The organism is Pseudarthrobacter sp. NCCP-2145, assembly GCF_023708005.1.
GTDB lineage: Bacteria > Actinomycetota > Actinomycetes > Actinomycetales > Micrococcaceae > Arthrobacter > Arthrobacter oxydans.
In genome coordinates this window covers 1-57215 of sequence record NZ_BRCG01000015.1, presented here as the reverse complement: position 1 = coordinate 57215, position 57215 = coordinate 1, and the positions used below count along the sequence as shown (strand labels likewise).

At 66.2% G+C, this 57215-nt stretch carries 49 protein-coding genes, 5 tRNA genes and 1 riboswitch (1 of these 55 running past the window's edge); of the genes, 13 read left to right on the top strand and 41 right to left on the bottom strand.

Annotation, left to right across the window (positions count from 1 at the left end):
• Together NFU08_RS13875 and NFU08_RS13870 are read right to left on the bottom strand one after the other, a co-directional pair.
• Positions 1-462, bottom strand: the 5' portion of a protein-coding gene (locus tag NFU08_RS13875; protein WP_251424121.1) for a DUF58 domain-containing protein. The gene continues 438 nt to the left of window position 1, outside the view; only the first 462 of its 900 coding nucleotides appear in the window; its start codon is at positions 460-462; its stop codon lies off the left edge, out of view.
• Positions 463-470: 8 nt separating this feature from the next.
• Complete coding sequence (locus NFU08_RS13870) at positions 471-1478, bottom strand: MoxR family ATPase (protein ID WP_251424120.1); 1008 nt, start codon at positions 1476-1478, stop codon at positions 471-473.
• Positions 1479-1618: 140 nt separating this feature from the next.
• Between NFU08_RS13870 and NFU08_RS13865 the strand changes: the two genes are divergently transcribed.
• Positions 1619-1822 (top strand): hypothetical protein, encoded by a 204-nt coding sequence (locus NFU08_RS13865; RefSeq protein WP_174179838.1) that lies wholly within the window; start codon positions 1619-1621, stop codon positions 1820-1822.
• Positions 1823-1864: 42 nt separating this feature from the next.
• Here the strand turns inward: NFU08_RS13865 and NFU08_RS13860 are convergent, their stop codons facing one another.
• From NFU08_RS13860 to NFU08_RS13835, 6 genes are all read right to left on the bottom strand, one after another.
• A complete protein-coding gene (locus NFU08_RS13860; protein WP_251424119.1) occupies positions 1865-2740 on the bottom strand; it encodes a carbohydrate ABC transporter permease in 876 nt (291 codons plus the stop codon).
• Positions 2737-3618 carry a carbohydrate ABC transporter permease gene (locus tag NFU08_RS13855; protein ID WP_251424118.1) on the bottom strand — a complete coding sequence of 294 codons (882 nt, stop codon included), beginning with the start codon at positions 3616-3618 and terminating at the stop codon, positions 2737-2739. The genes NFU08_RS13860 and NFU08_RS13855 overlap by 4 nt, the downstream gene beginning before the upstream one ends.
• Positions 3619-3621: 3 nt before the next feature.
• Entirely contained in the window at positions 3622-4974 is a 1353-nt protein-coding gene (locus NFU08_RS13850; RefSeq protein ID WP_251424117.1) for an extracellular solute-binding protein, read from the bottom strand.
• A 117-nt stretch (positions 4975-5091) separates the two neighbouring features.
• Positions 5092-6294 (bottom strand): ROK family transcriptional regulator, encoded by a 1203-nt coding sequence (locus tag NFU08_RS13845; RefSeq protein ID WP_174179959.1) that lies wholly within the window; start codon positions 6292-6294, stop codon positions 5092-5094.
• Between the two features lie 212 nt (positions 6295-6506).
• Positions 6507-7712 carry a methyltransferase gene (locus NFU08_RS13840; RefSeq protein WP_251424115.1) on the bottom strand — a complete coding sequence of 402 codons (1206 nt, stop codon included), beginning with the start codon at positions 7710-7712 and terminating at the stop codon, positions 6507-6509.
• Positions 7713-7792: 80 nt separating this feature from the next.
• Positions 7793-8875 carry an FAD-dependent oxidoreductase gene (locus NFU08_RS13835; RefSeq protein WP_174179848.1) on the bottom strand — a complete coding sequence of 361 codons (1083 nt, stop codon included), beginning with the start codon at positions 8873-8875 and terminating at the stop codon, positions 7793-7795.
• A gap of 66 nt (positions 8876-8941) precedes the next feature.
• On the opposite strand from NFU08_RS13835, the gene NFU08_RS13830 reads away from it, so the two are divergent.
• Positions 8942-10264, top strand: coding sequence for a class I SAM-dependent methyltransferase (locus tag NFU08_RS13830; RefSeq protein ID WP_174179850.1), 1323 nt, complete (start codon positions 8942-8944; stop codon positions 10262-10264).
• Positions 10265-10358: 94 nt separating this feature from the next.
• Here NFU08_RS13830 and NFU08_RS13825 read toward each other — a convergent pair.
• The 13 genes from NFU08_RS13825 to NFU08_RS13765 all read right to left on the bottom strand — a co-directional run bounded on the left by NFU08_RS13825 (position 10359) and on the right by NFU08_RS13765 (position 24138).
• Positions 10359-10431: transfer RNA gene (locus NFU08_RS13825), tRNA-Ala, on the bottom strand.
• Between the two features lie 184 nt (positions 10432-10615).
• Positions 10616-10688, bottom strand: a tRNA-Ala gene (locus NFU08_RS13820).
• A 113-nt stretch (positions 10689-10801) separates the two neighbouring features.
• Positions 10802-11203 (bottom strand): ribosome silencing factor, encoded by a 402-nt coding sequence (gene rsfS, locus NFU08_RS13815; RefSeq protein ID WP_066276611.1) that lies wholly within the window; start codon positions 11201-11203, stop codon positions 10802-10804.
• Between the two features lie 59 nt (positions 11204-11262).
• Complete coding sequence (locus tag NFU08_RS13810; protein WP_174179852.1) at positions 11263-12642, bottom strand: hypothetical protein; 1380 nt, start codon at positions 12640-12642, stop codon at positions 11263-11265.
• A gap of 7 nt (positions 12643-12649) precedes the next feature.
• On the bottom strand, positions 12650-13303 hold the full coding sequence (gene nadD, locus NFU08_RS13805; protein ID WP_192044147.1) for a nicotinate-nucleotide adenylyltransferase: 654 nt from the start codon (positions 13301-13303) through the stop codon (positions 12650-12652).
• Between the two features lie 13 nt (positions 13304-13316).
• Positions 13317-13547 (bottom strand): hypothetical protein, encoded by a 231-nt coding sequence (locus tag NFU08_RS13800; protein ID WP_104186060.1) that lies wholly within the window; start codon positions 13545-13547, stop codon positions 13317-13319.
• A 77-nt stretch (positions 13548-13624) separates the two neighbouring features.
• Positions 13625-14998 (bottom strand): glutamate-5-semialdehyde dehydrogenase, encoded by a 1374-nt coding sequence (locus tag NFU08_RS13795; protein WP_174179854.1) that lies wholly within the window; start codon positions 14996-14998, stop codon positions 13625-13627.
• A gap of 26 nt (positions 14999-15024) precedes the next feature.
• Positions 15025-16176 carry a glutamate 5-kinase gene (gene proB / locus NFU08_RS13790; protein ID WP_104186062.1) on the bottom strand — a complete coding sequence of 384 codons (1152 nt, stop codon included), beginning with the start codon at positions 16174-16176 and terminating at the stop codon, positions 15025-15027.
• Positions 16166-17755, bottom strand: a complete 1590-nt coding sequence (gene obgE, locus NFU08_RS13785) for a GTPase ObgE (RefSeq protein WP_174179856.1) — start codon at positions 17753-17755, stop codon at positions 16166-16168. Before obgE ends, proB begins: the two co-directional genes overlap by 11 nt.
• 115 nt (positions 17756-17870) lie before the next feature.
• The gene (gene rpmA, locus NFU08_RS13780; RefSeq protein WP_009372867.1) at positions 17871-18134 is read right to left on the bottom strand and encodes a 50S ribosomal protein L27; all 264 of its coding nucleotides are present in this window, start codon (positions 18132-18134) and stop codon (positions 17871-17873) included.
• Positions 18135-18195: 61 nt separating this feature from the next.
• Positions 18196-18504, bottom strand: a complete 309-nt coding sequence (gene rplU / locus NFU08_RS13775) for a 50S ribosomal protein L21 (protein ID WP_066276623.1) — start codon at positions 18502-18504, stop codon at positions 18196-18198.
• A gap of 264 nt (positions 18505-18768) precedes the next feature.
• Positions 18769-20328 carry a bifunctional hydroxymethylpyrimidine kinase/phosphomethylpyrimidine kinase gene (gene thiD / locus NFU08_RS13770; RefSeq protein ID WP_251424212.1) on the bottom strand — a complete coding sequence of 520 codons (1560 nt, stop codon included), beginning with the start codon at positions 20326-20328 and terminating at the stop codon, positions 18769-18771.
• A gap of 7 nt (positions 20329-20335) precedes the next feature.
• A riboswitch (TPP riboswitch) is annotated at positions 20336-20433 on the bottom strand.
• Between the two features lie 219 nt (positions 20434-20652).
• Positions 20653-24138 (bottom strand): ribonuclease E/G, encoded by a 3486-nt coding sequence (locus NFU08_RS13765; RefSeq protein WP_251424113.1) that lies wholly within the window; start codon positions 24136-24138, stop codon positions 20653-20655.
• 439 nt (positions 24139-24577) lie between these two features.
• Between NFU08_RS13765 and NFU08_RS13760 the strand changes: the two genes are divergently transcribed.
• Positions 24578-25249, top strand: coding sequence for a vitamin K epoxide reductase family protein (locus NFU08_RS13760; protein WP_174179860.1), 672 nt, complete (start codon positions 24578-24580; stop codon positions 25247-25249).
• A 63-nt stretch (positions 25250-25312) separates the two neighbouring features.
• Here NFU08_RS13760 and ndk read toward each other — a convergent pair whose 3' ends face one another.
• Genes ndk through ileS form a run of 4 tightly spaced genes read right to left on the bottom strand, consistent with a single transcriptional unit; the run spans position 25313 to position 30936 of the window.
• Positions 25313-25732: a nucleoside-diphosphate kinase gene (gene ndk, locus NFU08_RS13755; RefSeq protein ID WP_066276631.1), complete on the bottom strand. Its 420-nt coding sequence runs from the start codon at positions 25730-25732 to the stop codon at positions 25313-25315.
• Between the two features lie 40 nt (positions 25733-25772).
• Entirely contained in the window at positions 25773-26237 is a 465-nt protein-coding gene (locus NFU08_RS13750) for a DUF4233 domain-containing protein (protein ID WP_251424111.1), read from the bottom strand.
• 4 nt (positions 26238-26241) lie between these two features.
• The gene (locus NFU08_RS13745; RefSeq protein ID WP_174179865.1) at positions 26242-27600 is read right to left on the bottom strand and encodes a folylpolyglutamate synthase/dihydrofolate synthase family protein; all 1359 of its coding nucleotides are present in this window, start codon (positions 27598-27600) and stop codon (positions 26242-26244) included.
• 3 nt (positions 27601-27603) lie between these two features.
• Complete coding sequence (gene ileS, locus NFU08_RS13740; protein WP_174179867.1) at positions 27604-30936, bottom strand: isoleucine--tRNA ligase; 3333 nt, start codon at positions 30934-30936, stop codon at positions 27604-27606.
• A 334-nt stretch (positions 30937-31270) separates the two neighbouring features.
• Here ileS and NFU08_RS13735 point away from each other — a divergent pair, with 334 nt between their 5' ends.
• Positions 31271-32350 (top strand): endonuclease/exonuclease/phosphatase family protein, encoded by a 1080-nt coding sequence (locus NFU08_RS13735; protein ID WP_251424109.1) that lies wholly within the window; start codon positions 31271-31273, stop codon positions 32348-32350.
• Between the two features lie 3 nt (positions 32351-32353).
• Here NFU08_RS13735 and NFU08_RS13730 read toward each other — a convergent pair whose 3' ends face one another.
• Positions 32354-33112, bottom strand: a complete 759-nt coding sequence (locus NFU08_RS13730) for an SDR family oxidoreductase (protein ID WP_174179871.1) — start codon at positions 33110-33112, stop codon at positions 32354-32356.
• 115 nt (positions 33113-33227) lie between these two features.
• Between NFU08_RS13730 and valS the strand changes: the two genes are divergently transcribed.
• Positions 33228-35849 (top strand): valine--tRNA ligase, encoded by a 2622-nt coding sequence (valS, locus tag NFU08_RS13725; RefSeq protein WP_251424107.1) that lies wholly within the window; start codon positions 33228-33230, stop codon positions 35847-35849.
• 363 nt (positions 35850-36212) lie between these two features.
• Here valS and NFU08_RS13720 read toward each other — a convergent pair whose 3' ends face one another.
• The 6 genes from NFU08_RS13720 to NFU08_RS13695 all read right to left on the bottom strand — a co-directional run bounded on the left by NFU08_RS13720 (position 36213) and on the right by NFU08_RS13695 (position 41510).
• A complete protein-coding gene (locus NFU08_RS13720) occupies positions 36213-36827 on the bottom strand; it encodes a DsbA family protein (protein ID WP_251424105.1) in 615 nt (204 codons plus the stop codon).
• A gap of 135 nt (positions 36828-36962) precedes the next feature.
• Positions 36963-38243 (bottom strand): ATP-dependent Clp protease ATP-binding subunit ClpX, encoded by a 1281-nt coding sequence (gene clpX, locus NFU08_RS13715; RefSeq protein ID WP_066276648.1) that lies wholly within the window; start codon positions 38241-38243, stop codon positions 36963-36965.
• Positions 38244-38418: 175 nt separating this feature from the next.
• Complete coding sequence (locus tag NFU08_RS13710; RefSeq protein WP_066276651.1) at positions 38419-39078, bottom strand: ATP-dependent Clp protease proteolytic subunit; 660 nt, start codon at positions 39076-39078, stop codon at positions 38419-38421.
• Between the two features lie 38 nt (positions 39079-39116).
• Complete coding sequence (locus tag NFU08_RS13705; RefSeq protein ID WP_174179965.1) at positions 39117-39740, bottom strand: ATP-dependent Clp protease proteolytic subunit; 624 nt, start codon at positions 39738-39740, stop codon at positions 39117-39119.
• A gap of 233 nt (positions 39741-39973) precedes the next feature.
• Positions 39974-41353: a trigger factor gene (tig, locus tag NFU08_RS13700; protein WP_251424103.1), complete on the bottom strand. Its 1380-nt coding sequence runs from the start codon at positions 41351-41353 to the stop codon at positions 39974-39976.
• 82 nt (positions 41354-41435) lie between these two features.
• Positions 41436-41510: transfer RNA gene (locus NFU08_RS13695), tRNA-Pro, on the bottom strand.
• A gap of 142 nt (positions 41511-41652) precedes the next feature.
• On the opposite strand from NFU08_RS13695, the gene NFU08_RS13690 reads away from it, so the two are divergent.
• Positions 41653-41726, top strand: a tRNA-Gly gene (locus NFU08_RS13690).
• Positions 41727-41790: 64 nt separating this feature from the next.
• Here NFU08_RS13690 and NFU08_RS13685 read toward each other — a convergent pair.
• The 3 genes from NFU08_RS13685 to NFU08_RS13675 all read right to left on the bottom strand — a co-directional run bounded on the left by NFU08_RS13685 (position 41791) and on the right by NFU08_RS13675 (position 44320).
• Positions 41791-42726: an Fpg/Nei family DNA glycosylase gene (locus NFU08_RS13685; protein ID WP_174179881.1), complete on the bottom strand. Its 936-nt coding sequence runs from the start codon at positions 42724-42726 to the stop codon at positions 41791-41793.
• Positions 42726-43220, bottom strand: coding sequence for a ribose-5-phosphate isomerase (locus NFU08_RS13680; RefSeq protein WP_251424101.1), 495 nt, complete (start codon positions 43218-43220; stop codon positions 42726-42728). Before NFU08_RS13680 ends, NFU08_RS13685 begins: the two co-directional genes overlap by 1 nt.
• 80 nt (positions 43221-43300) lie before the next feature.
• Positions 43301-44320, bottom strand: coding sequence for a hypothetical protein (locus tag NFU08_RS13675; RefSeq protein ID WP_251424099.1), 1020 nt, complete (start codon positions 44318-44320; stop codon positions 43301-43303).
• 167 nt (positions 44321-44487) lie between these two features.
• On the opposite strand from NFU08_RS13675, the gene pepN reads away from it, so the two are divergent.
• Entirely contained in the window at positions 44488-47055 is a 2568-nt protein-coding gene (pepN, locus tag NFU08_RS13670) for an aminopeptidase N (RefSeq protein ID WP_251424097.1), read from the top strand.
• A 9-nt stretch (positions 47056-47064) separates the two neighbouring features.
• Entirely contained in the window at positions 47065-47538 is a 474-nt protein-coding gene (locus NFU08_RS13665; RefSeq protein ID WP_251424095.1) for an OsmC family protein, read from the top strand.
• A gap of 8 nt (positions 47539-47546) precedes the next feature.
• Here the strand turns inward: NFU08_RS13665 and NFU08_RS13660 are convergent, their stop codons facing one another.
• Positions 47547-48539, bottom strand: a complete 993-nt coding sequence (locus NFU08_RS13660; RefSeq protein WP_251424093.1) for an epimerase — start codon at positions 48537-48539, stop codon at positions 47547-47549.
• A gap of 117 nt (positions 48540-48656) precedes the next feature.
• Between NFU08_RS13660 and NFU08_RS13655 the strand changes: the two genes are divergently transcribed.
• A complete protein-coding gene (locus NFU08_RS13655; RefSeq protein WP_066276677.1) occupies positions 48657-49343 on the top strand; it encodes a mechanosensitive ion channel family protein in 687 nt (228 codons plus the stop codon).
• A 2-nt stretch (positions 49344-49345) separates the two neighbouring features.
• On the top strand, positions 49346-49795 hold the full coding sequence (locus tag NFU08_RS13650) for a globin (RefSeq protein ID WP_285835598.1): 450 nt from the start codon (positions 49346-49348) through the stop codon (positions 49793-49795).
• A 22-nt stretch (positions 49796-49817) separates the two neighbouring features.
• On the opposite strand, the gene NFU08_RS13645 is transcribed toward NFU08_RS13650, so the two are convergent.
• Positions 49818-50477, bottom strand: a complete 660-nt coding sequence (locus NFU08_RS13645; RefSeq protein WP_251424091.1) for a hypothetical protein — start codon at positions 50475-50477, stop codon at positions 49818-49820.
• A 63-nt stretch (positions 50478-50540) separates the two neighbouring features.
• Here NFU08_RS13645 and NFU08_RS13640 point away from each other — a divergent pair, with 63 nt between their 5' ends.
• Entirely contained in the window at positions 50541-51521 is a 981-nt protein-coding gene (locus NFU08_RS13640) for an acyl-CoA thioesterase II (protein ID WP_174179897.1), read from the top strand.
• Positions 51522-51629: 108 nt separating this feature from the next.
• On the opposite strand, the gene ettA is transcribed toward NFU08_RS13640, so the two are convergent.
• The 3 genes from ettA to NFU08_RS13625 all read right to left on the bottom strand — a co-directional run bounded on the left by ettA (position 51630) and on the right by NFU08_RS13625 (position 54719).
• Positions 51630-53312 carry an energy-dependent translational throttle protein EttA gene (ettA, locus tag NFU08_RS13635; RefSeq protein WP_174179899.1) on the bottom strand — a complete coding sequence of 561 codons (1683 nt, stop codon included), beginning with the start codon at positions 53310-53312 and terminating at the stop codon, positions 51630-51632.
• Between the two features lie 52 nt (positions 53313-53364).
• The gene (locus tag NFU08_RS13630) at positions 53365-54021 is read right to left on the bottom strand and encodes a DUF6993 domain-containing protein (RefSeq protein WP_251424089.1); all 657 of its coding nucleotides are present in this window, start codon (positions 54019-54021) and stop codon (positions 53365-53367) included.
• 134 nt (positions 54022-54155) lie between these two features.
• The gene (locus tag NFU08_RS13625) at positions 54156-54719 is read right to left on the bottom strand and encodes a single-stranded DNA-binding protein (protein ID WP_174179903.1); all 564 of its coding nucleotides are present in this window, start codon (positions 54717-54719) and stop codon (positions 54156-54158) included.
• Positions 54720-54934: 215 nt separating this feature from the next.
• Here NFU08_RS13625 and NFU08_RS13620 point away from each other — a divergent pair.
• A tRNA-Arg gene (locus NFU08_RS13620) sits at positions 54935-55010 on the top strand.
• A gap of 216 nt (positions 55011-55226) precedes the next feature.
• Positions 55227-55670, top strand: a complete 444-nt coding sequence (locus NFU08_RS13615) for a hypothetical protein (RefSeq protein ID WP_174179955.1) — start codon at positions 55227-55229, stop codon at positions 55668-55670.
• A gap of 54 nt (positions 55671-55724) precedes the next feature.
• Here the strand turns inward: NFU08_RS13615 and NFU08_RS13610 are convergent, their stop codons facing one another.
• A complete protein-coding gene (locus NFU08_RS13610) occupies positions 55725-56723 on the bottom strand; it encodes an IS110 family transposase (RefSeq protein WP_251424208.1) in 999 nt (332 codons plus the stop codon).
• Positions 56724-57215: the final 492 nt, after the last annotated feature.

Here is a 57215-nt window from a genome sequence, read left to right as displayed (position 1 = left end):
TGTTGCCGCTGAATCCACGCGCCGGAGGAGGCGTTCAAGGTGGGCCTCGCCGCCCTTGGCGGGCAACGCCGTCGTGCCCGCGGAATCGCCGGACACCAGCCCCACCACGTCGCCGTGCCGGTGGGCGAGGTACCCCATGACGCCCAGGGCCATCACTGCAATGTCCTTTTTCGTTTCCCCGCTGCGGGCCGCCGCGGCCATGTTGCGGCCGGTGTCGGTGACCAGCAGCACTGTCTGCCGGCGGACCGCCACGTAGCGCCTGATCAGCGGCGAACCGTGCCGTGCAGTTGCCTTCCAATCAATGTCGCGGACCTCGTCCCCCGGGATATAGGCGCGGAGGTCATCGAAGTCCAGGCTGCGGCCCCGGAACACCGAGCCGTACTCGCCGTCAAGCATGCCGCGGGCTTTGCGGTGGGCGAAGATCGCCATGTCCGACTTCACCCGCTGGAGGAGGCTGGTCACCCAGGGCCTCAGGGCGTCTGGACGGCAGCGACGACGGCGTCAATCACCGTTTCCACCCGCACTTGTTCCGCCACTGCGTCGAAGTTCAGGATCAGCCGGTGCCGCAGTACCCGGTGGGCCAGCGTTTTGACGTCCTCGGGAATGACGTGGTCCCTGCCGTTCAGCAGTGCCACCGCACGGGCGGCCTGGCTGAAGGCGATGCTGGCCCGGGGGCTGGCGCCGAACTCGATGAAGGCGGCCAGCCGTGAATCGATGTACTGGTGGGCATTCCTGGTGACGAAAACCAGGCCCACGATGTAGTTGATGACGGCGGGATCGATGTAGACACGCCGGACCAGTTCCTGGGCGGCAGTGACGGCCTCCAGCGAGGCGGCCGCGGCCGGCGCCTGCTCCGGCGTGTACACCCCGGCATCGATGCGCCGGATGATCTCGGCTTCCTCCGCGGGTGACGGATAGTCCAGCACGTCCTTGAGCATGAAACGGTCCATCTGGGCTTCGGGCAGCTGGTAGGTGCCCTCCTGCTCGATGGGGTTCTGGGTGGCCAGGACCAGGAAGGGAGAGGGCAGCGGGTACTCCCGGCCGCCGATGGAAGTCTGGCGTTCCTGCATTGCCTCAAGCATGGCGCTCTGCGTTTTGGCGCTGGAACGGTTGATCTCGTCCAGGAGCACAATGTTGGCGTGGACCGGTCCCAGCTGCGTGACAAACGTGCCGTTGGCGGCATCGTAGATCTGGGTTCCCACAATGTCGCTGGGCAGCAGGTCCGGGGTGCACTGGATCCGCCGGAAGTCGGCGCTCACTGCCTCTGCAACGGCCTGCGCAGCCGTGGTCTTGGCAAGGCCCGGGACGCTTTCCAGGAGGATATGCCCGCCGGTCAGCAGCCCCACCAACAGCGATTCACGCAGCCGGGCCTGCCCCACAACCTTCGCGTCAAAGCTGCGGGCAATATTCGCCGCCACCTGCTGTGCCCGGGCCAGTTCCGAAGGTTCGATTCTCGCGGACGCACTGGTCGAAAGCACTGGATTTTCCCCCTGATGGCTAAACTGGGCGTGGCTGCCGGCCGGCTGCACTCCGCCCGCCATCCTATCCAAGACCGCTCCGGCATTTTGGACAATGGGGACCCCTCCCCATCGGCCGTTGCCAGGTCTATCCTTTTGGCATGAGCGAGCTTCCAGCCAGTTACAAGGAGTTTCTCGCCGACAAAAGCGAGATGTTCATCAGCACCGTCAAGCCCGTCCTGCAGCAGTCCGCTGCGGACAAGCTTCATGGAGTACGGGTCACGTACAACCCGGGTGCCACCGGCCACCAGGCCCACCTCGACGAGGCCCTTCCATTCGGTGTGGTCCTCGAGGATATCGACTGAAACCGTCCCTCCTGCCCGTCCGGTTGCGGCCGCGGGGCCTGTTCAGCCCCGGACCGCTCCGGACAGGGCAAAGGAACCGCTGCCGCCCCTCGCCACGATGACGTAGAGGACCAGCACCGGCAGCGAATACAGGATGGAGAACGCGGCCAGCTGGCCGTAGGCCACTGCACCGTGCTGTCCGAAGAAGCTGAAGATGGACACCGCCGCGGGCTGCCGTGCCTCCGAGAGGAGCAGGACGAACGGGACGAAGAAGTTTCCCCAGGCCTGGATGAACACGAAAATGAACACCACTCCCAGCCCCTGCTTCATCAGCGGCAGGACAATGGTCCGCAGGGCGGTCATCCGCGATGCGCCATCCACCCAGGCTGCTTCTTCCAGCGACACCGGCACGCCCTCCATGAAGTTCCGGGTCATCCAGATGGCCATGGGCAGGGTGGTGGTGGCCATAAAGAAGATGGTGGCAGTCATCGAATCGAGCAGCTCAAGCTGGACGAAGAGCCCATACACGGGGACCATGATCGCCGTGATGGGCAGGCAGGTCCCAAAAAGGACGGTGTACATGAAGGGCCGGTTGAACCTGGACCGGTAGCGGGACAGCGGGTAGGCCGCCAGTACAGCCGCCACAACGGTGACCGTGGCCGTCCCCCCGGAGAGCAGCACACTGTTCCACAGCGGCCGGAGCAGCAACTCCGGCGTCAGCACTGCGGCGAAGTTGTCCAGGCCGGCCCGGTCCGGAAGCCTCAGCTCATGCCCGGCTTCGGCGTCCAGCGAAGCCAGGATGAGCCAGAGCAGGGGCAGCAGGAAGCAGGCGCCGATCAGCAGCAGCACCAGGTCAGCTGGAGTGCTGCCGGCCTGGCGCCGCCTGGGTGCGTAAGGCCGGACCGGAGGGCTGCCCGGCGTCCTGGCGGGGGCGGTCATGGCCGGGGCTCCCGGAGCAGCCGCACGTACGCCAGTCCAAAGGCGGCGCCGATCAGGATGAGCACCGAAGCCACCGCTGTCCCGTAGCCGATATCACCGAACTTGAAGGCCTCCTGGTATGCGAGGACCGGCAGTGTGGTGCTGGCGTTGGCCGGCCCGCCCGCTGTCATCACCCAGACGAGCGTGAAGACGGCGAGGGTCTGCAGCGTGATCAGCATCAGGTTGGTGGTGATGCTCCCCCGGATCATCGGCAGCGTAATGAACGCGAACCGCTGCCAGCCGTGGGCGCCATCCATCTGGGCCGCCTCGGTCACCTCGGCCGGAACCTCATTCAATGCGGCCCGGTACACCAGCATGGAAAAGGCTGTCCCCCGCCACACGTTGGCGAGCATCACGGCCACCATGGGAAAGGCGTACAGCCAGTCCTGCCGGACAAATCCCAGGCCGCCCAGCAGCTGGTTCAGGGTCCCGTCCCCGCTGAAGTAGGCATAGGCGGCGAAGGCGGCCACGATTTCCGGCAGCACCCAGGCGGCCACCACGGTGGTGCCGACGACGGCGGACACCAGCGGCCGTGCCCGCCGCATCAGTACGGCCAGCGCGAGGCCCAGCAGGTTCTGTCCCAGTACCGCCGACCCCGCCACGAACACCACCGTGAGGAGGACGGAGAGCGGAAACACGGGATCCGTAAGCAACCTCTGGTAGTTCTCCAGCCCCACCCATGAGGGATTGCGGGCACTGCGCCCGGTGAGGCCGGCGTCAGTGAGGGATGCGTGGAATGCCCAGAGCACGGGGCCCGCCAGGAAGACAAGGAGGAGCAGGACAGCAGGAAGGACCGGGAGGTAACGGAGCAGTTGCCGTGCCGTGGCTGGAGACCGCACCCGCTACTTCCGGACGGTCTTGGCGGCACCCACGATGTCCGCCACTGCGGCATCGTAGTCCGCAGCCGCTTCCTGGGGCGACCTGGTGCCGGTGATGACGGCCTCGGTGGCTTCCTGGACAGCCGCGGAAATCCGGGGGTAGTCGGCAGTTGCAGGGCGGTACTTGGTGACCGAAACAAGCGCGGAGACATCCCTGACGAACGGATTGGCGTCAAGGTAACCGGGGTCGGCGGCCACGTCCTTGCGGACGGCAATCTGCGAGCTTTCCACGGTGAAGCTGAGGGAGTTCTCTTCCTTGAGCGCAGTGGTCAGGAAGCTGAATGCCAGCTCAGGCTCCTTGGTCTCCGCCCCGAGCGCCAGTGTCCAGCCGCCGGACATGCTCACAGCTCCCGGGGCCTGGCCGTTCTGGGTGGGGAAGGGGGCAACGCCCATGTCCTGTTCGTAGCCGGGCCACTCATAGCTTCCGCCATCCTGCCAGAACGACGGCGCGTAGGAGCCTTCGACGGTGGCGCCCATCCTGGCGTTGGGCAGCCACTCGCCGAACACCTTCTTCCACACGTTGGCGTCGAGGGCCTCGGCTGGGGAAACGGCCAGCTGTTCGTCATAAAGGGTTTTGAGGAAGGCCAGCGAGTCCTGGAAGCCGGCCGAACCCACCACCCACTTTCCGGCCTCTTCGTCGTAGAGCGATGATCCCGTGCCATACAGCAGCTCGTAGAAGCTCTGCATCACGGTCCCCTCGCCGGTTCCCTTGCCGGCGTACATGTTGAACGGGATAACGGTGGGGTCGTTGGCCTTGATCTTCCGTGCCGTGTCCAGGATGTCCTGCCAGCTGCGCGGCTCCCAGGGAAGGGTGACCCCGGCAGCTTCCAGGACTTTCCGGTTGTACCAGATGGCGCGGGTGTCGGTGCCCAGGGGCACTGCGTACGTCCCGCCGTCGTCCGCCCGCCCTGCCGCCTTGGCGCCGTCGTCGAACGTGTCCCAGTCCTCCCAGCCCTCCAGGTAGCTGTCCAGCTTCAGGAGGTAGCCGGCGTCCACGTCGGAGCGGACCTTGAACGTGTCCTCGTAGAAAACGTCGGGCGCCGTGGATGGCGAGCGCAGCGCGAGGGCCAGTTTCGTCCCGTAGTCGTCGTCGTTGGCCTGGATGGGCTGCAGCTCAACGGTCACTCCCTGGTTCGCCGCCTCAAACTCCTGTTTGGCGGCCTGGAGCATGGTGTCCAGGGCGGTGAAGGAGTCCGTTTTCTGGTACGCAACTTTCAGGGTTTTGGACGAAGCGCCGGGATCGTCCGGGCTGCAGGCCGCCAGGGCTACCGTTGCCGCGGCAATCAGGGACATGGTCTTCAAGGCCCGGCGACGCATGGCGCTCCATTCGGTCGATGGCGGCGGCCCTGTTGTTGGCGGGCCCCAAACCGCACAGTATGCACATGCTAGATGGACGTCCTGCGGCAGGCAAGGCGCTGCGCACAGCCCGTCGGGTCAGCTCTCCAGGAGGAGCCGCTGGGCCCGCGGGGCCAGCGTATGCTCCAGGACCAGGGAAGCCGCCCCGATGGCGCCGACGTCGTCCCCCACCCCGGTGCCCACAACATCGATGGGATGGATGAGCCGGGTGTCGCTGTGGGCATCCAGCAGCGCCGGGACCTTCTCCAGGTAGCGGTCTGCCAGGCGGCTCCAGAACGGCCCGCCGAACACCACCCGTTCAACGTCCAGCGTGTTGGTCACCACGGCCACGGCCCGGGCCACGCGCACCGCGGACCGGTCAATGATGGCAAGTGCCTGTTCGTTGCCCTGGTCCGCGAGGTCGCACAAACGGGAAAAGCTCTGCTGGATTTCCGCTCCGCTGTTGCCTGACCGGGAGCCGTCCAGGATGCCGGCGTCTTCCGCTTCGGCTACCAGCACCTGCGGGATGCAGGTGGATTTCACGCAGCCGCGCAGGCCGCAGTCACAGGGGGCGCCGTCGGGATCCACAATGATGTGGCCGATCTCGCCGGCGTTTCCGGAGGTTCCCCGGATGACCTCATCATTGAGGACAATGCCGCAGCCTATGCCGGTGCCCATGTACATGAAGATGAAGCTGCCGGAGCCGCTGGGGCCGCCGGCCCAGGTTTCCGCCACGGCCGCGCTGGTGACGTCCTTGTCCACCAGGACCGAGTATCCGGTGGCTTCGGAAAGGGCGCTGCGCAGTTCCACCCTGTCCCAGCCGGGCAGCAGCGGCGGATCCACCACTGTGCCGTTGTCCAGGTCGATGGGGCCCGGTGCGGCCACTCCCAGGCCGGCGATCCGCTCCCTGTCCACGCCGGAATCCTCCACCAGCTGGTCGATTTCGGCCGCGATGGTGGTGATGACGGCCGAGGGGTCGTTGCCGCCGGGTGTTTTTATCCGGGAATGCCGCACCACCGAGCCCACGAGGTCCAGGACCACGAACGTGGTCACCGCGGGATCGAGGTGGACGCCGAGGGCGAACACACCGCCGGGGTTGAGCCTGAGGATGGTGCGCGGCTTGCCCGGGCCGCTGCCTTCCTTGCCGGCCTCCACGATCAGGTTCTGGTCCAGGAGGCGCCGGGAGATGTTGGAGATGGTCTGCGGGGACAGGCCCACAATCTGGGCAAGTTCCACGCGGCTGAGGCCGCCGGAGGACCTGCGGATGGCGTCCAGGATCACCGTGAGGTTGAAGTCCCCCATTTTGGGCAGGTTGGTTCCGCGCCTCGGTGAGGATTGGCGGATCTCAGTCACAGCGTCCCCTAAACGTCTTCGGCCACGTACATATGGTGATGCTTGAATCGTACGTTACGCGTGGTCAGACACCCATAGGACGGCACGACGGCGCGGCGCGGCCCCCGTGCGCAGCCCGGCAGCGAAGGTGGTGCTGCCCGGCAGGCTGCGGGCCCACGGGCTCACGCCCCTGCCGGGTCCGTGCCGCGGCGGGTGCTCAAGGTCACCGTGAACTTGGGGTTCCGGCCCTTCACCACGGTGGGCCCGACGTGCCGCTCAAGGGCCGGCGGGTAGGGCAGGTGGCGGTTGAAGACCGTCCACAGTTCGCCGCCCGGAGCGAGCACCCTGCCCGCGGCTTCGATCATCTTCAAACCTGCACCGGCGTGGACGCCCGCACCCACATGGAACGGCGGGTTGAGCAGGACCAGGTCCACGCTGCCGTCCGCCATGGTGCTGAGCGCGTCGTCCTGCAGGACCGTGATGCGATCCGCCAGGGCGTTGGCCTCCGCCGTGGCCAGCGCGGAGGCCACAGCCGCGGCGGACTGGTCCGTGGCGGTCACCTGGGAACCGGGGTGCTGCCGGGCGTACATGGCGGCAAGGATTCCGGTGCCGCAGCCGAGGTCGACGGCGTGCCGGGCCGCCTTCATGGAGGGAAGGAACGTCAGCAGGAACCTGGTGCCGATGTCCAGTTTGGTTCCTGCGAAGACGGCACCGTGGGCGGCGACCTTGAGGTCCAGTTCGGCGAGGTGTTCGACGACGGGATAGCGTTCCTTCTCCCCGCTCCCCTGCGGCCCGCCCGCCAGGATCACGCGCGATTTCTGCCGGGCGAGCTGGGGCCGGACCGAGCGGAAGTGCCGTTCCAGCACGGAGTTCATGCCGAGCGTCATGTGCTTGACCCGCCCGCCCGCGAGCAGCGCGACGTCAGGTGCGGCGTACCGGGCTACGGCGGCAGCAACTTCATCCAGTTCCGCCAGGGTCTTGGGCAACTGCAAAAGCACCGCCCGGGCGCCGGCAAGGAGCTCAGGCCCGAGCGGCACCTGCGTGAAGCCAGGCGGGTTCCCGGCTCCGCCGTCGGACGTTCCTGCTGTTGGCTCCGGCACGTGGGCGGCGTTGCGACATGCGGCCGCGTTGAGCTGCAGAGCGCGCTCTCCGGTGAACAGGTCCTGGTGCACGCGGACCGAAACCGGGCTGAGCGTGGCCAGGGCGCCAAGGGTCAAGGCCCCGTACCGGTCCCCGATAACGGCAATCGCGCTTCCGCCGAGGACCAGTTCCGCGGCTGTCTCCAGCAGGAGCCGGTCCGTGGCGTCCCACGCCTGCAGGTTGGGCGCTTCCACATCCGGCCTCCGCCGAAGTGCGCTGAAGACGTCCTGAAGAGTGTCTGATGCCACGTGTTCTGCCGCTTCCGTTGTGCGTGTGCTGTGTGCGTTTGCTTGGGTGCGTGGACCGGGCACGGGCCGTGCCCCGTCCGTCAGCCCCAACTTACCGGTGTTGCCGCCTGACTGATCCCGGGGAGTTTGAGGATGGCCGCCACGGCGGCGCGTCCGGCCCTGTTGGCCCCGATCGTGGACGACGACGGCCCGTAACCGACCAGGTGGACGCGGGGTTCCGAGGCTACCTGGGTTCCTTCCATCGCTATGCCGCCGCCGGGTCCCCGCAGGTGCAGCGGCGCGAGATGCTCCAGCTCCGCACGGAACCCGGTGGCCCACAGGATCGCATCTGCCGGCTGGAAACCTCCTTCAGCGAGCCTGACGCCGCCGGGCTCTATGGAGGTGAACATCGGCTGCCGGTCCAGGGCGCCCCTGGCCGCCGCCGCCTTGAGGGCCGGCGTCCAGATCAGGCCGGTCACCGACACCACGCTCTGCGGCGGCAGGCCCCTGCGGACCCGTTCCTCCACCAGGGCCACCGCGTCGTGTCCCGCCCTGGCGTCGAACTCCTCATCCCGCCACACCGGTTCCCGGCGGGTGAACCAGCTGGTGGTGGTGACGCGCGAGATTTCGTCAAGGAGGCCGACAGCCGAGATGCCGCCGCCCACCACAATCACGTGCTGTCCTTTGAACTCCTCCGCGGAGACGTAGTCCGCCACGTGGAGCTGGCGTCCGCGGAAGGTGGACTGCCCGGGGTAGATGGGCCAGAACGGGCGGGTCCAGGTGCCGGTGGCGTTGATGACGGCCCTGGCTGTCCAGTCTCCGTCCGATGTGGCGATCCCCAGCAGGCCGGCGGGGTCTGTGTCCTCCCGGCTCACCGAGTGGACCTTCACGGGCCGCCGGACGGACAGCCCGAGTTCCTCCTCGTAGTCGCGGAAGTAGCGTGCCAGGAATTCCGAACTGGGCTCGCGCGGATCCACGGCGGGCTTGGCTATACCGGGAAGATCACTGATGCCGTTGACCGTTTCCATCCGAAGGCTTTTCCACCGGTGCCGCCACGCGCCGCCGGGACCATCCTCGGCGTCGAGGATTACATGGTCAACACCGCGGCGCTGAAGGTGGTAGGCAGCCGAAAGCCCGGCCTGGCCCGCGCCGATGACAACGACGTCGGCACGGGCAGAATTCACTCCCCCATGATAGTCGCGGGGCGTCTCCCGGCCTTAGTCTTGGCCCATGGAGACGGGAGGACCACCATGACCACACACAAAGGACACGCAGCGCGCCTGGCCCAGGCCCTGTCAGTTGTGCTGGACACCGAAGAGCTGCCGTTGCGCCTGCGGGCCTGGGACGGGTCAGAGGCAGGGCCTGAGGGTGCACCTGTCCTGGAGTTCCGTTCCCGCCGGGCCCTCCGCCGGATCCTGTGGTCCCCGGGCCAGCTCGGCCTGAGCCGTGCCTACGTGGCGGGCGACATCGATTCGCCCGGGGACATCTTCGCGGCGTTCACCGCGTTGAGTTCAGCCGGGAAGTTCGCGGAGCCCGGTCCGTTCCGGCGGCTCACGGCCCGGGAAATGTGGACGCTGCTCCGCACGGCCGTCCGGCTGGGGGCGCTGGGCCCCAATCCGGCGCCGCCGCCCGAGGAGGCAAAAGTGGTGAAGAAGGGCCGGCTGCATTCGCGCCGGCGCGACTCGGCAGCCATCTCCCATCACTACGATGTGGGCAACGATTTCTACGCACTGGTGCTGGGGCAGTCCATGGTCTATTCGTGCGCGGTCTGGCCGGACGGCAGCTACGGCACGGAATCCCCGGAGTCGGGCAACCGGCTCGCCGCCGGCCTGGAAGAAGCCCAGGAGGCAAAACTGGACCTGGTGTGCCGGAAGCTGGGCCTGCGGCCGGGAATGCGGGTGCTGGACGTAGGCTGCGGATGGGGAAGCTTCGCCCTCCATGCTGCCGGAAAGTACGGCGCAACGGTGGTGGGCATCACCCTTTCCACGGAGCAGGCAAACCTTGCACGCAAGCGGGCCGCCGAGGCCGGCCTGACCGAGCGGGTGGACATAAGGGTCCAGGACTACCGGGACATCGGGGACGGACCTTTCGATGCCATCAGCTCCATCGGGATGTCCGAACATGTGGGCAGGGAACAGACGCCAGCCTACGCCGCCGCTTTGTTCAGCCTGCTCCGGCCTGGCGGGCGGCTGCTGAACCATGCAATTTCCTGGAACGCGGGCCCCACCAGGCCGGATCCTGATTCGTTCATTCCGCGCTACGTGTTTCCGGACGGGGAGATGATCAGCCTTGGCGAGATGGTGGCTGCCCTGGAGGGCACCGGATTCGAGGTCCTGGATGTGGAGGCGCTGCGGCGGCACTATGCGTTGACCCTGCGTGCCTGGGTCAGCAGGCTGGAGGCCAACTGGGACCACGCCGTAAAGCTGGCCAGCCTGGGCAGGGCGCGGGTCTGGCGGTTGTATATGGCGTCCAGCGCGCTTGGCTTTGAGGGCGGGCTGACGGGCGTCAACCAGGTCCTGGTCCAGCGGCCGGGCGGTGATGAACCCCCGCTGCGGCGGACAGCCTGGCTCTGAAGGGGCAGCTGGGTTAACGCGGAAGGGACGGTCCCGATGGGACCGTCCCTTCCGATGCTCCTTCGCCTTCCGGCTCGGTGCAGATGTTAATCGGTGGAGCTGAGGGGACTCGAACCCCTGACCCCCTGCATGCCATGCAGGTGCGCTACCAGCTGCGCCACAGCCCCGGATGTGCCGCTTCCGGAATAACTCCCCGAAGCAACCTGATCAGCTTAATGCACTTTCGCCCCGCACGCCAATCGTGGTGCCGTGTCCCGGCCTGGGGCTTGTCCGGGCGCGCGGCTGGGTTCCCGGGAGACGGCAAACAAAAAAAATCCGCCGGAATCACAGTGATTCCGGCGGATTATTCGGTGGAGCTGAGGGGACTCGAACCCCTGACCCCCTGCATGCCATGCAGGTGCGCTACCAGCTGCGCCACAGCCCCGAACAATTGCTGCCCTTTCGAGCTTTTTCGGCTTTCCCCGAAGCAACTCAAATATCTTAGAACAGCAATTCCGAAAATTCCAAATCGGGCATATTCCGCGCGATTCCGCGGATTTATTCGGTCTCGGACCCTGCGGTGGCCTTGGCTGACGCGTCATCCCCGAGCTGCAGGTCCACCACAGGGCAGTCCTTCCAGAGGCGTTCCAGGGCGTAGAACACGCGGTCCTCCTCGTGCTGGACGTGGATAACAATGTCCGAGTAGTCCAGCAGCACCCAACGGCCACCGGAACGGCCTTCACGCCGGACGGGCCGCAGGTCCTGCTTGGCGAGTTCTTCCTCAATACCGTCAACGATGGCGTTGACCTGGCGTTCGCTGGGTGCCGAGGCGATGAGGAAAACGTCGGCCAGGGCGAGCCGCTCGCTGACGTCCAGGGCAACAATATCCTGGGCAATCTTGTCCGCGGCTGCCCTGGCGGCGGCGCGGGCTATGGTGATGGACGATTCTGATGCAGTCACGTGACTCCTTGTTGGGTTAAATATGCAGGGGCCGTCCGTTGCCGGCCGGCTGTTGGTGGTCAGCGGGACATGCCGCTAATGATCAGGATGATGCCTGAGACGAGTGCCACGATGCCGAATGCCAGGATCAGGAACTGCAGGACCCTGGTCCGGTTCGCCCGGGCCAGTCCCGCCGTAGCTGCGTCCAGGGGATCCAGGCCGTGGGCGGACGAGGCCGGGATCCGCGGGAGGTCCTCGAAGAGGTCCTCCCCCTGGTGCTCTTCAGTAACCACCTGCTGCGGGCGGGCAGCGGCCCGGGCGGCAGCTTCAGCCCTTGCGATCACCTGCGAGCGGCCGGGACCGTCCTCAGCGGTGGCAGTGCGCTGTGAGCCTGGTGAACGCCGCTTCTTGGTACCGGAAGGGGTGACCTTGGTTCCCGGGCGGGTGGTGACCGGTACGTGCGAAGTTGCGGGCGGCTTCATGACGGGCCGGTCGATGCCGGGGACCTGCACGAATTCCAGCGGCGTGACCATGGCCAGGTTATTGGCGGTAGAGGGCGCGGGGCGCTGTCCGGCCGCGGGCTTCCCGGCCTGGTCCTTTGTGGCGGCATCCACGGGCAGCTTTCCGGCATCCCGGGAACGTCCCTGGCCGGGATCTTTCGGAGGGGTTGCCGGAGCCGGGGGAACCGAAGGGGCTCCGGCCTGCTCAGCCAGTTTTTGCCTGGCCATGGCCCGGCGGTTCATGACCGCCGCTCGTTCCGCCAGGGCGATTTGCTCAGCCAGAATCTCCGGATCAACCGCTTCGGGATCCAGGGAGGCAATGTGCTCCATTTTGGCGATCTGGTTTTTTGCCTGCTCTGCGAGCAGGGAGCGGGCGGCCAGAGCCTGTTCCACGGTCATGCCCTCGGGGCCCGGTGAACCGGCCTTTACGCCGGGGGCGGGTGTACCGCCCACACGGGCCTGCTCCCCCGCGCCGGTGTTTTCCGGGCCGGCGTGACTGTCTCTGTGGCCGCTGTCCTTATGGCCGTTGTCCTTTTGCCTGCCGTCAACCCGGGGCCCCTCCGCGGAACGCAGAGGAGCGGAAGCGGGCGGAGTGGAAGCCGGCGGAACAATGGGGTTGGCCGCCGTCAGCGCCTGTTCCTTCAGCTGCTGGAGGCGGAGCTGCCGACGGGTGGGAGGACCACCGGCGGAGAGCTGGCCTTCTTTTTCCTCCAGCTCCTTGATGGCGCGAAGGGTTGCACGGTCCCGCGCCCGGATCTGGGATGACCGCGGGGTATTTGCCTGCCCGGCGGCCGTTCCGGCGTCACCGATCCTTGGGGGCGCAGCAGCAACCGGGGCAGCAGCAACTGTCGTGGGGGCAGGCGGGAGCTGCTCCGCGCCCTTTGAAGCAGACTCCTGCTGGGCGTCCCGGGCCTTCCGGAGTTCCCGGCGGCTGCGGATGGGGGGCTGTTCCTGACTCATTGAGAACTCATTCAGTACTGGCTGGTTCACGTGCTAGGGACGGTGGCGCGTCGGCTTCCGCGGCGGCTTCATACAGGCCGTATTTGGCGATGTACTGGACGACGCCGTCCGGCACCAGGTACCAGACCGGATGGTTCGCGGCCACGCGCGCGCGGCAGTCCGTCGAGGAGATGGCCATGGCCGGGACCTCCAGGAGGCTGACATCATCGCGTCCCATGCCGTCCAGGACATGCCCGGGCCGAGTGACCCCGACGAAATGGGCCAGCGACCACAGTTCGTCGATGTCCTTCCAGGAGAGGATCTGCGCCAGGGCGTCCGCCCCGGTGATGAAGAAGAGGTCGGCGTCGGGGCGCTGGGCCCGGAGGTCGCGGAGGGTATCGATGGTGTACGTGGGACCCGGCCGGTCAACGTCCACCCTGCTGACCGTAAAGCGCGGGTTTGACGCCGTGGCGATGACGGTCATCAGGTAGCGGTGCTCGGGTTCGCTGACGTGCTTGTGGGACTTCTGCCACGGCTGGCCGGTGGGGACGAAAACCACCTCGTCCAGGTCGAATTCCGCCGCTACCTCGCTGGCCGCCACCAGGTGGCCGTGGTGGATGGGATCGAATGTCCCGCCCATCACGCCCAGCCGCAGCCTGCCGTTGGCACCCGAGCGGTGCAAAACGCGGGAAATGTTAGTGGCCCTGCCCGTGATCGTGCTTGTTCGGGTGCTGGCGGTGCGGATCCGCGTGCTCCTCGGTGGCCGTGTGGCGGTTGCCCAGGTTGGAGTAGGACAGGGTGATGAACATCATGACCAGCAGGATGGCGAAGATGACCACACCGAAGACCCACGGCTCAGCCCACAGCGGCGCGAGTTCGTGTTCTTCGCCTTCGGCGACGGACGTGGCAATCTGCTGGAACAGCATGTTCTCCCCTTGGGCTCAAACGATTGTGGCAGCGGAAAGCTCCGCCGTTTCTGGCTTCTGGTCTATGTTACCGTGCGCTACCCGCGCACCTGGCCCTCGCCCTGCACGATCCACTTCGTGGTGGTGAGTTCGGTCAGCCCCATGGGACCGCGGGCGTGCAGTTTCTGGGTGGAAATCCCCACCTCGGCACCCAGCCCCAGCTCTCCGCCGTCGGTAAACCGGGTGGACGCGTTGACAATGACGGCCGCGGAATCCACCTCGGCAATGAAACGCTCGGCGTTGGACAGGTCATTGGTGAGGATGGCCTCGGTATGGCCGGTAGACCAGGTGCGGATGTGGCTGACTGCCTCATCGAGGCTGTCCACCATGGCGACCGCAAGGTCAAGGTCCATGTATTCGGTGGCCCAGTCCTCGTCGGTGGCCGGTTCCGACTCGATGGAGGCAGGAAGGGCGGCGCGGGTGCGCTCATCGGTGTGCAGCCGGACGCCGGCCTTGCGCAGGGCGGCCGCAACGGCAGGAAGCACGCGTGAACCGGAGTGGACCAGGAGCGTCTCCACCGTGTTGCAGACGCTGGGCCGTTGCGTCTTGGCGTTCAGGAGGATCTCCACCGCCATGTCCTCGCTGGCCGACTCGTCGATGAAGATGTGCACGTTCCCCTCACCGGTTTCGATGACGGGGACAGCGGAGTTGGTGACGACGGTCTGGATCAGCTCGCGGCCGCCACGGGGAATGAGTACGTCCACCCGGCCGCGGGCCTTCATCAGGACATTGGCGCCGGCGCGGCCGTACTGGTCCACCGTTTGGACAGCGTCGGCGGGCAGGCCCACGGATTCGAGCGCTTCGCGCAGTACCCGCACCAGCACCTCGTTGGTTGCCTGGGCGGCGCTGCCGCCGCGCAGGATCACGGCGTTGCCGCTCTTGAGTGCCAGCCCGGCAATGTCCACCGTGACATTCGGCCGTGCTTCGTAGATGGCGGCCACCACGCCCATGGGGACGTTGACCTGTCGGAGCCGCAGGCCGTTGGGGAGCGTCTGCCCGCGCACAACGTTGCCTACGGGGTCGGGCAGGTTGGCCAGGTTTTCCAGGGCCGACACCAGGCCCGCGATGCGGGTTTCCGTCAGGGTCAGGCGGTCCAGCATGGCCGCGGAGGTGCCGTTGGCCTTTCCTGCCGCCACGTCCATGGCGTTGGCGGTGAGGATGGATTCAGTGCTCTCCTGCAGGGCTGTGCCTACTGCGCGGAGGGCGCGGTCCTTCCATGCCCGGTTGGCCATGGCCATCCGCCGCGCCGCGTGGCGGGAACGGTCGGCGATGGCGTGCACTGCGGCCTCGACGTCGCCGGAAGACAACGGAATGTCAGCCGGGACCGGTGCTGCCGATGACTCAACGGGCTGCGTGGCGGCAGCGGTGTGTCCGGAATTTTCGGCAGTCTTGTGGATCAGGGCCTCAGTCATGTTCCAAGTTTAGGCGAGCCGGAAGCTCAGACCAGCACCAGGTCGTCAACATGAACAACTTCACGGTCATAGCCGCTGCCCAGCGCCTCACCGAGGTCCCTGGTGGACCGGCCCAGCATTTGGGGCAGCTCCGCGGAGGAGTAGTTCACCAGTCCGCGCGCCACCACCGTACCGTCGGCTCCTGCTATCTCCACGGCGTCGCCGGCTTCAAAATCACCGTGGACGGCGGAAATGCCGGCAGGCAGCAGTGACGTGCGGTGATGGCGGATGGCCTTCACAGCGCCGTCGTCCAGCACGAGCCGTCCCTGGACGGAGGCCACGTGCGCCAGCCAGAGAAGCCTGACGGGCTTCCGGGCGCCGTTGACCGTGAACCAGGTGCCCACGTCCTCGCCGTTAAGGGCCGCGGCGGCGTTGGGCGTGGAAGTGACCAGGGCGTGGATGCCGGATCCCGCTGCCATGGACGCTGCCTCCACTTTGGTGAGCATGCCGCCGGTGCCGACGCCGGCCTTGCCGGTCTTGCCAATGGAGACACCGTCGAGGTCGTGCGCCCCCTCCACCAGCGGGATCCGCTTCGCGCCAAGGGACGGCGGGCCGTCGTAGAGGGAGTCGACGTCGGACAGCAGGACCAGCGCGTCGGCGCGGACCAGGTGGGCCACGAGGGCGGCGAGCCGGTCGTTGTCACCGAAGCGGATTTCATGGGTGGCTACGGTGTCGTTTTCGTTGACCACGGGGACCACGCCGAGGCTGAGCAGCCGGTTGAGGGCGCGGAACGCGTTGGTGTGCTGGCTGCGGCGCATCAGGTCTTCGGCGGTGAGGAGCACCTGGCTGACGGTCACGCCGTGGGCCCCGAAAGCCTGGGTGTAGCGGGCCATGAGCAGGCCCTGGCCAACGCTGGCGGCCGCCTGCTGGGTGGCGAGGTCGCGGGGGCGCTTGGCGAGGCCAAGCGGTGCAAGACCCGCCGCGATGGCACCGGAGGAAACCAGGATGATCTCTGTTCCGGTGTTGCGCTTGGCGGCGAGTGCGTCCGCGAGGGCGGTCAGCGACTCTTCCGAGATGCCGCCCTTGATGCTGGTCAGCGACGACGAGCCCACCTTCACCACGATCCGGTGCGCGTTGGCCAGCACGCTCCTGTCCACGGACCGCGCCAGCGGTTCCGCGGACGCAGCCCTAGATGTCATCGTCTGCGCCCAGTCCACTCTCCTTGAGCGGCTTGGCAACCCTGCGGCTGCTCACGGATTCGGTCCAGATGCCGGCCTTGCGCTCCGCTTCGAGTTCGGCCCGGGCAGCGGCCTTGGCGTCCTTGCGTTCCTGCTGCTCTTCACGTTTCTGTCCACGGGTGGGGCGGTCGCCGATGTCCGCAAAACGGACGTCCGTACCGCGCGGCGAGGCCAGCAGTTCGGCGCCTGCCATCATGGTGGGCTCCCAGTCGAAGACGACGCCGTCATCCTCGCCGATAACAACCGTATCGCCGGGCTTAGCGCCCTGCTTGAACAGTTCCGTTTCCACACCGAGCTTAGCCAGGCGGTCGGCCAGGTAGCCGATGGCTTCCTCGTTGGTGAAGTCGGTCTGCTTGACCCAGCGCACCGGCTTTTCGCCCAGTACGCGGAACAGCGGCTCGAGGCCCTTCTCCTCCCGGCGGATCCGGAACCCGGTTTCGTTGACGGCGCGGGGCTTGATGACCACAGGCTGGACCTTGGGCGGGGCTGCTGCCACCGCGTCCCGCGCTGCCTGCACGATTTCGGCCATCGCGAAGCCCAGCTGCCGCAGGCCCTCGTGGCTGGTTGCCGAGATTTCGAAGACGCGGTAGCCGCGGGACTCAAGTTCCGGGCGGACGAATTCGGCCATGTCCTTGCCGTCGGGCAGGTCCACCTTGTTCAGGGCCACGAGGCGGGGTCGGTGGTTCAGTGGAACCACCTCGCCGTCCTGGCCTGCGTAGCTCATGTCCACGGCGTACTTTTCCAGCTCGGCCTCAATGACTGCCAGGTCAGAAAGCGGATCGCGGTCTGCCTCGAGGGTGCCGCAGTCCAGGACGTGGACCAGGGCAGCGCAGCGCTCCACGTGGCGCAGGAAGTGGTGGCCCAGGCCCTTGCCTTCGCTGGCGCCTTCAATCAGCCCGGGCACGTCGGCAATGGTGAAGCGGACGTCGCCGGCCTGCACGACGCCAAGGTTGGGGACCAGTGTGGTGAACGGATAGTCGGCGATCTTGGGGCGGGCCGCGGACATGGCCGCGATCAGGCTCGATTTTCCTGCGGACGGGAAACCGACCAGGGCGATGTCCGCAATGGACTTCAGTTCCAGGACGATGTCGCTGGATTCGCCTTCGATGCCGAGCAGGGCGAAGCCGGGCGCACGGCGCTTCTGGGAGGAGAGCGCGGCGTTGCCCAGGCCGCCGATGCCGCCGGCCGCCGCGACGTATTCGGTGCCTTCACCCACGAGGTCCGCGAGGACGGTGCCGTCCTTGGACTTGACCACGGTGCCGTCCGGGACAGGAAGGATGAGGGTCTCGCCGTTCTTGCCGCCGCGCCAGTCGCCCATGCCGGGGCCGCCGTTGGTGGCGTGGCGGTGGGGTGCGTGGTGGTAGTCGAGGAGGGTGGTGGTCTGGTGGTCCACGCGAAGGATCACGTCGCCGCCATTGCCGCCGTTGCCGCCGTCGGGCCCTCCCAGGGGCTTGAACTTCTCGCGGTGGACGGAGACGCACCCGTGGCCGCCGGTACCGCCGGATACGTGCAGTACTACCCGGTCTACAAAGCTGGCCACGTGGATCTCCTCAGTGCTGTTTCCTGGACGCCCGGGGCGCCAAGATGATTGTAATGCGGTTAAAAGAACAGTGGAGCGGACCATATGGCCCGCTCCACCGCTTCAGATCTGGTTGTTACTCTGCAGCTGCAGCAGCAACGATGTTGACGACGCGACGACCGCGGCGGGTACCGAATTCAACGGCGCCCGGGGTCAGTGCGAACAGGGTGTCGTCGCCGCCACGGCCAACGCCGGCGCCCGGGTGGAAGTGGGTGCCGCGCTGGCGGACGATGATCTCGCCGGCGGAAACCACCTGGCCGCCGAAGCGCTTGACGCCGAGGTACTGTGCGTTGGAGTCACGACCGTTGCGAGTGGAGCTCGCGCCCTTTTTATGTGCCATCTGAAATGCCTGCCTCTAAATTCTGGGGAATCTGCTGAAAAACCTGAACAGTAACGGAAGGTTACTTGATACCAGTGATCTTGACCTTGGTCAGTTCCTGGCGGTGACCCTGGCGCTTCTTGTAACCGGTCTTGTTCTTGAACTTCTGGATCACAATCTTAGGACCACGGAGGTCCTGGAGGATCTCAGCCGTAACAGTTACCTTGGCCAGGTCAGCAGCGGCGGAGGTGACCTTGTCACCGTCAACCAGGAGCAGTGCGGGCAGCTGAATGGTGCTGCCAGCTCCACCGGCGACGCGGTTCAGGGTAACGAAGTCTCCAACGGAAACCTTCTCTTGGCGGCCGCCTGCGCGGACAATCGCGTACACCACTTGGGAACTCACTTCTCTCGACGTTTATTACAAATTTGCGTGCGGAACCCGGTTCCATGATTGGGTGGGCTCTCGCTGTGCCTCAACGCCGTGGGGTCATAACCCAAGTGTTGGCGTAAGCACCGAAGATCTAGAATACGCTAGTTTTGGCTTCGGCCGCAAATGAGGCTGGTTCCGGCGGGTTGTCTGTGATAGGCACCACAGCCCAGGTCCGCGCCCTTACCTGTGCCCCACCATAGTACCGGCGGGACGCGCAACAGGGTGTCAGGAATGAAGTCGCGGCGCGTCGAAAAAGTCCACCTCGAGGCGGCAGGACTGCCTGAACGCCGCCACCATGGCGTCCCGGTCCCCTGCGGACGCGCTGCGGCCGGCCCCGTCCACAATCGCAACCGCTGTGCGGGTGGCGGCAGCGAAGTCCTCGTCCGCGTACGTGCGCAGCCACTCGGCGTAGGGGTGGCCGGCCGGTTCCCCTGCAGCCACGAACCGGGCGTGGAGTGTTGCGCCCACCTCGGCGTACAGCCAGAAGCAGGGCAGGACCGCTGCGGCCAGCACCGCGTAACTGCCCGACGCCGATGCCGCCGTCAGGTGGTCCACGTAGGACTTGGTGACGGGTCCCAGCTGCGGCTCAACGGTCCGTGTACTGAGCCAGGAGCGGTGCAGCTCGGACTCCACCTCCAGGCACTGCGCGGCGGAACGTGCCCAGAAGAGCTGCTCCCCTTCGGTGGGGGCCAGTGCACTGGTCCGCGCCAGCACCCGTGAGTAGCCGTTGAGGTAGATGGCGTCCTGGGCGAGGTAGTAGGCAAACTCCTTCTCCGGCAGGCTCCCGGAAGCCAGGCCCTGGATGAAGTCCAGCGCGTAGATGTCCTCGAGGTCCTTTGCGGCGTCCGCCCAGAGCTGCGCCGCGAAGCTCCCCTCGCCGCGCACGGCCGGCAGGTGGTGGAAGTGGTGCACGGGCCCGTTGCCCGCCCCCACCTCCAGGGCCTCCGAGGCCTCCAGCGCGCCGGCAAGCCAGGGCTTGACCTCGCGCAGGGCTGCCTCCCAGTCCCCCACCCGGGCCTGGACCGTGGCCATGGCCGCGGACAGGGAGCATCCGGTGCCGTGGCTGTTCACTGTTGCCACCCGCTGACCGGGAACCACGACCACCTCGCGGGACAACATCCCGGCGGTGCTTACGAGGGCATCGGGGCATTCGGCCCCTACGAGGTGCCCACCCTTGACCAGCACCGTGGCTCCCGTGGCGGCGGAGAGGTTCCGGCCCTGTTCCAGGGCGCCTTCCCAGGTCTGCTGCACGTCGCCGCCCACGAGCATGGCGAGTTCAGCCAGGTTGGGCGTGATGAGCTGCGCCAGCGGCAGCAGGTCGCGAAGCGCGGCTTCGGCTGATTCCGGGAGGAGCCGGTCGCCGCTGGTGGCCACCATGACAGGGTCCAGGACCACGACGGCGGGACGCACCTTTTCGAGCCATGCATGGACGGCTTCGATCACCCCGGCATCGCCCAGCATGCCGATCTTCACGGCGTCGATACTGATGTCGTCGCTCAGGGCATCGAGCTGCTGGGTAAGGAAGTTGGCGGGGGGAACGTGGACGCCGCGCACGCCGCGGGTGTTCTGTGCGGTGAGGGCGGTAATGGCAGCCATTCCGAAGCCGCCGTGGGCGGCGATGCTTTTCAGGTCCGCCTGGATGCCGGCCCCGCCGGAAGGATCGGATCCGGCAATGGAGAGGACCCGTGGCACGCCGCGGTACTCGCGGCCGGGGGCTGCAGGCGCAGAAGCAGCTGCAGGCCCGGAAGCACACGCGGATGTGCCCTGGATGGTGGCAGTGGGCATTGCAAGGGTGGAAGACAAGAGACATCCCTTCGCCGGTGCTAGCCGGACAGGTTCAACGGGTCTGGATCTCAGCCGGCTCTCTGCGCGGCACCCCGTGTCGGTTCCCCAGCCTAGCTTTTTTGAGGTCCACAGCGTGAAGGTGACACAGTGCGGCCGGAGCGGGGTGGAATGCCGGTGTTCAATGAGGGTGGTCAAAAGCGCTGCGGAGCGCCGCCTTAAAGGACGGATGCCCGGCCGGCCACTGACTGTGGCTGGCCGGGCATTCGGTCAATACCCGCCCTGGGTCCCGGATTCCGGTAACTCCATGCGTGGCAGCTCCAGTTCCTAGAGCTCTGAGGCAGGCACCCCGACGCCGAGGATGATCGGCGCGTCCGAGGGCTTGCCGCTGGCCGGCTGCGAAGCACCCGCCTTGTCCGTTTCCGGTGCCTTGGCGGCGTGGGAATGCCCGGCCGCGGGGGCTGGAACATTCTCGCGATGCTGGACCGAGGTCTCGTTGGCTGCTCCCTGCGCGCGGCTGGCACTCCGGTTCCGGCGTGCCCTGCGCGGGCGTGACTGCTCCAGGGTGTGGTCCGAGTAGTCCTGCTCCGCTGCGGCGGCCACCGGCCGCTGCTCCGGCTGGACGGCTGCGGGCTCCCGCTGTTCCGGTGCCTGCTCCGGCTCACGTGTCCGCTCCGGAGCAGGAGCCTGCTGGGGAGCCTCTTCCGCCCCGCGCTGGACCGGCTGCACGTCCGGCGTTCCAGCCGGCGTGCCGGCTGCCGGTGCGGGCTCGCCCAGGTGGGCGAAGGCCGCGGCAAGGCGGTCCAGGGTGAGGGCAGGCTTTGGCTGCTGCTCCTCGGCGTGCTCCACGAAGGGCAGGACGACTTTCTCCCCGCCAAAGGTCAGGACGGCAGCGGGCCTAGACGCATCGCTGTCGTGCTTCTCCGTTTCAGCCGGAACTGCGGGCTGGGCCTGCGTTGCCTGCCTGGCGGCGGCCAACTCGTCGTCATGCAGGTGGGCCGCGTGGGCGGCAGCCGCGATGTTGGCAAGGGCCAGCCTGGTGGCTTCCGCTTTCGCATGCCGCTCGGCGTCCGTCGGATCAGGGTGGACCGTGTGGACGTGGACGGCAGCTGCCGGCGCGGCGTCCGGCTGCTGGCCGCCGCGGCCGCGGCGGCGCTTCCGGTCCGGCCGGGCACCGGGCTGGCTGCTGTCCGTGCGCTGCGCCTCGATGCGGTTGCCCTCGGCGCGTGCTTCCGGGCGGTGCTCGGCACGCTGCACGTGATGCTCGGCAGCCACAATGTTCGCCCGGCGGTGTTCCACCGGGTCATCGTGGGTGACCACGCCGCGGCCGGCGCAGGCCTCGCACTGCTCGCCGAACACTTCAAGGAGCCCCGTGCCCATCCGCTTGCGGGTCATCTGCACCAGGCCCAGCGAGGTGACTTCGGCAACCTGGTGCTTGGTGCGGTCACGGCCCAGGCACTCCACCATGCGCCGCAGGACCAGGTCGCGGTTGGACTCCAGGACCATGTCGATGAAGTCGATGACAATGATGCCGCCGATGTCGCGGAGGCGGAGCTGCCGGACTACTTCCTCCGCAGCTTCCAGGTTGTTCTTGGTGACTGTTTCTTCGAGGTTGCCGCCGCTGCCGGTGAACTTGCCGGTGTTGACGTCCACCACGGTCATGGCCTCGGTCCGGTCGATCACCAGCGAGCCGCCGGAGGGCAGGAAGACCTTCCGTTCCAGGGCCTTGTGGATCTGCTCATCGATGCGCCAGGCACTGAAGATGTCCTGGTCCTTGGTCCACTTCTCGAGCCGTCCCACCAGGTCCGGGGCGACGTATGTGACGTATGCCTCGATGGTGTCCCAGGCTTCCTCGCCGGAGACGATCAGCTTGGAGAAGTCCTCGTTGAAGACGTCGCGGACCACCTTGATGGTGAGGTCCGGTTCGCCGTAGAGCAGCTCGGGGGCAAGGATCTTGGTGGACTTCGACTGGCTTTCGATGCCCTCCCACTGGGCACGCAGCCGGTTGATGTCGTGCGTCAGCTCTTCCTCGGAGGCACCCTCCGCGGCCGTACGGACAATCACGCCGGCGTGCTCGGGAAGGCGGTCCTTGAGGATCCGCTTCAGGCGGTTGCGTTCGACGTCGGGAAGCTTCCGGGAAATGCCGGTCATGGAGCCGCCGGGAACGTACACCAGGTAGCGGCCGGGCAGGGAGATCTGGCTGGTCAGGCGCGCGCCCTTGTGGCCCACCGGGTCCTTGGTCACCTGGACCAGGACGGTGTCGCCGGACTTCAGCGCGTTCTCGATGCGGCGCTGCTTGCCCTCAAGGTTGACGGCCTCCCAGTTCACCTCGCCGGCGTACAGCACGGCGTTGCGGCCGCGGCCGATGTCCACGAAGGCAGCTTCCATGGACGGCAGGACGTTCTGGACCTTGCCCAGGTAGACGTTGCCGATCAGGGAGTCCTGCTGGGTCTTGGACACGAAGTGCTCGGCCAGGACCCCGTCTTCGAGGACAGCGATCTGGATTCTGTCGTCGCGCTGGCGGACGATCATCTGGCGGTCCACGGATTCCCGGCGTGCCAGGAACTCGGCTTCGGTAATGACGGTGCGGCGGCGGCCGGTATCGCGTGATTCGCGGCGGCGCTGCTTCTTGGCTTCCAGGCGGGTGGAGCCCTTGACGCTGGTGACGCGGTTGTTCACGGCGGGTTCGCTGACGGCGCGCGGAGCGCGGACCCGGGTGACCGTGTTGGGCGGATCGTCGTCTTCCCCGCCCGTCAGTTCGAGGTCCTGGTCGCCACGGCGGCGGCGGCGGCGGCGACGGGAGGTCACGCCTTCATCGGCCTGCCCGGCGGAGTCCTCATCAGCATCCTCGGCGGCGTCGCTGTCTGCGGCAGCGGCGCTGTCGGCTTCTTCACCGTCACGCTCGCCCGCCCTGCTGCGGCCGCGGCGGCCGCGGCCGCGGCGCCTCCGGCGGTTGCCGGCGTCGTCCGAATCGTCCTCGGCGTCGTCAGCCTCGGCATCCTCGACGGGCACCGGGGCGGGCCGGACGACAGTGCTGAGGTCCGGGGCCTGGAACAGCACCGACGTGGGGGAACCCGGTTCCATGAACAGGGACCCGAACGGGCTGGCGGGGGCTGACGACCCTGCGGCGCCGGCCGCGGGCTCGGCAGAAGAATTGGCGTCGCCTTCAACGGAAGGCTCGACGGCGGACGTTGGCTGCGCGGAAGCGCCGGCGGCTTTGGCGGCAGGCGCCTGGGCTGCAGCCTCAGTTACCGGTTCAGAGCCGGCGGGCGCATCGGCGGCGGCCGGAACAGCGGTGCCAGACGCCGCGGGTGCGGGCTCAGCCGACCCGGTGTCTGCCGGCTCGGTGTCAACCGGCCCAGGTGCGGCCGTCCCTGCCGGCGGCTCCTCCGCCTCGACGACGGCCGGGGCAGACGTCTTGCGCGTGGCAACCCGGCGGCGCCGGACGGGCTTCGATTCTTCCGCGGCAACCTCTGCAGGCCCGGCGGCAGGCGCCTGCTGCGCGCCGTCGTCGTTGGCGTTGTTGGTGTTCCCGGTTTCGGTGCCGGCCTCCGCAGCAAAGACGGGAAGCGGCTCGGCGGTCTCGACTTTCTTGCGCGAACGGCTGCGGCGGGCGGGCGCCTTGGCCTCGGCGGCCTCAGCTTCCGCGGCCCCGGCCTCGGCGGTGACACCTTCGGCGGCAGCCTCAGTGGCCACGGCCTCGCCGGTTTTCGGAGCGGCCTTCCGCCGGGTCCTCGTGGCCTTCTTCGGCACGGAGTCGGCATCCACGGACGCTGCTTCATCGTTAACGGCTAAAACTTGTTCATTATCCATATGTGGCAACACTCCTGCCCCTGACGTACCGCCACATCCGGCACCCATTGGGGCACATATTGTCAAAACCCGCAGGCGTTGACAGAAGTCAAGTGGATACCCCCAGGTTCGCACCGGCAGTGGGGTGCGGCAGCCCGTGGGGGCCGGCAGGATGTTCAAGAACCCGTTGTTCCACATGCCACAACCAGGTGCCGCCCCATGGAGTTGCGGAGTTCGGATCAAAGAATCCAAAGCCTGCGCTGCTCATCACTGGCGGTCTTGCGAACAAGCTGCCGGACCGGAGTCCGAATGTGGATCGGGTTCCAGCCACGTTCATTCTCTCATACCCCGGCTATTCCACGGCGGAAGCAGCAGCACTTGTTCGCTTTCCTTGAAGGTCTTTCCAGCGTCCGGCGTTACAATCGGGCAAGGACCACCCGATGAAAAGGACGCCTTGCCAATGCCCAGCATCTCCCCCTTGAGCGGCACCCACACGCCGGAACGGACTGTGGATCCGGACAGCAGTGCAGCCGCAGCCCGCCCGCGGATGACCCGTGACCGGCCGCTTGGCTGGCTGATGGTCATTACCGGGGTGGTCGGATGGCTGGCTTCCGGAACGCTGGTGCTGGAGAAACTGGAGGTCCTCAAGGACCCCAACCACACCACGGTGTGCGACGTGAACCCGTGGATCTCCTGCGGCCAGGTGATGCAGACGTGGCAGAGCTCGCTGTTTGGCTTCCCCAATATGTTTATCGGCATCGTGGCGTTCGCCATCGCCATCACCGTGGGCATGTCACTGCTGGCCGGCGCCCAGTTTGCGCGGTGGTACTGGGTGGGCCTCCAGGCGGGGGTCACGCTCGGTTTCGCGTTCGTGGTGTGGCTGTGGTCCCAGGCCCTCTACGTCATCCACATACTGTGCCCGTTCTGCATGGTTGTCTGGGCAGCCATGATCCCGCTGTTTGTCTGGGTGACCATCCGGAACATCAGCGCCGGGGTCATTCCCGCCCCCGCCAACGCCGCCCGCATCCTGGGTGACTCTGGCTGGATCATCACCGCCCTGCTGTATGTGGCCGTCATCGCCACCATCTTCTTCGCCTTCATCCAGGTGTTCGCCGGCACCTCCGGCTTCTAGGCCTGCTGACGGAAAAAGCCCCTGGTTCCGAGGAACCAGGGGCTTTTTGCTGTCCCTGGGCTGTCAGCCCTGGAACCAGATCTTGATCTCGCGTCCGGCGGATTCGGCGGAGTCGGAGCCGTGGACCAGGTTCTGCTGGACTTTCAGGCCCCAGTCGCGGCCGAAGTCGCCGCGGATGGTGCCGGGGGCGGCCGTGGTGGGGTCGGTGGTGCCGGCCAGCGAACGGAAGCCCTCGATGACGCGGTGGCCCTCGAAGATGGCCGCCACCACGGGTCCGGAGAGCATGAAGTCCACCAGGGGCTCGTAGAAGGGCTTGCCCACGTGCTCCTCGTAGTGCTGCTCCAGGAGTTCGCGTGAGGCGTCAACCTTCTTCAGCTCAGCCAGGGTGTAGCCCTTGGCTTCGATCCGGGCCAGGATGGCGCCCGTAAGGTTGCGGGCGACGCCGTCGGGCTTGATCAGTACGAGGGTGCGCTCAGTAGTCACAACTGCTCCAATGCGTTGGTAAGGGGTTTCGGGGTCAAGTCTACGGGGACTGCGGCTGCTGGCCGGGCCCGGCCTCCTCCGGATGGGCGGCTTCCCAGGCAGCCTGTTCGCGGGCCCGTTCCCCGGCTTCCCGGTCCAGCCGGATTCCGGTGCGGATCCCGTACCACCACGCCGCGGCGAACAGGGTGCCCACCAGGAACATGGCCGGCTCGAAGATCCCGGTGAGGATCAGGACCAGCTGCAGGATCCAGCCCAGGCCGATGCCCCAGGGCTTGGTGAGGAAGGCGCACGCAACGATCATCACCACGCAGAGCGCAATCCCCACCCCCAGGATGACCGCCGGCGGGAACTCCCCCCGCCGCAGGCCGAACACCGCCAGGGTGGCAAAGAACATTACGAAGGCTTCCAGCAGCAGGACCGTGGATGCGAACATCACCTTGGTGGAGCGGCGCTTCCTGGGCATGCCCGGCCGCCACTCGCGCTGCGCTTTGGTCAACTTGGCCATGGACTCAGGCCTCCGTCTTGCCGAGCAGGATCCGTGCTTCGGCCACGAGCGTGATGGAGCCTGTGACCAGCACTCCCCCGGAGAGGTCGTCATTGGCTTCGGCGCGTTCCACCGCCCATTCCAGGGCGTCATCGAGCTTCTCGGCGATGTGCACGTTGTCCTCGCCGAAGCCAAGCTCAATTGCCAGTTCGGCCAGCTCAGCGGCCGGCACGGCCCGTGGGGAGTTCGACTGCGTGAAGCAGTACTCCTCCGCCATCCCGCCCAGGGATTCCTTGAGCTGGCGGAGGATCTCCTCGGCGTCCTTCTCCTTGAGTACTCCGACCACCGGGACAAGCCTGGTGAAGGTGAAGGCTTCCTGCAGGGCGGCTGCGGAGGCCTTGATGCCGTCCGGGTTGTGGGCAGCGTCCACCACGATCGTGGGGGCTGTCCGCACCACTTCAAGGCGGCCCGGAGACGTGACGTTCGAGAAGCCTTCCTGGAGCACCTCAAAGTCGAGTTCCTTTTCTCCCCCGAAGAAAGCTTCCAGGGCCGCCACGGCCACCGCGGCGTTCTGTGCCTGGTGGGCGCCGTGCAGCGGGACCAGCAGTTCAGGGTAGCGGCCGGCGATGCCCTGGATGCTCACCACCTGCCCGCCCACTGCCACGGTGCGGGATTCGACGCCGAATTCCACGCCTTCGAAGCGGAACGGCACCCCCACGTCCTTGGCCTTGTCCAGCAGGACCTGCGCAGCGTCCAGCGGCTGGGCGGCACTGATGAGGTAGCCGCCGGGCTTGATGATGCCGGCCTTTTCGTACGCGATGTCCTCCGTGGTCTCACCCAGCAGGTCCGTGTGGTCCAGCGAGATGGGGGTGATCACGGAAACCTGCCCGTCACCCACGTTCGTGGCATCCGTGATTCCGCCGAGGCCAACCTCGATCACCGCCACGTTGACCGGCTGGTCCGCGAAGATGGCGAAGCCCAGGATGGTGAGGCATTCGAAGTAGGTGAGCCGAGGTTCGCCTGCAGCCTCGAGCTCGGAGTCGACGATCTGCAGGTAGGGGCGGATCTCGTCCCAGATGCGCACGAAGGTCTCGTCGGGGACCGGGTGCCCGTCGATGCTGATCCGCTCCGTCACCTTGGACAGGTGCGGGCTGGTGTACCGTCCGGTGCTCAGGCCGTGGGCCCGCAGGACGGATTCGATCATCCGGGCCGTGGAGGTCTTGCCGTTGGTCCCGGTGACGTGGATGATCGGGAACGCCTTGTTCGGCTCGCCCAGCACATCCATCGCCCGGAACAGCGGGGCCAGCCGCGGCTCCATCTTGTTTTCCGGCGCCCGGCCCAGCAGCTCGGCGTAGACGCTCTCTACGGAAAATTCGTCAGTCATGGATCAGGCCTCTACTTTTTCGACGGCGACGGCCGGCTCTGCGGCGTCCCCGGGTTCCGCCGTGAGTTCCACGGACAGGGTCTCGCCCTTCACCAGGCCGGCGTTGGCCAGCAGGGCGTCGACGACGTTCTGCTGCGCGGTGACGGTGGTCCGGATCCGGTCGCTGACATTGAGTCCGGCGTCCTTGCGCGCCTGCTGGATGGCTCGGACCATGTCGCGGGCCAGGCCTTCCGCCTCGAGTTCAGGAGTGACCTCGGTGTTGAGGACCACGAACCCGCCGCCGGGCAGGACCGCCACTGCCTTCGTGGCGGCGGCAGCACCGCCGTCGGACTCTGCCACGACGGTTTCCAGCGTGTACTCCTGGGGCTCCAGCTCCAGGCCGCCCGCGGTGACCACGCCTGCCTCGGATACCGACCAGTCGCCGGACTTGGAGCCCTTGATGGCCTGCTGGACGTTCTTTCCCAGGCGCGGGCCCGCGGCGCGGGCGTTGACCACGAGTTTCTGCTGGATCCCGAACTCTTCCGGCGAGGCCGTGGCAGCATCCAGCAGCCTGACGGAGCGGAGGTTCAGCTCATCTGCGACGACGGCGGCAAAACCTTGCAGCGCATCGGCGCCGGGTGCCACAACCGTCAGTTCCTGCAGCGGCAGGCGGACGCGAAGGTTCGCAGCCTTGCGGAGGGAAGATCCCGTGGAGCAGATCTGCTGGACCTTGTCCATGGCCTGGACCAGGTCCGGGTTGGCGGGGAACAGCGCAGCGTCCGGCCAGTCTGCCAGGTGGACGGACCGTCCGCCGGTGAGCCCGCGCCAGATCTCTTCGGACACCAGCGGCAGCAGGGATGCCGCTGTGCGGGACACCGTCTCCAGTGCGGTGTAGAGCGCATCAAAGGCATCCTGGTCCTCGTCGAAGAACCGCTGGCGGCTCCTGCGGACGTACCAGTTGGTGAGCATGTCCAGGTAGCTGCGCAGGGCGTCGCAGGCACCTGAGATGTCGTAGTCGTCCAGGCGTTCGGTCATCGTGCCGACCAGTTCGCCGGTGTTGGCCAGCAGGTACTGGTCCAGGGTGTCGGAATAGCCGTCGTAGCGGAGCTTTGCGTCGTAGCCTGAGCCGCCGGCCGCGGCGTTGGTGTACAGCGTGAAGAAGCTGTACACGTTCCACAGGGGCAGGATGACCTGGCGGACGCCGTCGCGGATTCCCTGCTCGGTGACCACAAGGTTGCCGCCGCGCAGGATGGGGCTGGACATCAGGAACCAGCGCATGGCATCCGAGCCGTCGCGGTCCAGTACCTCGGAGACGTCCGGGTAGTTGCGCAGGCTCTTGGACATCTTCTGCCCGTCCGAGCCCAGCACGATGCCGTGGCTGATGACGTTGCGGAAGGCCGGCCGGTCAAACAGGGCCGTGGAGAGGATGTGCAGCATGTAGAACCAGCCGCGGGTCTGGCCGATGTACTCCACGATGAAGTCAGCCGGGTTGTGCGTGTCGAACCACGCCTCGTTCTGGAACGGGTAGTGCACCTGGCCGTACGGCATGGAGCCGGAGTCGAACCAGACGTCCAGGACATCCTCCACGCGGCGCATGACGGACTGGCCCTCTTCGGGGGTGCGGGGGTCGTCCGGGTTGGGCCGGGTCAGTTCATCGATGAACGGGCGGTGCAGGTCCACCTGGCCGTCCTTGTTCAGCGGCAGCCGGCCGAAGTCCGCCTCGATCTCGGCGAGCGAGCCGTAGACGTCGGTGCGGGGGTAGTCGGGGTCGCTGGACTGCCACACCGGGATGGGGCTGCCCCAGTACCGGTTGCGGCTGATGGACCAGTCACGGGCGTTCTCCAGCCACTTGCCGAACTGGCCGTCCTTGACGTTGCCGGGGATCCAGTTGATCTCCTGGTTCAGTTCGGACATCCGGTCCTTGAACTTGGTGACTTCCACGTACCAGGAGGAGACGGCGCGGTAGATCAGCGGGTTGCGGCAGCGCCAGCAGTGCGGGTAGCTGTGCTCGTAGCTGGCCTGCTTGACCAGCCGGCCCTGGGCGCGCAGCACCTGCGTGATGGGCTTGTTGGCCTCGAAGACCTGCAGGCCCGCGATGTCGTGCAGGTCGCCGTGCTTGAAGAGCGGGAGGAATTTGGCGCCCTCGTCCACGGAGAGGACCACCGGGATGCCGGCTTCCTCACAGACTTTCTGGTCGTCCTCGCCGTAGGCCGGAGCCTGGTGCACGATGCCGGTACCGTCGGTGGTGGTGACGTAATCGGCAACCAGGAAGCGCCAGGCGTTCTCCATGCCGTACTTTTCGTTGTCCGCGAAATCGCTCCACAGCGGCTGGTACGCCAGGCCTTCCAGCTCGGTGCCGGTGTGGGTGGAGACAACAGCGGCCCGGGCGGCCTCGAAGTCGTCATAGCCCAGGTCCTTGGCGTAGTTGCCCACGAGGTCCGCGGCCAGCAGGAAGCTGCCCGTGACGGGCGCGTCCGCAGCGGCGGCCTTGACACCGTTGGGGCCGGCCGGGAGCACGGCGTAGGTGATGGAAGGGCCGACGGCGAGCGCCGCGTTGGTGGGCAGCGTCCAGGGCGTCGTGGTCCAGGCGAGGGCCTGGACGCCGGCGAGCTGCCGGGACAGGTCCGACTCCCCTGCCGTGATGGGGAAGGTTACCGTTACCGTCTGGTCCTGGCGGTTCTTGTAGACGTCGTCGTCCATCCGCAGCTCATGGTTGGACAGCGGCGTCTCGTCCTTCCAGCAGTACGGCAGGACGCGGTAGCCGTTGTAGGTCAGGCCCTTCTCGTGAAGCTGCTTGAACGCCCAGAGGACGGACTCCATGTATTCCACGTTGAGGGTCTTGTAGTCGTTGTCGAAGTCCACCCACCGCGCCTGGCGGGTCACGTAGCTCTTCCACTCGTCGGCGTACTTCATGACGGAGGCGCGGCAGGCGTCGTTGAACTTGTCGATGCCCATGGCTTCGATCTGGGTCTTATCCGTCATCCCGAGCTGCTTCATGGCCTCAAGCTCGGCGGGCAGGCCGTGGGTGTCCCAGCCGAACCGGCGCTCAACGCGCTTCCCGCGCTGGGTCTGGTAGCGGCCCACCAGGTCCTTGGCGTAGCCGGTAAGGAGGTGCCCGTAGTGGGGCAGGCCGTTGGCGAAAGGCGGGCCGTCGTAGAAGACGAACTCGTTGCTGCCGGGCTCCCCGCCCGGGGCGTCCGCGCTCCGCTGGTCGATACTGGCCTGGAAGGTGCCGTCCTGGTCCCAGTACTTCAGGATGCGCTCTTCGATCTCCGGAAACTTCACGGAGGCGGAAACGGCGGCACCGCCGCTGGACGAAGGGCCGGTGGAGGCTGAGGCCTTGGGGTAATACGACATGTCGACATCCTGGGTTGAGCTTGGCGAACTGCCGGCTTGCGCCTTCTGTTCCGTTCAGGATGCGAGGACGGATCCAGTGGTGTCCGTCCGGACTCCACGCTCACCGCGGTACCACCTCACTTACCGCCGCTGCCAGCTTCCCGGGGGAACGTGTGCCGCGACGGCCACTCATTACTGCTGTGACGGGCTTACCCGTCCGGTTCTACTGGCGCGTGCCCCTTATTTGTCCTGCCAGGGCGGTCCGCGTGTTCTTCCGGAAGCTCACCGGTGATTGCCGGGTCGTAGCCTTTTTGAGTCTACTATTTCCGGGGCCGGGCCACCAATAATGGAACCTATGCGAGAGTATGGGCCCGGGGTGCGCGGCGGCAGGCCCCGCCGGGCCTGGTCCCGGTGGTCGGCTGCCGCCGCCGTCCTGGCCATGCCGGGTGCTGCACTGGTGTTCCTGCGCATGGTTCCGTGGGATGTCGGCACCCCCTGGATCCAGCTCCTGGCCCTCTTCCCCGCGGGGCTGATCACAACAACGGCGGCCCTCGCTGCCGCCGTCGTAGCCCTTTTCCGCCACACCGGACCCCGCAGGGCCGTGGCCGCTGCCCTCATGGCGGGGCTGCTCGCCGTGCAGCTCGGCTGGGTGCTGGACCGCGTCGTGCCGCCCGGCACGCTGGCCACGCCGCCGTCCGGAAACGTGCAGCCGGCCAACGTCCAGTCCCCTGCCCCGCCCGCGGACCTGGCACCGGGGCCGGTGCTGACAGTCATGGCGGTGAACGTGGGGTACTCCGGCGTGGATCCCGGTGCCCTGCTGGCAGAAATCAGGACCCGCAACGTGGACGTCCTGGCCCTGCCGGAGCTTGCCCCCGCCGGCTTGAAGGCACTGGATAAGGCGGGGCTGTCGACCCTGCTGCCGTCGCGCGCCACGGATGTGGACTGGGACAAGATTGGAAGCGCCCTCTTCTCGCGATTCCCCCTCGAGCAGGTGGAACGCGTTCCCGGCTCGGCCTTCCATCAAAGCCGCGCCGTCGCCGTCATTCCCAGCGCTTCCGGGCCGGTGCACCTGACTGCGGTCCACGTGGACTCGCCGCGCAGGGGGCACATCACGTCGTGGCGGCAGGAGCTGCGGCAGCTGGGCGAACTGTGGCAGGCACTGCCTGACAGCCGGCTTGCCATCCTGCTGGGCGACTTCAACGCCAGCGCGGACCACAGCGAGTTCAGGGATCTCGTGGCCACGGGGCTGTCCGACGCCGCGCAGGTGACCGGCAAGGGGCTGGCCCCCACGTGGCCCGTAAATTCACCGGCACCGGCTTTCGTGGCCATCGACCATGTCCTGGCCAGCCCCGGCATCGAGGTGGTGGACTTCGACGTGGTCACGCTCCCGGGGACGGACCATGCCGCGGTGGTGGCGCGCCTGGTCCTGCCGTAGGCGCTACGCCTTGCGGATGAGCTTGTAGTTGGAAGCCTGCGCCACCGGCCGGATGACGATCTGGTCCAGGTTGACGTGGTGCGGAGCGGTGACCGCGTAGCGGACCACGTCGGCGACGTCGCCGGCCGTCAGCGGCTTCTCCACGCCCTGGTAGACCCTGTCCGCTGCCTGCCGGTCCCCAAGCCGGTTCAGGGCAAACTCCTCGGTCTGGACCAGCCCGGGTGCCACTTCGATCACGCGGACGTTGTGCTCGGCTTCCTCCAGCCGCAGTGCCTCCGTCAGGGCGCGCTGGGCGAACTTCGCCGCGTTGTAGCCGCCACCGCCCTCGTACGCCGCCAGCCCGGCGGTGGAGGTCAGGTTCAGTATTGTCCCTTCGCCGTTGGCCCGCAGCATCGGCAGGAACGCCTTGATGAGCTTCATGGTGCCCAGCACGTTCACCCGGTACATCCATTCCCAGTCACCGGTGCTGGCTGATCCGATGGTGTCCGCGCCCCTGGCACCGCCGGCGATGTTGACCAGCGTGTCGATTCCCCCCGCTTCGGCCACCTGCGACACAAGCCGGGACACGTCGTCGTCCTCGGAAATGTCGGCGGGCAGCGCGACGGCGCCGGTCTCCTTCTCCAGTTCGGCCAGGCGGTCCGCGCGGCGGGCCACGGCGAACACCTTCCAGCCATCCGCCGCCAGGGCGCGGACAGTGGCCTCCCCAATTCCGCTGCTTGCGCCGGTCACCAAAGCTGCCTTTTTCTGCGAAACATCAGTCATGGCACCACCATAGCGGGACGGCGGGAGGGCGACGCCGACCGGCCCGCCCATGGGAACAGGGCGCCCGGCACCGCAGCGGGCGGGCGGACAGGCCCGGACATGAAACAATTGGCAGATGGCTGAAGACACGCAGGGTACAGACACGCCCACAACCGCCCCCATCAACGTTCCGGACAAGCCGGCCCTCGAAGGCCTCGAAGCTGCCCTCACGCAGCGGTGGCTGGCCGAGGGGACCTACAAGTTCGACCGGGAAACCACCCGGGACCAGGTCTACTCGATCGACACTCCCCCGCCCACGGCGTCCGGGTCGCTCCACGTGGGGCACATGTTCTCCTACACGCAGACCGACGTGCTGGCACGCTACCAGCGGATGACAGGCAAGAACGTCTTCTACCCCATGGGCTGGGACGACAACGGCCTGCCCACCGAACGCCGGGTGCAGAACTTCTACGGGGTCCGCTGCGATCCCTCCATCCCGTACAACCCCGATTACCGGCCGCCGACGCAGCCTGCCAAGAACCAGCGGGACTTCGACGTCGTCTCCCGCCGGAACTTCATCGAACTGTGTGAAGAGCTGGCCGTTGAGGACGAGAAGGTCTTCGAAAACCTTTTCCAGACCCTTGGCCTGTCCGTTGACTGGGAGCTCACCTACCGCACCATCGACGACAACTCGCGGGCAGTCTCGCAGCGCGCCTTCCTGGCCAACCTGGCCGCGGGCGACGCCTATATGGCAGAGGCACCCACCCTCTGGGACGTCACGTTCCGTACCGCCGTGGCGCAGGCGGAACTCGAGGACCGCGAGATGCCCGGCGCCTACTACCGCTACCCGTTCTTCACCGAGGACGGGGAGAAGATCTACATCGAGACCACCCGTCCGGAACTGCTGGCGGCCTGCGCCGCCCTGGTGGCAAACCCCGACGACGAACGGTACCAGCCGCTGTTCGGCAAGAAGGTCACGTCCCCGCTGTTCGGCGTGGAGGTTGAGGTCAGGGCGCATCCGCTCGCGAAGGCGGACAAGGGCTCCGGCATCGCCATGGTGTGCACGTTCGGTGACCTGACCGACGTTACCTGGTGGCGCGAACTGCAGCTGCCCACCCGGGCCATCGTGGGCCGCGACGGACGGATTGTCAGCGAGGCTCCCGAGTGGATCACCACCGACATCGGCCGCGAAGCCTTCGCCGCCATTGCGGGCAAGACCGTCTTCAGCGCCAAGGAAGAGGTGGTGAAGCTCCTGACCGCCGCCGAACTGCTTGACGGCGAGCCCAAGAAGATCATGCACCCCGTGAACTTCTACGAAAAAGGCGACAAGCCCCTTGAAGTGGTCACCTCCCGCCAGTGGTACATCCGCAACGGCGGCCGGGACGAGGACCGCCGCGAACGCCTGATCGCCCGCGGGCACGAAATCGACTTCCACCCCGCCTTCATGCGCTCGCGCTACGAGAACTGGATTGCCGGCCTGAACGGCGACTGGCTGGTGTCCCGCCAGCGCTTCTTCGGCGTGCCCATCCCGGTCTGGTACCCGCTGGATGCTGACGGCAACCCGGACTACGACTCCCCCATCGTCCCGTCCGACGGGCAGCTGCCCGTTGACCCGGCTGCGGACGCCGCACCCGGGTTCGACGAATCCCAGCGCGACGTTCCCGGCGGCTTCACGGGCGACGCTGACATCCTGGACACCTGGGCCACGTCCTCCCTCACGCCCAAGATCGTTGGCGGCTGGAAGCGCGACGAGGACCTCTTCGCCAAGGTCTTCCCCTTTGACGTCCGCCCGCAGGGCCACGACATCATCCGGACCTGGCTCTTCTCCTCCGTGGTCCGCGCGGACGCCCTGGAGAACAGCGCGCCGTGGAAGCACGCGGCCATCTCCGGCTGGATCCTGGACCCCGACCGCAAGAAGATGTCCAAGTCCAAGGGCAACGTGGTGGTACCCACCGACGTGCTGGAGGAGTACGGCTCCGACGCCGTCCGCTACTGGGCGGCCTCCGCAAAGCTCGGAGCCGACACAGCGTACGAGATTGCGCAGATGAAGATCGGCCGGCGCCTGGCCATCAAACTGCTGAATGCGTCCAAGTTCGTGCTGAACCTGGGCGCCACGGAAGACTCCGTGCTGACCGTCGACCTTTCCGTCCTGGCCAATCCGCTGGACCGGGCGGTCCTGGCGCAGCTGTCGGAGGTGGTGGCCCAGGCCACCAAGGCCTTTGAGAACTATGATTACGCACGGGCGCTGCAGATCACCGAAAGCTTCTTCTGGCAGTTCACGGATGACTACGTGGAGCTGATCAAGGACCGGGCCTACGGCGCCGCCGGTGAGGCCGAACAGGCTTCCGTACTGGCAGCACTGGCCACCACCCTGGACACCCTGCTGCGGCTCTTCGCTCCCTTCCTCCCCTTCGCCACCGAAGAGGTATGGAGCTGGTGGCGCACGGGCTCCGTCCACCGCGCCCAGTGGCCAGCACCGCTGGATGTCCCGGGGGGCGACACCACCATGCTCGCAACCGTTGGGGTGGCCCTCAGCGGCGTCCGCAAAGCCAAGTCCGAAGCGAAGGTCAAGCAGCGCACGGAGGTCCTTACCGCGACCATCACGGCTCCGGAAGCACTGGCCGCGCAGCTGCAGGCCGGCCTGGCTGACCTGAAGGCGGCCTCCAACGCCCGCGAGATCATCCTTGCCGTCGGCGAGGGCGAACTGACCGTCAGCGACGTGGCGCTTGCGGCGACGGAAGAGCCGGCGAAAGCCTAGTCCCAGTCCGGCCCTGTTCCAGGGCCGGACCTGTTTCAGGACAAAGGGGAAGCCCCATCAGCGTTTTGCCGTTGGTGGGGCTTCGACTTTTCGGCCATCCGGTGACGTCTTGATGGTCTGGCAGGATCCTCTGATCTTCAGGTCTTCCTACCACGTCACTGGTAGCTTGCATCTGGCTTTGCCGATGGCTGCGTCAGATGACATATCACTGAATCTTTGGTTCCTGCGTCCCCCTTCTTTCGAAGTGGGTAAGAACCATTGTTGTCCTGCCCACCCGCAAGCGCAAGAGCCCCGGTGGAACTACTTGGTTGTAGTTCCACCGGGGCTCCTTTGGCCCTGCCGTGCGGGCCGGCCGGACCAGTCCTAGGTGAACTCAGGCTGCTCGGTGCGGCTGCGCTTGAGCTCGAAGAAGTGCGGGTAGGCCGCAATGGCAGTGGTGGCGTCCCAGAGCTTTCCGGCCTCCTCACCGCGGGGAATCCTGGTGAGCACGGGGCCGAAGAACGCTGTTCCGTTAAAGGCCACTACGGGAGTTCCGACGTCCTGGCCCACCAGCGAGATGCCCTCCTGGTGGCTTGCCCGGAGCTGGTCATCGAAGGCGTCCGTAGACGCGGCAGCGGCAAGGGTGGCGGGAAGCCCGCAGTCCGCAAGCGCTTTGGTGATGACCACGTCGCGGTCCTTCTCGCCGGCTTCGTGGATCAAGGAGCCCATGGCATCGTAAAGCGCCTTGACTGTTGCATCTCCGTGCTGTTGCTGCGCTGCAATGATCACACGGACCAGTCCCCAGGCGTTGTCCATGGATTCGCGGTAAGACGGCTCAAGGTCACGGCCCTCATTGAGGACCGCCAGGCTCATGACGTGCCAGTCCGTTTCGATGTCGCGGACACTTTCCACTTCGCCGATCCAGCGGGAAGTGATCCAGGCGAAGGGGCACAGCGGATCGAACCAGAAATCGGCTTTGTTCTTCACGGAATCAGTCATGGGGCATTCCTTCGCAGGTCGCCGTGGCGCAGGGTTGCCACGGTGTGGACGGGGGTGGGTGCGGGGTGACGGCGCTGTTCCAGGACAAGCCGTATCGGGACAACAAGCTGTCGCGGGACAAGCCGTGCGGACGAATCAGGCCGACTTACGGCGCTTGGTGACGTGCGGAACGATGGTTGGTTCGGCACCCTTCAGGACAACGTCCTCCGTGATGATCACGCTGGCAACGTCTTCGCGGCTTGGGAGATCGAACATCACGGGCAGCAGGACTTCTTCCATGATGGCGCGCAGCCCGCGGGCGCCCGTCCCGCGCTCAAGCGCCTGCTCGGCGATGGCGTCCAGGGCGGTGTCGTCAAAAACCAGTTCCACGCCGTCTATCTGGAACATCTTCTGGTACTGCTTCACCAGGGCGTTCTTGGGTGTGGACAGGATCTGGATCAAGGCGTCGCGGTCCAGGTTGGACACGGTGGTGATCACGGGCAGCCGGCCGATGAACTCGGGAATGAGGCCGAATTTCAGCAGGTCCTCCGGCATCACCTCGCCGTAGGAGTCCACTTTCTTGCTCGCCTCGTTGAGGGGGGCACCGAAGCCAATGCCCTTCCGGCCGGACCTGGACCCGATGATCTCCTCAAGGCCGGCAAAGGCGCCGGCAACGATGAACAGCACGTTGGTGGTGTCGATCTGGATGAATTCCTGGTGCGGGTGCTTCCTGCCGCCTTGGGGAGGAACGGAAGCAACAGTTCCCTCAAGGATCTTCAGCAACGCCTGCTGGACGCCCTCGCCCGAGACGTCCCGGGTAATGGAGGGGTTTTCGCTCTTGCGTGAAATCTTGTCGATCTCATCGATGTAGATGATGCCCTGCTCGGCCTTCTTGACGTCGTAGTCAGCGGCCTGGATGAGCTTGAGGAGGATGTTCTCCACATCCTCGCCCACGTAGCCGGCCTCAGTCAGGGCCGTGGCATCGGCGACTGCGAACGGGACGTTCAGCCGCCGCGCTAGAGTCTGCGCCAGATACGTCTTACCGCATCCTGTAGGCCCGATCAGGAGGATGTTCGACTTGGCGATTTCGACGTCGTCATGATGCCCGCCATCGGCAAGGCTTCCGGACTTGGGGGCGTGGCCGGCCTGGATGCGCTTGTAGTGGTTGTAGACGGCGACGGCGAGGGACCGTTTTGCGGGTTCCTGGCCGATGACGTATTCCTGCAGGAAATCAAAGATCTCACGGGGCTTGGGGAGCTCGAAGCTGCCCAGATCGGCAACCTCCGCGAGTTCCTCTTCGATGATCTCGTTGCAGAGCTCAATGCATTCATCGCAGATGTAAACACCGGGCCCGGCAATGAGCTTGCGCACCTGCTTCTGGCTCTTTCCGCAGAAAGAGCACTTCAGCAGATCCGTGCTCTCGCCAATCCGAGCCATATGTGAACCCCTTAGTATTTTGCTGCCAGGCAGCCTTGCACCGTTGCTGGAATCTTCACCAGCCTGCATGGACCGGTTGTGACAACATCCACTCTAGGTCACATTAGCTTCCCAGGGTGGAAGGAAAAGGCCGGTGGGGCCAAATGATTGGCCCCACCGGCCCATTACTTTACCGCTACCTGGTGATTGCTTGCGGTTTGATCTTGCGGGAATCCAGGACCTGGTCGATCAGGCCGTACGACTGGGCTTCCGCGGCCGTAAGGATCTTGTCGCGCTCGATGTCGTTGTTAACCTGCTCCGACGTCCGTCCGGAGTGGTGCGCCAGCGTGTCCTCAAGCCAGGAGCGCATGCGCATGACTTCGGCAGCCTGGATTTCGAGGTCCGAGGCTTGGCCGCCCTGGCCGCCGGACAGGGCCGGCTGGTGGATCAGGACCCGGGCGTTGGGCAGGGCAAGGCGCTTGCCGGGAGTACCCGCCGCCAGCAGGACCGCCGCGGCGCTTGCGGCCTGGCCCAGGCACACCGTCTGGATCTCCGGGCGGATGTACTGCATGGTGTCGTAGATCGCCGTCATGGCGGTGAAGGAACCGCCCGGGGAGTTGATGTACAGGGTGATGTCGCGGTCCGGGTCTGTGGACTCAAGGACCAGCAGCTGGGCCATGACGTCATCGGCGGAGGCGTCATCCACCTGGACACCGAGGAAGATGATGCGGTCCTCAAAGAGCTTGGTGTACGGATCCTGGCGCTTGAAGCCGTACGGTGTGCGCTCTTCGAACTGTGGCAGGACGTAGCGGCTGGTCGGTAGGTTGCCGGCAGTCGATCCGAAGTTGTAGGTCATTTTTTGGTGCTCCTGATCTAAGTGTTCTAAATGCCGGGTTACTTCTCGGATGCCGACTCGCCGGATGCTCCGTTGGCAGTTCCGCCGCCACCGGACACCGAACCGGCGTGCGCGGCAATCTTGTCGAAGAAACCGTACTCAAGCGCTTCGGTTGCCGTGAACCACTTGTCACGGTCGTTGTCCTTGAGGATGGTTTCAACGGTCTGGCCGGTCTGCTCGGCAGTCAGCTCGGCCATGACCTTCTTCATGTGCAGGATGAGCTCGGCCTGGATCTTGATGTCAGAGGCCGTGCCGCCAATGCCGCCCGACGGCTGGTGCATCAGGACGCGGGCATTCGGGGTGGCGTAGCGCTTGCCCTTGGTGCCCGACGAGAGCAGGAACTGCCCCATGGAGGCGGCGAGGCCGGTGGCAACGGTCACGACGTCGTTCGGGATGAACTGCATGGTGTCGTAGATGGCCATGCCGGCAGTCACGGAGCCGCCCGGTGAGTTGATGTAAAGGTAGATGTCCTTTTCCGGGTTCTCCGCGGACAGGAGCAGCAGCTGCGAGCAGATGGCATTGGCGTTGTCGTCACGCACCTCTGAGCCGAGCCAGATGATCCGCTCCTTGAGGAGCCGGTTGTAGATGTAGTTGTCCTGGGCTGCAGGATCGACAGTCGCCATCCGGGGGGACTCTGGGTGCTGTGACATGTGTACTAACCTCTCGCTGGTGACGGTGACATCACTGAAAATCACTACTTGGACACTAACCGGTTTCACCGGCGTTTTGTTCGCACATCCGCGGCTGTTCGCTGACGGCGCACGATCGGCCGGGCAGGTCCGGCAGCGCCGGATCTTAACGCAAAGGGCCCCCGGATCGGGTGATCCGGGGGCCCTTCGGCGGCGCGTCCTGAAGCCTAGGCCTTGGCCTCTGCCTTGTCGTCGTCAGCGGCGGTCTCTTCGGTTTCCGCTTCCACAGCCTCGGCTGCCGGAGCTTCCTCTTCGCCGCCGGGGCGCACGAAGTCGCTGAGGTCGACAGCCTTGCCTTCGGTGTCGGTGACCTCGGCCTGGCCGAGGACAACAGCCAGCGCCTTGCGGCGGCGGACCTCGGAGACCATCATGGGCACCTGGCCGCTCTGGTCGATGATCTGGGCGAACTGGTTCGGGTCCATGCCGTACTGGCTTGCCGTGGTGACGATGTAGTCAATCAGCTCGTTCTGGCTGACGTTGACTTCTTCCTTCTCGGCAATGGCGTCGAGGATGATCTCGTTCTGGAAGGCACGGGCCGTGTTGGCGCGGACCTCTTCGCGGTGCTCCTCGGTGTCGTGCTCGCCTTCACCGTGTCCGTTGCCCTCCTTGAAGTGGGCCTCGAGCTGCTCTTCAACCACGGAATCCGGAACCGGAACCTCGACGAGCTCAACGAGCTTGTCCAGGACCTTGTCGCGGGCCTCAACGCCCTGCTCCACTACCTTGGAGTCGGCGGCCTGCTTGGCGAGGTCCTCGCGGAGTTCGGCCAGGGTGTCGAACTCGGAGGCGAGCTGGGCGAAGTCGTCGTTTGCCTCGGGGAGTTCGCGCTCCTTGACGGCCTTCACAACGACCTTGACCTGGGCCTCTTCGCCGGCGTGGTCACCGCCCACCAGGGTGGTGTTGAAGATGGCGTCCTCATCGGCGCTGAGGCCGGTAACGGCTTCGTCGAGTCCGTCGAGCATGGTGCCGGCACCAACCTGGTAGGACAGGCCGGCAGCGGAGTCAACCTCTTCGCCGTCGATGGTGGCGGTGATGTCGATGGTGAGGAAGTCACCATCGGCAGCGGGGCGCTCGATCGACTTGAGCGTGCCGAAGCGGCCGCGCAGTTCGTCGAGGGCCTTGTCCACGTCCTCTTCGGACGACTCGGCAGCTGCAACCTCAACCTTGATGCCGGCGTAGTCCGGGAGTTCGATCTCGGGGCGGACATCCACCTCGGCAGCGAACTTCAGGCCGCCGTCGGTAGCCGACGGGTCCGGAACCTCGGTGATCTCAACCTCGGGACGGCTCAGGGGACGGATGCCGGATTCCTGCACGGCAGCCTGGTACCAGCCGTTGAGGCCTTCGTTGATGGCAGTCTCCAGGACGTAGCCGCGGCCGACGCGCTGGTCGATGAGCTTTGCCGGTACCTTGCCCTTACGGAAGCCAGGGACCTGGATCTGCGAAGCAACGGTCTTGTAGGCCGAGTCGATGCTGGGCTTCAATTCCTCAAAGGGGACCTCAACATTGAGCTTGACCCGCGTGGGGGTGAGGTTCTCGACAGCGCTCTTCACGGTCTAAGTACTCCTGGGTTTGTGGGATGGGTTTCTGCAAACGCAATGTTTTTGTCCAGGCCAACAGGTCCGGGCCGCAGAGTCGGGGTGACAGGATTTGAACCTGCGACTTCCTGCTCCCAAAGCAGGCGCTCTAGCCAAGCTGAGCTACACCCCGTAAGTGCACAGGCAAGTCTACGGTCATACGCGGCGAGTTTGCACATTTGACACGTAGGCCATGGATTAGGTTTAGTTGTATCCGGCTTGAACAGCCAGCCCGAAGTCGCAGGCCTGCTAATGTTGCAGATGCAGCTTCTTCCGGGGACGTAGCTTAATGGTAAAGCCTCAGTCTTCCAAACTGATTACGCGGGTTCGATTCCCGTCGTCCCCTCCAGAAACGAAGGCCCCTCAGTTGAGGGGCCTTTTTTCATGTCCGACCAAGGATGCCGGCGCCGAATTCAGGCCTGGCAGGACGGGCACCAGTACAGCCTGCGGCCCACCAGGTCTGCGGCCAGCACCGTGGTGCGGCAGACCCGGCAGGGCAATCCGTCACGCTTGTACACAAAATGCGCGTTGCCCCGGGCGGGAAAGGAACTGCTTTTCAGTGCGGCGGCTTCGGCTGCGGGTTTGGCCTTCTTGCCGTTTGCCGTCCAGTAGCGGGGCGTCGTGGTGATGATCCTGCCGTCGGCGACGCCGTCGTTCATCACGGAGACGACGTCGCGCCAGAGCTTCCGTGCCTCGCTGTCCGCGAGGTTGCTGCCCGGTAGCCAGGGGTCGAGCCGCCGCCGGAACAGGACCTCCGCCCGGTAGACGTTGCCCACGCCGGCGATGATCTTCTGGTCCATCAGGAGCGCGGCCACGGGTGCCTTGCGGCCCTGGAGGTTGGCGGCGAACCGCCCGGCGTCGCCCCGGCGGTTGACCAGCGGATCCGGCCCCAGCCGCGCCCGCACCAGGTCGGTCTCGGCCAGGGTGATGGCTTCGCACGTGGTGGCACCCCGGAGATCGGCCCAGCCGTTCGAGGCGGCCAGCCTGACACGCACGGCACCCACCGGCGCCGGCGGTCCTGAATAGGCGTCGTCGTCGTTTCCGTCCGCGAAAGACTCCTGCTCCCCCACGCGGCGCGGCGCACCGATGCTAGAAGATCCGTTGAAAGTGCTGTCGCCGCCGAAGCTCCAGGCCCCGTACAGCCCGAGGTGCACGTGCAGCACCAGGGCGTTGTCGAAGTGCAGGAAGAGGTGCTTGCCGTGCGCTTCGGCCGCGAGCAGCGTGTGCCCGTCCAGCAGCGCGGCCCCTGCGCTGAACCTGCCCTGCGGACTGGACACACTGAGCCGCCGGCCGCCGAAGACGTCCCCGAACTGCCGCGCCAGCCTGCGGACGGAATGGCCTTCAGGCACTACTCGATGACCTCGCCGGTTGATTCGTAGGCGGCGATCTTGCCGATGCGGCGGACGTGCCGTTCGTCGTTGCTGAAAGGCTCGCTCAGGAAGGCTTCGATGAGCGCGGTGGCCTCCTCCACGGTGTGCTGGCGCCCGCCGACGGCAACAACATTGGCATCGTTGTGCTCGCGCGCCAGGACGGCGGTGGAGTGGTTCCAAGCCAGGGCGGCACGGACACCTTTGACCTTGTTGGCGGCAATCTGCTCACCGTTGCCGGAACCGCCCAGCACGATGCCCAGGGCGTGGACCCCTGCCTGCTGGTCCGCAACCACTGCACGGGCGGCGTTGATGCAGAACGACGGGTAGTCGTCCTGTGCGTCGTAGACCTTGGGACCGTGGTCCACCACCTCGTATCCCTTGGCGGACAGGTGCTGCACCAGGTGGGCGCTGAGCTCCATGCCTGCGTGGTCGGTGGCGATGTGGACCCGCGGGAAGGCAGGGGAAGAAGTCACGAGCAGAATCCGTTCGGTTGGGGCGCCGGCAGCCGGCCGGGACGGCGCAGGCCAGGGTCAGGACAACAGGGTCAAGGATACTAGGACTCCGGCTGCGCGGCTGGTGGCTGCCCGCCGCCCCCGCGGCGTGCCCTTGCCGCCACACGGGTCAAGACTTCAGCCAGCCTTGCAGCGGACGCGGGGCTGCCGCCGCTCACTGCGAGGCGCTGGCCGTCAGTTTTGCTGACGACGACGGCGGGGCCGCTGCTGACGAGCATGGCTGAGGTCCCGCCGTGGTGCCGGTAGCCCCACCCGCCATAGTCTGCCGCCTTCACATCCGCCGCGGTGGCGCCGGAAATGGCTCCCGCCGGCACGTTCATGACCGGCACGATGCCGGCCAGGAGGACCTTCAGGCCCTGGCGGTCGGCTTTGATCCGGGCGAACAGGAAGGCGGCGCCCACCACGGCGAGGAGCACCAGGAGCATTCCAAGCCAGGGGACGGCGACCGTGATCAGCGCGGAGGGGAACAGCGACGCTACGGCGATCATGATGAAGACCGAGCTGCGGGCGTGCACCCAGAGGCGGATGCTGTCCTTCGCCAGGTCCGGGTCCGCTTCCCTGGCGAGGGCGAGCTGGAGCGCACGGTCATCGTCGAGCGACCACTGCTGGTCGGCCTTGAAAACGAAGGCGATGATGACGCCTAGCGACAAGGCCGCACCGCTTCCGAGGGCGAGGACCGTCATGTCCACATGGGATTCCCTGGCGTCTTCCAACCCTGCCTGCCCCACCAGGCCGGCCGCGACGACGCTGGTGACAAAAAGGCTGAGGAACATTCCGGCACCCATCATGATCCGGCGCATGATGGCAGGCCTGTTGAGCGTCACGGCCTGGGAGAGGACCAGCCAGCCCGCCGCCACGATCGCCGCCGCCCCCACGCCCACATAGGTGCCGAAGGGAGCGAAGGCCGCGCCGCCGTCGTCCGTCCACCGGATGGCGAGCGGCTCGGGAAGGTCCGGCCGGATCAAAAAGGCGCACACCACAAAACCGGCGGCAAGGACCACCGGAAACCCTGCGGCGAACCGCAGCGCCCTGGCGTCCACCGAATCCATAAGCTTGCCCATGATCCAACGCTACTCCGGCCGCAGGCACCCGGCGTCCTGCCCCTTTCTCCGTCCGCTGTGAGCCGCGCTACGTTTCCGGCGCTGAAGGAATGCAAGAATGAGCAGTGCCGCCGCTGGGCACCGCCAGCTGCGCAGACGCAATCTTTCCGGAGGTCCCTGTGCCAGGTATGAATCTCACGCGAGTTGAAGCCACTGAACGTGCCAAACTGATTTCCGTCGAGTCCTACGAGGTCAGCCTGGACCTGACCCGCGGCGCAGACGTCTTCGGCAGCACCACCACCGTGAAGTTCAGCGCCAGGCCCGGGTCCTCCACTTTCATTGACGCCGTCACCTCCGACGTCCACAGCGTCACCCTGAACGGCAGGAGCCTGGATCCGGCCGCCGTGGCCGACGGCGCCAGGATCCAGCTGCCGGAGCTCGCGGACCAGAACGAGCTCACCGTCGTGGCCGATGCACCCTACATGAACACCGGTGAGGGCCTGCACCGCTTCGTGGACCCGGTGGACAACGAGGTCTACCTGTACACGCAGTTCGAAGTTCCGGATTCGCGCCGGATGTTCGCCGTGTTCGAACAGCCCGACCTGAAGGCGGCGTTCACCTTCACGGTCACCGCGCCCTCGCACTGGGACGTCATCTCCAACTCCCCCACGCCCGCACCCCAGGAGGCCACGCCCGGGGACGACGGCGGCGCCCGTTCCGTATGGTCCTTCTCCCCCACGCCGAGGCTGTCCTCCTACGTCACGGCACTGATTGCCGGCCCCTACCAGTCCGTGCGCAGCGAAGTGGTGAGCTCCGACGGGCGGACCATTCCGCTGGGTGTCTTCGCCCGGAAGTCACTGATGCAGTACCTGGACGCCGACAACATCTTCGAGCTCACCCGACAGGGCTTTGCATTCTTCGAGGCACAGTTCGGCTGCCCCTACCCGTTCGAGAAGTACGACCAGCTGTTTGTTCCGGAGTTCAACGCCGGCGCCATGGAAAATGCCGGGGCGGTGACCATCCTGGAGGGCTACGTCTTCCGCAGCAAGGTCACGGAAGCCCAGATCGAACGCCGTGCCATCACGGTGCTCCACGAACTCGCGCACATGTGGTTCGGGGACCTGGTGACCATGCGCTGGTGGAACGACCTGTGGCTGAACGAATCCTTTGCCGAATACATGTCCCACCTCGCGGCGGTGGAGGCGACGTCCTTCACCAGCGCGTGGACCACCTTCGCCTCAGTGGAGAAGTCCTGGGCCTACCGCCAGGACCAGCTGCCCACCACGCACCCGATCTTTGCCGAGATCAACGACCTGCAGGACGTCGAGGTCAACTTCGACGGCATCACCTACGCCAAGGGCGCCTCCGTCCTCCGCCAGCTGGTGGCATGGGTGGGCCCGGAACAGTTCATGGCCGGCGTGCGTGAGTACTTTGCCAAGCATTCCTGGCAGAACACGGAGCTGAGCGACCTACTGGTGGAACTGGAGAAGGCCAGCGGCCGCGACCTTGACGACTGGGGCCGGCAGTGGCTGGAAACCTCCGGCGTGAACACCCTCAAGCCGGAGCTTGAAGTGGACGGCGGCGGCGTGCTCACGTCCTTTGCGATTGTCCAGTCTGCCGTTGACGAGTGGCCCACGATCCGGCCGCACCGCCTGGCGGTGGGCTTCTACAACCTCAACGGGTCCGGCAAGCTTGAGCGGGTGCACCGCGAGGAGCTGGATGTCGACGGCGGACGCACCGAGGTACCCGGGCTGGTGGGGCTTGCCCGGCCGGACCTGATCCTGGTCAACGATGACGACCTCGCCTACGCCAAGGTCCGGCTGGACGAAAAATCCCTGGCAACGGCCACGGCCCACCTGAAGGACTTCAGCGAGAGCCTGCCGCGGACCCTTGTCTGGAACTCGGCCTGGGACGCCGCCCGCGACGGCGAGACGCCGGCGCGGCGCTACGTTGACCTGGTCCTCGCCAACGTGGCGGCAGAGTCTGATTCCTCGGTGATCCTGGTCCAGCTCCGCCAGCTGGCCACAACCCTGAACTTCTACGTTGCGGAGAAGCACCGCGAGGCCACCGCGGTGGCAGCCGCGGACCGGCTGTGGAACCTGGCGTCCGGAGTGGCCGGCGGATCCGACGCGCAGCTCCAGTTCGTCAAGTCCTTCGCGCTGCTGGCCCGCAGCGGGTCCCAGCTGGACAGGGTGGCGGGGATCCTGGACGGTTCAGCCACCCTGGAGGGGCTGGCCGTGGACCAGGACCTGCGCTGGGAGCTGGTGGCCTCCCTGGTGGCCGGCGGACGCCTCGGCCAGGACGGCATTGATGCCGAACTCCAGCGCGACAACACCTCCAGCGGCCAGAATGCCGCGGCCCTCGCCAAGGCTGCCATCCCCACCCCCGAAGCCAAGGCAGCGGCCTGGGACTCCATCGTGGTCAGGGGCGACCTCTCCAACGCGCTCCAGGGTTCGGCGGTCACCGGCTTCATGCGGGTCCTGAACCGCACCCTGCTGGAGCCGTACGCGGAGAAATACTTCGAGGCGGTACCGGGCATCGTCGAAACCCGCACCCACGCACTGGCCCAGCAGATCGTCGTCGGACTCTACCCGGCCCTGCTGACCACCCAGGCGACCGTTGACCGCACGGACGGCTTCCTGGCCGCGCTTCCGCCGGCAAGCGCCGCGCTGCGGCGCATGATGCTGGAAAACCGCGACGGCGTTGCCCGGGCACTGCGCGCCCGCGCGGCTGATGTCCTCCCGGGCGAGGCATAGGAGGCCGGGATGGGACTCAGTGAGCACCGGTATGGGCTGACCATCCAGTGGACGGGCAATTCGGGTGAGGGGACCTCGTCCTACCGGGGCTATTCCCGGGACCACGACATCCTGATTCCCGGGCTGCCGGTCCTGAAGGGCTCAGCGGACCCCACGTTCCACGGGGACAAGGCACGCTACAACCCGGAGCAGCTGCTCCTGGCGGCCCTGGCCCAGTGCCATATGCTTTCCTACCTGCACGTGGCCGTGAAGCACGGCGTGGTGGTCACGGCCTACCGCGACGAGGCGTCGGGGATGCTGAAGCTGAACCGGGACGGCAGCGGCCAGTTTGAGAGTGTGACGCTGCGCCCGACGGTTACGGTGGCGGATCCGGCACATGCGGAGCTGGCCGGCCGGCTGCACCATGAGGCGAACCAGGTGTGCTTCATTGCCCGCAGCGTGAACTTCCCGGTGGGACATGAACCGGTGACGCTAACGGCCTGACGGTGGACTCAAAGGCTCCGGGGCAGCAGCCCGGCCAGCCGCGCCTCGGTCTCCGGCGCCAGCCCGGCCTTCCGCTGCCGGTTGAGTCCACGGACGCGTTCGTCGGCCAAGGCATCCGCCAGCGTCTCCTGCCACGGCCGCAACTGCAGTCCCTGGGCCAAAGCTGCGCTGTTGCTCCGGGCCATAAAGCCGCCGTGCCCGGGCGGGAGCCACAGCGGCAGTGAATCCGGGCCCGCCCAGTAGTTCACGCCGTGCTCCGCCAGCCATGTTTCCTCTGCCGGAAGGATCGTGCCGCGGTGGCCTGCAGCGTCCCGGGACGCGGCAATGTAGTTCCCGAAAGGCACCTGTTCGCCTACAGCGTTCAGCGGCCCGGTCACGCCGTCCCCGGCGGCGCGCAGGATCCAGGCCGCGAGGTCGCGGACGTCGATGGCCTGGGTGGGGCTGGTGTCGATGGCGGGTACGAGGACCGGGCGGCTGTCCCGGGCAAACCGGGCAGGCCAGTAGCCGTAGCGGTCTGAGCTGTCCCAGGGGCCTCCGATCAGTCCGGCACGGCACAGGTGGGCTTTCCCGCCCGCGGCCTGCATGGTTGCCTCCTCGATGGCCGCCTTGGATTCGCCGTAGGTATCCGGCGTGGACGGAGTCCCGGCCGGAAGCGCAGGCAGGAGGGGAGCGTCCTCGTCCGCGCCGGGAACCGAAGCATCCGCATAAACCGAGCAACTGGAGACGAACGTCCAGTGCGCAGCGCGGCCTGCGAGGGCCTCAAGCGCCTCAGTGGCAGGGACAGGGTCGCGAGCGACCTCGACCACGGCGTCCCACTCCCCGGTCGCACCGGCGTAGGCGTTCGCGCCCAGTGAACGGTCCGCCCTGAGCCAGGATGCACCCTGGGGCGGAACAGCCGCGGAGCCGCGGGCAAGGCAGGTGACGTCATGCCCGGCCGCCACAGCGCTGCGGACAATTCCTGCGGAGAGGAAGGCCGTTCCGCCGAGGACAAGGATGCGCATGTTGAGAGGCTACGGCGATAGTGTTGAAGGAGAACAGGGCGTCCGCGCCGGGCGAAACCGGCATCACGGCATACCCTTCCCGGCACAGCCAAACAACAGCAGGAGTACTACCCCCTCATGGTCAGCACGTTGTCCATCCTTCCTTCCGCCGCCAGCGAGCCGGACGGCATCAGCGTCACCGGCATCGTGATCAGCCTCGGCGTCGGCGTTGCCATCTGGCTGGTGGCCACCTTCGTCATCTCCCGCATCACCAGGCGCGTGGCGGCAGGCAGCAATTTCTTCAAGAAACCCACCTTCAGGTGGGCCGCCCCTGCCTTCAGGGCGCTGGACCATGAGCGGCGCGTACAGCGTGCCGAAACCATCGGTTCACTGCTGAACAGCATCGTGGGAGTACTGGTGGTGGTCATCACCGGCATGTACGTCCTGCAGAACCTGGACATTAACATCGCACCCCTGCTGACCAGCGTCGGCATCCTGGGTGTGGCCATCGGCTTCGGCGCCCAGCAGCTGATCCGCGATTTCCTGGCAGGAATATTCATCACCATTGAGGACCAGTTCGGCATCGGCGACGTGATCGAAACCAGCGAGGTGGTGGGCGTGGTGGAATCCATGGGCCTGCGCATCACCCGCGTCCGGTCCGACGACGGCGCCATCTGGTACCTGCGCAACGGCGAGATCCTGCGGGTCGGCAACCGGTCCCAGGGCACGTACGTCCCCCTGCACGAATCGCCGGACGGCACCACGGACCAGGGCTCGGACCACGGCGCCGAGAACACCAAGACCGAGCAGAAAGCCGGAGAATAGCGATGACGATTCCCATCGAGCCGCAGCGGCCGCAGCTGATGCAGAACGATCCGTTCACTAAGCCCGGCTACACCGACAACTTCTATGATGCCGTGGGCGGGCACGACACCTTCGTGAAGCTGATCGACGTCTTCTACGACGGGGTGGCGACGGATCCCCTGCTGCGGCCGATGTACCCCGAGGAAGACCTTGCACCGGCGAAGCGCCGCTTCCTGATGTTCCTTGAGCAGTACTGGGGCGGGCCCACCACCTACGGCGAGGAACGCGGCCACCCCCGGCTCCGCATGCGGCACATGCCGTTCAAGGTGACTCCCGAGGCCAAGGACCGCTGGCTGTTCCACATGCGCAAGGCTGTGGACGCCCTGGAACTTCCGCCGCTGTACGAGGGCACCCTATGGGACTACATGGAGCGGGCCGCACTGTCCATGGTGAACAGCCCCTCGGCGCCCTGACCGGTGACGCCGGAACCGGCGGTTAGAGGAGTCCGCTTCCGGTCCGCGCCAGGACGTGGCCGCGGCTGCCCGTGAGGCGGAACCACCGGCCGGCCCGGTAGAGCTTCTGGTCGCCGTCGGCTAGGAATCCCAGGGCCAGTGCGGCGAAGGCAGCGCCGGCGGGCAGCCCCGACGCATCGAGTTCCCGGCCCCACACCGCGGCGCGGGCATTGTTGACGATGAGAGCACCGGGCTTGTCCGGCACGATTCCGGCCACCTCGGCGATGCCTGCCTCGGCTGCCGCCCGCAGTTCCGCATCGGGCCGTGAGCCGACCAGTTCCCACCCGCTCCGCGGGGCGCCCACCCCCGTCCAGGACTCGGTGACGGTGGACGGCGGAACGGGGAGTTCGACGTCGTCCTGGCCGGCGCGGGCCAAACGGTCCAGGACCGCGGACAAGGCCACGGTCACATCCGTCGCCGAGGGTTCCGCCAGGGCCATGGTGCGCAGCCCGAGGATCGTGGGGGTCGATTCGCCCAGGAGCCTCGGCCGGAGCACGCACACATACGCGGCAAGGACGGAACCTGCCGCCTGAAGCCGGATGGCGCCGTCGTCAATGGCTTTTGCCCGCGTGGCGAAGGTCTTCAGATCGGCAAGATCCTGGGAGTCGGCAAAACGGAAGGACGAGGTGAGGAGATCAGACACACCAAGAACACTACCGGCTGGGGCTTTGTTGAGCAGTGCCGGGGCGCCGTCTAGAGTCGAACCATGACTGAAGCCGACGCCGGACTGCTGGCGCTCCCCAGCGAAGATCCCACCTCATCGCTCATCTCCCTCCTTGACCTTGGTGAGCTGGAGGGGGCGCGGACGGACGAGGACATTTTCCTGGGACCTTCCCAGCAGCAGCCCCACCACCGGGTGTTCGGCGGCCAAGTGCTGGCCCAGTCGCTCATCGCATCCATCAGGACTGTGGCCCCTGACCGCTTTGTGCACTCCATGCACGGCTATTTCCTTCGGCCGGGCGACGCCAACAAGCCCATCACGTTCGGCGTCCAGCGACTCCGCGACGGCCGGTCCTTTTCGGCACGCCGGGTCCACGCCTACCAGGAAGGCACGCCGATCCTGTCGATGATCGCTTCCTTCCAGGGGGAGGATGAGGGGATTGAGCACCAGTCCACGATGCCCGGCGGCATTCCGGACCCGGAGTCTCTGCCCAGTACCGCTGACCTGCTGGGAAAATTCGACCACCCCGTGGCGCGGCACTGGGCCTATGAGCGTCCTTTCGACATCAGGCATGTGGATCCTCCGCTGTACGTCTCCGCGAAGGGCAAGCGGGAAGCCCGCAATGCGGTGTGGATGAAGACTTTCGGGCCGATGCCGGACAATCCCAACCTGCACCGGGCGGCCCTGGCATACGCCAGCGACTACACGCTCCTTGAGTCCATCCTGCGGCGCCACGGTTTGAGCTGGATTACCCCCGGAATGAATGTGGCCAGCCTCGACCACGCGATGTGGTGGCACCGCCCCGCCCGCGTGGACGAGTGGCTCCTCTATGTGCAGGAATCGCCCAGCGCGCAGGGCGCCCGCGGCCTGGCGACGGGCAAGATCTTCAACCAGGCCGGCCAGCACGTGGCGTCCGTGGCGCAGGAAGGCATGGTCCGGGTCCCCACGGACCTGAAAAATAAGGTGGTGGGCGCCTTCCAGTCCAAGGTGATGGAGCACCAGATCCGCAAAGCCGGGCGGGACTGACCGTAAATTCCGCGCCCGGCGCAGAACACGGAACAGGCCGGCACCCACTGGGTGCCGGCCTGTTCTGCGCTGTTGGTGGAGCGTTGCCCCTCGTTATCCCGCCGCGGGTCAGTCCCGGGTGAGGCGGCGGTGCGTGACGCGGTGCGGCTTCGCGGCATCCGGCCCGAGGCGCTCAACCTTGTTCTCCTCGTAGGATTCGAAGTTGCCCTCGAACCAGTACCACTTGGAGGGGTTCTCCTCGTCGCCTTCGTAGGCCAGGATGTGCGTGGCCACCCGGTCCAGGAACCAGCGGTCGTGCGAAACCACCACGGCGCAGCCGGGGAACTCGAGCAGGGCATTCTCCAGGCTGCTGAGGGTTTCGACGTCGAGGTCGTTGGTGGGCTCATCGAGCAGCAGCAGGTTGCCGCCCTGCTTGAGGGTCAGCGCCAGGTTCAGGCGGTTGCGCTCACCGCCGGAGAGTACGCCTGCCTTCTTCTGCTGGTCCGGGCCCTTGAAACCGAAAGCGGCAACGTAGGCGCGGGACGGCATTTCGACCTGGCCCACCTGGATGAAGTCCAGTCCGTCGGAGACGACTTCCCACAGGGTCTTGTTGGGGTCGATGCCCCCACGGCTCTGGTCCGCGTACGAGATCTTGACCGAGTCGCCGATCTTGAGGTCTCCGCCGTCGAGCGGCTCAAGCCCGACGATGGTCTTGAAGAGCGTGGTCTTGCCGACGCCGTTGGGGCCGATGACGCCAACGATGCCGTTGCGGGGAAGGCTGAAGGACAGTCCGTCGATCAGGGTGCGGTCCTCGAAACCCTTCTGGAGGTTCTTGGCTTCCAGCACCAGGCCGCCGAGGCGGGGTCCCGGCGGGATCTGGATCTCTTCGAAGTCCAGCTTGCGGGTGCGGTCCGCTTCTGCGGCCATTTCCTCGTAGCGGGCCAGGCGGGCCTTGGACTTGGTCTGGCGGCCCTTGGCGTTGGAGCGGACCCATTCCAGTTCCTCGCTGAGGCGCTTGGCCTGCTTGGCGTCCTTCTTGCCCTGGATTTCCAGGCGGGCACGCTTCTTCTCCAAGTACGTGGAGTAGTTGCCCTCGTAGGGGTACAGGTGGCCGCGGTCCACTTCGGCGATCCATTCGGCCACGTGGTCCAGGAAGTACCGGTCGTGGGTGACGGCCAGGACGGCACCCGCGTACGAGGAGAGGTGCTGCTCGAGCCACAGCACGCTCTCTGCGTCAAGGTGGTTGGTGGGCTCGTCCAGCAGCAGCAGGTCAGGCTTCTGCAGCAGCAGTTTGCACAGGGCGACACGGCGGCGCTCACCACCGGAGAGGTTGGTGACGTCGGCATCCGCCGGCGGGCAGCGGAGGGCATCCATAGCCTGCTCCAGCTGGGAGTCCAGGTCCCAGGCATCTGCGGCGTCGATGGCTTCCTGCAGCTGCCCCATTTCCTCGAGGAGGGTGTCGTAGTCAGCGTCGGGGCTGGCCATTTCCTCGGAGATTTCGTTGAACCGCTGGATCTTGCCGTAGATCTCGCCCACGCCCTCCTGGACGTTGCCCAGGACGGTTTTTTCTTCGTTGAGCGGGGGCTCCTGCAGCAGGATGCCCACGCTGTAGCCGGGACTCAGCCGGGCCTCACCGTTGGAGGGGGTGTCCAGTCCAGCCATGATCTTGAGGATGGTGGACTTACCGGCACCGTTCGGGCCCACGACGCCGATCTTGGCGCCAGGGAAGAAGGACATGCTTACGTCGTCAAGAATAAGTTTTTCGCCAACGGCTTTGCGGGCCTTGGTCATTGTGTAGATAAATTCCGCCATGGTTCCAAATCTAGTGGGTTGGCAGGCATATCTCACATTCCGGGCGACAGGCTCAGGTGCCTACAAAGCACTTGCCGCTGGCCAGGACTGGCAGGACGGTCACTGCTACCGCACCGTCGCGGACCTGGCCGATCACGCAGTCACGCCCTTGGAGCACTGCGGCCTCAATGGCATCTGCTTCCAGGCCTGTGGGTGTCCGGCTCTGCGACACTTCAAGCACCCCGGGTGCAATGCCCGCCCCCGTGAGAGCGTCGCTTACCTGGGCAGTGGCGGGTTTGGGCGTTCCTGCCGCCAGCCTGCCCAGCGCGTCAGTGACCGTCTGGCGGACAGTTTCCGTGGCGGCGGCTTCAGGGGCGCCGTTTGAGGCAGCCCCAGAGGTATCCGCCAGGGGTCCGGCGTCCTGCGTCCCGGGAGTGCCGGCGCCTGTCTGATCTGCGGCCGCCGGGCCGGCAGCCTGTGACGGTGCAAGTCCCGGCCCTGCAATTCCTGGCTCCGTAACGCCAGGCGCTGCTGAAGCGGATTCGTTGACAGACGGTGTCCCGCCCACGCAGCCTGCCAAGGATCCCGCCATGGCGGCGGCTGACAGCGCAGCCAGCAGGCGGCGGGTGGGGCGCTGGTGTGACAACCGGGCAGATTTCGCCGAGCCGGTGCGGGCAACCTGCGGGTCCCCCGCCGAGACAATCTTCCGGTGGTCGAGGGTAAGCCGCATGCAGTCATTCTGCCACGAGGTAGTGAACCTCCTTCGCAACCTTGACGGGAACAACCTCGACGGGCAGGACACGGCCGGGGGGTGCCGTGGTCCTGCCCGCAAAGGCAGCCATGGAAGCAACAGCAACAGCCCTCCTACACTCCGGATTCGGCGAGCTCCCCCGTTTCCAGGTTCAAACCAACGATGTCGCCGTTGGTGTCCTCGATGAAGGCAGCCGCCGGATCCCCGCCGCCGTCCAGGTCTTCGTCACCATCTTCAGGTTCATCGAACGTTCCGTCTGCTGCCCGGTGTTCGCCCTCGGAGGGGGGAGGATCCTGCTCCACGAGTGAGAGGATCGGTTTGGCGGAGGAGCGGATGAAGTTGGCCGTGCCCCACGTGAGGTCGTGACCCACAGCGTCGGCATCAATGGTGTGTGAGTAGTAAACCCGGCCGTCCCTCTCCCAGCTGCGGATTTTCAACGTACCGAACACAATGACGGGCTGTCCCTTCCTGATGCTGCAGCCGATGTTTCCCGCCAGGTGGCGGTAGCCCTGGACCAGGAACCAGTTCGTGTGGCCATCCGTCCACGTGCCTGATTCCCTGTCGTAGCGGCGGGAGGTGGATCCAATACGGAAAGAAGCCGTGGCCACTCCCCCTGGTGTTGTGGAGCTCTTGACCTCGGTGGCAACAAAGCCCCGGACCGTTATGGTGTCGCTCATCTTTACGTCCTGTCTTCATGAGTGATGCCCTAGCAGGCAGGACCAGCATCGCCCGCGCCGCCGGCCGTGATCGATGGAGTGGCCTGCCTATGTGGACAACCCGGCTGTGTACCTGCCTGTGGAGGAAAAGTGGGTGGGCGGGCCGCTGGTGACTTGCCGGCGCTCCGGGCAATGTAAACTTTTTGAGGCGCCGGAGATCAGCTCCGGAAGGCCATGCCTCAGTAGCTCAGGGGATAGAGCAGCGGCCTTCTAATCCGCCGGTCGGGGGTTCGATTCCCTCCTGGGGCACCAACCGGAAACACCCCGGTTCACGGACCGGGGTGTTTCTCGTTTTCATCACCGCCCCATTACTCCTGCTCCCCGGAACATCGGCGGCAAGGCGGAGCTGTTCCTATAGACAAGCCCCTGGTGTCCCTCATCTCAAACCGACGATGACGACCACGATCGTTACGTCGTCAGGAACGAGTGATCTTGGTAGGTTCAAGACATAGTCAATTGGGGGGACATATGAAAAACCGAGTATTTAGAACGACGGCTATCACCGCTTTACTACTGTCGTTAACTGCCTGCTCCGGCTACCAGGGAATCACGGCTGTGCACCGGGAAATGGACGCCCGGGACAATTTGCCGGCCGCCGTTCAGAACTCCAACCCCGATCTACCTTCTGACTTCAGGCTTCTAACCGAGGACGCCGGAGTAAGGTATTTCGCTGCCGAGAGCGAAGATTTCACCCGCGCGTGCATAGCGGTCTATCCCGTCGACAAGCCGGACCAGTGGGCCATCGGATGCAGCGAAGGGATTACGGGCGACCGCGAAATTGTCACGGTAAACCACACCGGCCAGCCGACAGCGAAGCTGGTGACTACGGGCTTCGATACGAGCGCCCTTGAATCCGGGGGCTGGCGAAAAATCCACGACAATGTCCTCATAGGCTCGGCAACGCAGCCATAGCTGGCCAGGACATCACCGGAGCCTAGCGAGAGAGCTCTTCTCCCTTAGGCAGGCTCATGACAGGTCTCTCTTGAGGCGGTAGTAGAGCTCGCGGGCGATGAAGCGTTTGAGGCAACGGATGGCGTCGGCGGATGAATGTCCCTGTGCTCGTTTTCGGTCGCGGTAAGCCTGGGATCTTGGGTCATAGCGCAGTCGGCAGATGGCTATCAGGTAGATGACCCTGTTGGCTTGGCGGTTGCCACCCCGGTGCAGTCTCATGCGGTGTGATTTCCCGGAGGAGACGGGTATGGGTGCGACACCGCAGAGACGGGCGAAGGCGGCTTCGTTGCGGAAGCGGTCAAAGTTCTGGCCGGCAGTTATGAGTAGTTGGGCGACACTGACGGGGCCGACTTGGGGCAGCGCCAGGGTGTTGGGCGCCACAGCGGCGACCAGCTGAGTCAGGTGCTTGTCTAGCTCGTTGATTTCGGCCGTGAGCTCGTAAATGCGGCGGCCCAGCTCACGGAGTGCATATTTCACTGCCTGCTCGGGCTCGTGGATACGGCTTAGGTCCGGCCGCAGTGCGCGGGCTTGAGTGGCTTTGCCCTCGAGGGTTCTGGCGGTCAGTCTGGTTCTGAGATGATCCGGTGCGGTGAGCAGAACATCGCGCAGCTGGACACATGCCGCGCTGCGGGCCTTGATCGCTGAGTCTCTGACCAGGTGAAGATTGCGGATTGCTTCAACCGTTCCGGTGGTGTCTTTCACTGGATCCTTGCATTCACCAGACAGAACTTTGCGGGCAGCGGCTTCAGCGTCGACCGCGTCGCTCTTTCCTACACGGTGGCGGACTTGAGAGTGGCTCTTGTTGACCTCTACGACATCAATCCCTGCCGCGATCAGGTGCCGGGTCAGGCCGGCGCCGTATGAGCCGGTACATTCGATGCCGAAGGCGTTGATGATCCCGAAGCTTGCGGCCCAGTCCAGCAATAGTTGGTAGCCATGGCGGCCCGAGAGAAATTCTCGATCGCCAAGCCTTCGCCCGTCTTGGTCTACTGCCGCGGTGGTGGACCAACTGATGGGTGTCCACTCCGATCGTTACAGTCCTGGCGGGGTGTGTCGTTGTGAGTGTCATGCCGCCTCATTACTGTCGAGGTTGTGATTGGCGAGCACGGTTGTCCGGGCCGGGCGGACAAAGCACTGAAAAGCTAAGCTGCACGTTCCTATCAAGTCACGACTCCGTCCGGCCCGGTCGCCCTAGGCGAGTGGCAGGACAGCTGCACCGACAGATCTCCGCATAGACAGATTCATGCACGAGGTACCGAACGTCAGGCTCGCTATAGCCGAATCTTTGGTGCGAGACGGGCAGAGCAATTGAACCGACAAATCTCCTCCAATACAGATCCGATCCTGTGCCGAACGTCAACATGCGGGTAAGTCAGGAACTGCTCCCCTGCCACAGTTGCAATTCTCCTCAGTGCTCAGCGGGGTGCTCGTCAGGCCTGCAACCGGTGCGGTGCCTCCACCAGCGCCCGGACCACGCTGCCCGCCGCCCCCAGCAGGGCCCCGGCA

What these genes read in the sequence shown, in the direction of transcription:
- NFU08_RS13865 (WP_174179838.1), top strand. Translation starts at nt 1,619, where the DNA reads ATGAGCGAGCTTCCAGCCAGTTACAAGGAGTTTCTCGCCGACAAAAGC.
- NFU08_RS13860 (WP_251424119.1), bottom strand. Translation starts at nt 2,740, where the DNA reads ATGACCGCCCCCGCCAGGACGCCGGGCAGCCCTCCGGTCCGGCCTTAC.
- NFU08_RS13850 (WP_251424117.1), bottom strand. Translation starts at nt 4,974, where the DNA reads ATGCGTCGCCGGGCCTTGAAGACCATGTCCCTGATTGCCGCGGCAACG.
- NFU08_RS13845 (WP_174179959.1), bottom strand. Translation starts at nt 6,294, where the DNA reads ATGGGGGACTTCAACCTCACGGTGATCCTGGACGCCATCCGCAGGTCC.
- NFU08_RS13830 (WP_174179850.1), top strand. Translation starts at nt 8,942, where the DNA reads ATGACCACACACAAAGGACACGCAGCGCGCCTGGCCCAGGCCCTGTCA.
- NFU08_RS13810 (WP_174179852.1), bottom strand. Translation starts at nt 12,642, where the DNA reads ATGAGTCAGGAACAGCCCCCCATCCGCAGCCGCCGGGAACTCCGGAAG.
- NFU08_RS13800 (WP_104186060.1), bottom strand. Translation starts at nt 13,547, where the DNA reads ATGCTGTTCCAGCAGATTGCCACGTCCGTCGCCGAAGGCGAAGAACAC.
- NFU08_RS13795 (WP_174179854.1), bottom strand. Translation starts at nt 14,998, where the DNA reads ATGACTGAGGCCCTGATCCACAAGACTGCCGAAAATTCCGGACACACC.
- proB (WP_104186062.1), bottom strand. Translation starts at nt 16,176, where the DNA reads ATGACATCTAGGGCTGCGTCCGCGGAACCGCTGGCGCGGTCCGTGGAC.
- rpmA (WP_009372867.1), bottom strand. Translation starts at nt 18,134, where the DNA reads ATGGCACATAAAAAGGGCGCGAGCTCCACTCGCAACGGTCGTGACTCC.
- thiD (WP_251424212.1), bottom strand. Translation starts at nt 20,328, where the DNA reads ATGCCCACTGCCACCATCCAGGGCACATCCGCGTGTGCTTCCGGGCCT.
- NFU08_RS13765 (WP_251424113.1), bottom strand. Translation starts at nt 24,138, where the DNA reads ATGGATAATGAACAAGTTTTAGCCGTTAACGATGAAGCAGCGTCCGTG.
- NFU08_RS13760 (WP_174179860.1), top strand. Translation starts at nt 24,578, where the DNA reads ATGCCCAGCATCTCCCCCTTGAGCGGCACCCACACGCCGGAACGGACT.
- NFU08_RS13750 (WP_251424111.1), bottom strand. Translation starts at nt 26,237, where the DNA reads ATGGCCAAGTTGACCAAAGCGCAGCGCGAGTGGCGGCCGGGCATGCCC.
- NFU08_RS13745 (WP_174179865.1), bottom strand. Translation starts at nt 27,600, where the DNA reads ATGACTGACGAATTTTCCGTAGAGAGCGTCTACGCCGAGCTGCTGGGC.
- ileS (WP_174179867.1), bottom strand. Translation starts at nt 30,936, where the DNA reads ATGTCGTATTACCCCAAGGCCTCAGCCTCCACCGGCCCTTCGTCCAGC.
- NFU08_RS13735 (WP_251424109.1), top strand. Translation starts at nt 31,271, where the DNA reads ATGCGAGAGTATGGGCCCGGGGTGCGCGGCGGCAGGCCCCGCCGGGCC.
- NFU08_RS13730 (WP_174179871.1), bottom strand. Translation starts at nt 33,112, where the DNA reads ATGACTGATGTTTCGCAGAAAAAGGCAGCTTTGGTGACCGGCGCAAGC.
- valS (WP_251424107.1), top strand. Translation starts at nt 33,228, where the DNA reads ATGGCTGAAGACACGCAGGGTACAGACACGCCCACAACCGCCCCCATC.
- NFU08_RS13720 (WP_251424105.1), bottom strand. Translation starts at nt 36,827, where the DNA reads ATGACTGATTCCGTGAAGAACAAAGCCGATTTCTGGTTCGATCCGCTG.
- clpX (WP_066276648.1), bottom strand. Translation starts at nt 38,243, where the DNA reads ATGGCTCGGATTGGCGAGAGCACGGATCTGCTGAAGTGCTCTTTCTGC.
- NFU08_RS13710 (WP_066276651.1), bottom strand. Translation starts at nt 39,078, where the DNA reads ATGACCTACAACTTCGGATCGACTGCCGGCAACCTACCGACCAGCCGC.
- NFU08_RS13705 (WP_174179965.1), bottom strand. Translation starts at nt 39,740, where the DNA reads ATGGCGACTGTCGATCCTGCAGCCCAGGACAACTACATCTACAACCGG.
- NFU08_RS13675 (WP_251424099.1), bottom strand. Translation starts at nt 44,320, where the DNA reads ATGGGCAAGCTTATGGATTCGGTGGACGCCAGGGCGCTGCGGTTCGCC.
- pepN (WP_251424097.1), top strand. Translation starts at nt 44,488, where the DNA reads ATGAATCTCACGCGAGTTGAAGCCACTGAACGTGCCAAACTGATTTCC.
- NFU08_RS13665 (WP_251424095.1), top strand. Translation starts at nt 47,065, where the DNA reads ATGGGACTCAGTGAGCACCGGTATGGGCTGACCATCCAGTGGACGGGC.
- NFU08_RS13660 (WP_251424093.1), bottom strand. Translation starts at nt 48,539, where the DNA reads ATGCGCATCCTTGTCCTCGGCGGAACGGCCTTCCTCTCCGCAGGAATT.
- NFU08_RS13655 (WP_066276677.1), top strand. Translation starts at nt 48,657, where the DNA reads ATGGTCAGCACGTTGTCCATCCTTCCTTCCGCCGCCAGCGAGCCGGAC.
- NFU08_RS13650 (WP_285835598.1), top strand. Translation starts at nt 49,346, where the DNA reads ATGACGATTCCCATCGAGCCGCAGCGGCCGCAGCTGATGCAGAACGAT.
- NFU08_RS13640 (WP_174179897.1), top strand. Translation starts at nt 50,541, where the DNA reads ATGACTGAAGCCGACGCCGGACTGCTGGCGCTCCCCAGCGAAGATCCC.
- ettA (WP_174179899.1), bottom strand. Translation starts at nt 53,312, where the DNA reads ATGGCGGAATTTATCTACACAATGACCAAGGCCCGCAAAGCCGTTGGC.
- NFU08_RS13630 (WP_251424089.1), bottom strand. Translation starts at nt 54,021, where the DNA reads ATGCGGCTTACCCTCGACCACCGGAAGATTGTCTCGGCGGGGGACCCG.
- NFU08_RS13625 (WP_174179903.1), bottom strand. Translation starts at nt 54,719, where the DNA reads ATGAGCGACACCATAACGGTCCGGGGCTTTGTTGCCACCGAGGTCAAG.
- NFU08_RS13615 (WP_174179955.1), top strand. Translation starts at nt 55,227, where the DNA reads ATGAAAAACCGAGTATTTAGAACGACGGCTATCACCGCTTTACTACTG.